Raw genomic sequence first — 54,549 nt, 5'->3', positions numbered from 1 at the left:
GGGTATGAACAGTCCGTGCTCACCGCCACGGATGCGGATGCGATAGGTGTTGCTGTCCCATTCGGCGGGGAAGGGAAGCCGCATCCAGATCACATCGCGATCCAGCGGCAGCTTCTCATAGGGCAGTTGCGACATCTCGCGGACTTTGCTGAAGCGTCCGTCCGCGGCCACCGTCAAAGCGGCGTTGACGGTGATCTCGCCGCGGGGCGTACGGACGCGCACACCGGTCACCGCACCGCTCTCGCCGCCCTCCCGCAGCAGACCCACCGCGGTGGCCGATTGCAGCAGGGTGAAGCCGTCATGCTCGCGGCCGGCCGCGGCGAGTGCGGACAGCAGCGCGGGCTGGGGCAGCTCCACGGGGTAGGGGTGCGGGTAGTCGTAGTCGGCGAAGTTGGTGCGCATCACCGTACTGCCGGAGTCGATGATCTCCATATGGTGCATTTGGGCGTACTCGCCTTCGAGGCGGTCGAGCAGTCCCAACTGGTCGAGCAGCCATACCGAGTCGGGTGAGACCGACTCACCGCGGAACGAGCGGTTGAAGTGCCCGCTCTGTTCCAGAACCACCACCGAAACGGAGCGTTTGGCCAGCTCCATGGCGAGTGTGAGCCCGGCCGGCCCTCCTCCGACCACGCACACCTGTGCGGTCAGCTCTGCTGTCATCGTTTTGCTGCCTCTCCAGCGGGAGTCATGGTCCCTCGATCGTCGGCTGGCCGGCTAAAGCTCTCCTTGCAGCCGGACCGAGGGGCGCTGGGGTCAGTCCACCGGCCGGACGGGAGCATGCACCGACTCCACCCGGTGCTTCAGCGCGTCGGTGAGGGCCTTGAAGCCCTGCTCCGAGGGGTTGATGATCGAACCGGACAGCGGCACCAGAATTCCACTGAAGCGCTCGCTCTGGACGACCTGGGTACCACCGTGCAGAGCACGCAGCTCGAAGGTGTGCACACCGTCGAAGATCCCCGGTACACCCAACCGGCCCCGCCAACGCAGCAGCCGACCCGGCTCGCTCTCCAACACGGTCGGCTTGAACTCCATCTCCCGGCCGCCATCGGGCAACCGCAGCCGCAGGGTGAGCTGGGTACCCGGCACCGCCCGCCCATCGGCCGCGATCAGAAAGGGATTCCACTCATGGAATCGCGCGAAGTCGGTGAGCACCTCCCACACCTGGTCGGGGGTGGCGGCTATGTGCACGGCAGAGGAGATACGGCGCATGGGAAGTCCTTCCTGATGTGGACGAAGGTGCATGGGATGGCGGGGGGGGATCGCGCGGGAGCTGCAACCGCGCTTTCTCGCGGCCGAGTTGACGCTCATGACGGATCGTTCAGGGCATGCGGAGAGTGACGCTACCGGGGTACTCGGGCCGACGCCGCCCCGCTGAGGGGCGGCTACAGCGATTCCTTAGCGCCGCACCCCACGGTCACCCCGGACGCTCCAGTGAAATTACAGAGCCTTGCCCCACGATGGACGCTGCGCGGGCCGTACGTGCTCTGCCCTTCGGTAGGCGTTTGACGCGAGCCGTCCACGCGCCCCTTCGTCCCCACCCCCCTCCTCCGTGCCGACCCGGCGGTCGGTTCGATGGAAGGAAGGAAGCCATGTTCTCCGCTCTGGGCTCGGCCCTCCACCGCCGACGGATCGCCGTTCTGTTATTGGCGCTTCTGGTCACCGTGCTGGCCACTGCCTATGGCGGCAGTGTGTCGGAGAAGCTCTCCAACGGTCTCTCCGACTACGACGACCCGGGCGGCGGCAATGTCGTGGCCCGGGAGACGATCGCCAAGGCGACCGGTGTCGACCCTCAGCAGGGCTATCTGCTGCTGGTGCGCACCGATGAGTCGCTGAAGGCGAACACTGCCCCGCCTGCGGCGGTAAAGGCCGCGGGCGAGCTGCTGCGCTCCCGCTCCGAGGTCAAGGACGTCATCGACTACACCTCCGACGCCGGCTCGGCACTGGTCTCCAAGGACGGGCGCAGCACCGTGGTCGTCGGTGCGGTGCGCACCATGTCGTACCAGGAGAGCGTGGAGGCGGAGGAAGAGCTCCAGCGGGCCATCAAGGACGACCCGGTGCTGAAGGACCGTACCTGGCTCGGTGGTTCCACCGCCGGCCATGTCCAGGTGGCCAAGGTGTCGGACGAGGATGTGACCCAGGCGGAGATGATCGCCGCGCCGATCATCCTGGTGGTGCTCTTCCTGGTCTTCCGCGGACTCGTGGCGGCGTTCGTACCGCTGCTGGGTGGCATTGTCTCGCTGCTGCTCACCATGGCGGGCCTGCGTCTGACCACGGACTTCATGAATGTGTCCGCCGGCGCGATGAGTCTGTCGTTCGCCCTGGGGCTCGGACTCTCCATCGACTTCGGGCTACTGATCGTCTCGCGTTTCCGAGATGAACTGGCCGCGCAGCAAGACCGAGGGGCCGCGGTACGGCAGACCGTTGCCACCGCGGGCCGAACCGTTCTGTTCAGCGCGCTGACCGTGGCCGCGGCACTGGCCGCGCTCACTGCCTTCCCCCATCCGTATCTCCGTTCCATGGGTCTCGCCGGTGTGATCACCGTGCTGTCCGCCGCCCTGTTCGCCCTGGTGGGACTGCCGGCTCTGCTCGCGGTCCTCGGCCATCGGATCAACTCGCTGGCGCCGCGCCGCTGGCAGCGCTCGGCGGGTACGGCGGCGGCCACCGAGGGTCGCTGGCACCGGATGGCCTCCGCGGTGATGCGTCGTCCCGCGATCTTCGCGGTGGTCGCCACGGCCATTCTGCTGCTGATCGCGTCCCCGCTCGCCGGGGTGCGATTCACCGGCGTGGACCCGGCGCTGCTGCCCAAGGAGACCAGTGCCGGCCAGGTGGCCGCGGTACTGGAGAAGGAGTACGACGACCCGGGCACCGCACCGCTGCAGATCGTGCTCAACACGGGGGACGGCGCCCCCGACACGTCCCGGCTCAATGAGTACGTGGAGCAGATCAAGGCCGTCGCCGGTGTGGAGGCCGTGGCCGCGCCCTTCAAGCTGGACGGGCGGCATTGGGAGATCGACGCCGTAGTGGCGGGGAACCCGCTGGATGACCGGGCGCAGAAGTCCGTTGAGGCCGTGGAGGACCTGAAGGCGCCCTACTCCGCCGCCTACACCGGTGTGACGGCTGACTTCCTGGCGCAGCGGGCGACGATCGGTGACAACCTCCCCCTCGCCGGTGCCATTCTGGCCGGTGTCACCCTGCTGCTGCTGTTCGCCTTCTCGGGCGCTGTGGTGCTGCCCCTGATGGCGCTGGTGATGAACCTGCTCTCGACGAGTGCCGCGTTCGGCTTCCTGGTCTGGGTCTTCCAGGACGGCAACCTCGGCTTCTCCGCCCAGAACGGTCTGGAGGCCACCACACCGCTGCTGGTCTTCGCGCTGGCGTTCGGTCTCTCCACTGACTACAACGTGTTCCTGCTGAGTCGGATCAAGGAGGCACGCGCCCAGGGCATGGACGATCGGGCCGCGGTGGCCCACGGCCTCTCGCAGACCGGCTCCATCGTGACATCGGCCGCCATCTTGTTCTGTGTGCCGGTGGGTGCGCTGGCGCTGTCCCGGCTGGTCTTCATCCAGGAGTTGGGGCTCGGTGCCGCGTTCGCGGTACTGCTCGACGCCACCCTGGTACGGGCGCTCCTCGTGCCATCGCTGATGGCGCTGCTCGGTGCGGCCAGCTGGTGGGCCCCGGCTCCGCTGCGCAAGCTGCACCGGGCGGTCTTCCCGCACCGCACGAAGACTCCGCAGCCCGCGGTCTCCGACGAACCCGAGGCACGCAAGGCTGCCGTCGCACCCGTGGGCTAGCTCCCACCAACGCGTCGTCTCCAGGCGTTCACAAGAGTCCATGGGTTGGTGCGCAAGAGTCCAAACGGTGCTCTTGCGCACCACGCGTACCAGCGGTCAGGGTCCTTCACGAGGTCGAGATGACCAGCAGCGCACCATCAGCTCCCGTGGAGGCTCGATGAACGACGCAGCGTCTTTTCCCGTCGGTGACGACGACCACGCCATTCCGAGCGATCCACTCGCCGGCGAGAGCGACAACAACGGTTCGATGAGCAGGCGTTCCGTCCTGCGGGGCTCGGCCGGGGTCGCAGGCGCGGGGCTCGCCTTCGGCGCGCTCGGTACGGGTACGGCGGCCGCCGCCGATGGAGCAGGCGCGGCAGCGGCCTCGTCGCCCGCGCCCGCCCGCCAGGGCCACACGATGGTGGGTGTGCCCTTCCAGCGCCGCAGCACGGTCCGGGTCGGCATCATCGGTCTCGGCAACCGCGGCGGCAGCATGATCGATCTCTTTCTCGCCCTCCCCGGCGTCCAGGTGAGGGCGGTCTGCGATCCCGTGCGGGCCAAGGCAGAGCGCGCCGCCGCCAAGGTGACGGCAGCCGGTCAACCGGCGCCCGCCCTCTATGCCAACGGCGATGACGACTACGAGAACCTCTGCCGGCGCGGCGATATCGACCTCGTCTATGTGGCCACCCCGTGGGAAGCCCACTTCGAGATGGCGAAGTCCGCGCTACTACACGGCAAACACGTCGGTGTGGAGTGTCCGATCGCCATGCGCCTCGACGAGCTCTGGGCGCTCGTCGACCTCTCGGAGCGCACCCGACGCCACTGCATGCAGCTGGAGAACTGCGTCTACGGCAGAAACGAGATGCGGGTGCTGCGCATGGCCCATGCGGGCAAGTTCGGTGAACTGCTCCATGGGGCCGGTGCGTACAACCACGATCTGCGCCAGTTGATGTTCGATCCCGACTACTACGAGGGTCCCTGGCGGCGGCAGTGGCACACCCGGTTGCGCGGCGATCTCTACCCCAACCACGGCTTCGGTCCGGTCGCCAACTACCTGGACGTCAACCGGGGTGACCGGGTGGTGAGCATCTCCAGCTTCGGCACCCCGGCGCTGGGTCTGGCCGAGTACCGGGAGGCGAACATGCCGGCTGGCGATCCGAGTTGGAAGGAGAGCTACATCGGCAGCGATCGGACCATCAGCATGGTCCGGACCGCGAAGGGCCGGGTGATCCGGCTGGAGCACGATGTCTCCACCCCGCACCCCTACAGCCGGATCAACAGCCTCGGCGGGACCAAGGGCGTCTTCGAGGACTACCCCGCGCGGATCTACATCGAGCCCGATCACACCAACCACCAGTGGGGCAGCTTCGCACGGTACGCCGACTGGGACCACTGGCTCTGGAAGGAGCACTCCAACCCACCGGGCGGCCATGGCGGCATGGACTACCTCATGGTCTATCGCCTGATCCAATGCATGCGGCTCGGACTGGTACCCGATTTTGATGTGTATGACGCGGCCACCTGGACAGCGCCCGTTCCCCTCAGCCATACCTCAATCCGGGCCAAGGGCGCACCCCTGCCTATTCCCGACTTCACCCGCGGCGAGTGGAAGAAGCCCCGCGCAGGTGTGGATTCGGTCAAACCTTCGAGCTAGGCCGAGCGTTCCCGCTCCCCGCGGGTGGGCGGAGATCGCCTATGTATCGGCCCCACCGCCCCATGGACCCGGTGCTTCCGCGCACCGGGTTCTGGCGTGTTCTGCCCTGCCATAAGGTCAATTGGTTTGCCTATTCGGCACTAAAGAGGCGAGCCTTGCGCTTCGTGCCAACCTCGACTTCTGCTGGGACGTCATGCAAATTCACGACCTTCCGTATCTCGACCCAGGTGACCCAGACGTCCGGTCCGGTACGCACTTGCTGTGGTGGCTCGGCCGTCAGCAGTCGGTCGGTCAACTCAAGGGTTTCGGCTGGGCGTTGGTCAATCAGCTGGGCGTGGCCGCGTTACCGCTCGGGGTGGGCCTCGCGGTCCAGGCCGTGGTGGACGGCTCCGGCAGCCGGCTGGCGTACACCAGTGGACTGATCCTTCTGCTCGGTGTGATCATCGCGCTGGGCGACACCATGGTCCATCGGGCCACCATCACCAACTGGACCACCGCCGCCGCCCGCATTCAGCAACTGCTCTCCCGTAAGACCGCGGAGCTCGGGTCGCTGCTCACCCGACGGGTCGCGGCCGGCGAGGTGGTCGCCATCTCCACCGCGGACGCGGAGAAGCTCGGCTGGTTCGTCGAAGCACTCTCCCGGTTCGCCGCCGCGGCCATCACCCTGGTGGTGGTCGGCGCCGGACTGATCCTCTACCAACCGGCGCTCGGCATCGTGGTGGCCATCGGACTGCCGGTGCTGGCCCTCGCCGTACTGCCCCTCCTCCCGATCGCCACCCGCCGTGCCGACCACCAGCGGGACAAGGCGGGATACGCGACGGAGCTGGCCGCGGACACCGTCGCCGGGCTGCGCGTGCTGCGGGGCATAGGCGGCGAGGACCTCTTCCTCAGCCGCTACCGCAAGGCATCCCAGGACGTCCGGGGCGCCTCGGTCCGCAGCGCCAGCATGTGGGCCCTGATCTCGGCGATCCAAGTCCTGCTGCCCGGAGCTCTGATGCTCACGGTCGTCGCCTACGGGGCGAAGCTGGCGCTCGACGGGCGCATCGCGATCGGCGAGCTGGTCACCGTGTACAGCGCGATCCTGCTCACCGCCCATCCGCTGCGGAACTTCACGGAGATGGCGATGGCGTACTCCTACTCACAGCCCTCCGCCGAGCGGACCGTACGGGTGCTGTCCCTGCACCGTGGGAGCGATGTCGGCGACACCCCGGCGAACGGCACCACCGGGCCGACGCCCTCAGAGCACCAGCTCACCGGTGATCTCTTTGACCCGGTGACCGGTCTGCTCGCCGTCGAGGGGCTCTTGACCGCCGTCGTCTGCGGCGACCCCGACATCGCCGGCGCGCTCGCCGAACGTCTCGGCGGCCATCCCACGCACCAGGACGCACCCGCCGCATCCGTCCGACTCGGTGGAGTGCCGCTGGATGAGCGTCCGCTGATGGACGTCCGCGCGACCGTCCTGGTCCAGGACAAGGAACCGGTGCTGCTCTCGGGCACCCTGCGGGAGCTGCTCGACGTTCCCTCGTCAGGTCAGGTCTCCGCAGCCGCCGCGTTGGACGCCGCCCAGTGCGCCGATGCCCTGACCGCGCTCGCCCAGGCGAACGCCGACGGCGGCGACGACCCGATGGAGTCGCAGATCACCGAGCGCGGTCGCTCCCTCTCCGGCGGTCAGCGCCAGCGGCTCGCCTTGGCCCGCTCCCTGGTCGCCGACCCCGAGGTGCTGATCCTGGACGAGCCGACATCCGCCGTCGACTCCCACACCGAGTCCCGGGTCGCCGCCGGCATCAGACACCTACGCAACCGCCGTACGACCGTGGTCTTCGCCTCCTCACCGCTGCTGCTGGACCTCGCGGACCAGGTGGTCCTGGTCGATGAGGGACGGGCGGTGGCTCGTGGCACCCATCGTGAGCTGCTGCACGGCGAGCCGCGCTACCGGGCCGTGGTCACCCGCGAGACACAGGACGAGATCGAGCAGCGGCTGGCCGCGATGGGCACGGCCGGCTTCGCCAAGGCGCCCCGGGTCGAACGCGCGGGAGGACCCGACGGGCCCATGGACACCACCAGGCAGTCGGCACCGAACGGCCGCGACGGCGGCAACGGGGGGAACGAGGAATCCGCATGACCAAAGAGACGGGAGCGACGATGTTTCGGCCGACGCCGCCGGAGTTCGATCCGGCGGCCCCCGAGTCGGCCACCACACTGCCGGTCGCCGGCAGCACCACGGTGAGGGTCTACGCCCGGCAGATGCTGCGCCGGCATCGCCGCGCCTTCACCACGCTGGTCCTCTTCAACACCATCGCCGTGATCGCCTCGATGGCGGGCCCCTATCTCCTCGGCTCCGCCGTCCAGCGGCTCACCGATGGCGCACGCGAGCTCCAACTGGACCGCGTCATCGTGCTGTTCGCGATCGCGCTGATCATCCAGGCGGTGTTCGTCCGGATGATGCAGGTGCGGGGGGCGATGCTCGGCGAGGAGATGCTCGCCGATCTACGCGAGGACTTCCTGGTCCGGTCGGTGGGGCTGCCCCCGGGAGTGCTGGAGCGAACCGGAACCGGCGATCTGCTCTCCCGCATCACCACCGACATCGACCGGCTCTCCAACGCGATGCGGGAGGCCGTGCCACAGCTTGCCATCGGCGCGGTGTGGGCCGGCGTCCTGATCGGCGGTCTCGCGATCACCGCGCCGCCGCTGGCCCTTTCGGTCCTGGTCGCGGCCCCCCTGTTGATCGTCACCTGCCGCTGGTACTTCCGCAGGGCCCCCGCCGCCTATCGCTCGGAGGCCGCGGGCTACGGAGCGGTCACCGGCGCCCTGTCCGAGACCGTTCACGCCGGCCGAACCGTGGAGGCACACCGCCTGGGAGCAGGTCGAGTCGACCTCTCCGACCGACGGATCAGGGAATGGGCCGGTTGGGAGCGCTATACGCTCCACCTCCGCTCGGTGCTCTTCCCCGTCATCACGCTCACCCACACCACGGTCCTGGTGTCCGTACTGCTGCTCGGCGGCGCCCTGACCCTCCAGGGCTGGCTGACCGTCGGGCAGCTGACCACGGGCGCGCTGCTGGCGCAGATGCTGGTGGACCCGGTCTCCCTGGTACTGCGCTGGTACGACGAACTCCAGGTGGCCCAGGTGTCCCTGGCCCGTCTGGTCGGCGTACGGGAGATCGAGCCGCCCGAGGGCGATAGCGGGGTCCGCCCCGACGGCCGTGCCATCCAGGCGCATGAGGTGCACTTCGGCTACCGCGAGGGGGTGGATGTGCTGCGTGAGGTGTCGCTGTCAGTCGCCCCCGGCACCCGCCTCGCGCTGGTCGGTCCGTCCGGGGCCGGTAAGTCGACGTTGGGTCGGCTGCTCGCCGGAATCTATGCCCCGCGCACGGGGACGGTCTCCCTGGGCGATGCCGAGCTGTCCCGGATGCCCGCCGAGCGGGTGCGTGAGCATGTTGCTCTGGTGAATCAGGAGCACCATGTGTTCGTTGGCTCGCTCCGGGACAATCTGTTGCTGGCCCGCTCTGACGCGGCCGATCCGGAGCTCTGGGCGGCGCTCGCCGCAGTGGACGCGGATGGTTGGGCACGCGGCCTCGATGAACAACTCAGCACCACGGTCGGCTCCGGCAGACTGGCGCTGACCCCGGCCCAGGCCCAGCAGATCGCGCTGGCCCGGCTGGTGCTCGCGGACCCGCACACCCTGGTCCTGGACGAGGCGATGTCCCTCCTCGACCCCAGGGCTGCCCGCGATCTGGAGCGCTCACTCTCCCGGGTGCTGGATGGCCGCACGGTGGTGGCGATAGCCCATCGGCTCCACACGGCCCATGACGCGGATGTGATCGCGGTGGTGGAAGAGGGCAGGATCAGCGAGCTGGGCAGCCATGACGAACTGGTGGCAGCGGATGGAGCGTATGCCGCGCTCTGGCGCTCCTGGCACGGATAGCACCTCTCTGGGTGGGTGGGCCCGCTACCGAGCGGCCCCACCCATAGGCTCAGCCAGTCGGGCGTCATCGGTCCATCGGGCATCGGCGCGCACGGCACCGCGCAGGTCATCCGCACCGACGAGCAGCCAGGAGCCCGGCCCGCACCTCCAGCTTCCCCACCGTCAGGGGTTGAGGTCGAGGACACGTACCGGCTGGTGTGTCCACCGATCGGATGCGGTGGTGGCGATGATCGCCCCATCGGGGCGGTCCGGGATGGGCTGAGCAGCATGACGGCTGTGTGCCAGGGCCCAGGTCGATTCCCGCGCGATGGCCAGGGCGGTGGGCAGCTCCAGGTCGAGGACGGTGATACCCGGCAGGGCGGCCAGATGCTCGGCGGTTCCCGGCCGGGCGCGGTCCGCTTCGACCAACGCACAGGTCGGCGCGTAGAGGTACCAGCCCGCTTCGGTGTGGGCTCGATGGATCAGGCGGGAGGCGAGGGCGTTCCCCTGGCCTGCTGCGATCATCGCGGTTTCATCGAGGACGATGTGCATCTCGCTCACTGGGCGGTCGACCGCGCGAGGCGCCGGTCCAGTTCGGTGTCCAGGTCGCGTTCCTCGGCCGCCGTCGGCGCGTAGCCATTCCACCGAGCCAGTGCGGCCCTTGCCTTCTCGGCACGCTCGGCTCTCTCTACGGGCGTCAGCAGTGTCTCGGCGAGACGGGCCAGATAGGCACGTAGCGACAGCCCCTCACCCGCCGCTATGGCGGCGAGGCGGTCTCTGGCTTCCTCGGGGATACGGATATTGGCATCGGGCATCGCAGAGCTCCTGTCCATCCCTCATGGGTACGGGTACGTACCCGTACCCATAGTGCGAACAGTCAAACAGGGGAACCTTCCGGCTCCCCATCGGCCGCCTCCCCTGTCCCGCCGGGCCTACCCGATGGCGCCGAGGGACCATCGCGAACCACGCGGGGTCCCCTCCTCGGCCACGGCGGGCAGCGCCCCACCACGGCGATGGACTCGACCGCTCCCGGCTCCCGCCCCCAGCGGCCCGTCGCTCAGATCACATTGAGTGCGGATGCCCCACCCACTCCCCCGAGCAGCATGAAGACCGGCATCAGCACCTTGAGCTCCACCCAGCTACCGGCCCGGAAACGCATCGCCTTCGGCGGCCCGATCGGATACCACCGCTTGTTCCCGAGCGGGATGGGCCACAGGATCGGGCAGCCGGAGACGGTCAGGGCATCACCGATGTCATGTACCAGGGCTCCGAGCACAATCGGCAGCCCCAGCCACAGGTACTCCTGCCCCGGGGCGTTGAACAACCAGTCGGCGCCGTTGCCCGGCTTGTCGAGCAGCCCCGCCAGGATCCAGGCACTCGTCGCGCCGAGCAGCCACACCAGAACATCGCTGGAGACCCGGGCCGCCCGCCAGAGCAGGCCCTCGACCGCGAGCACCAGATGGACGAAGAGAATGGCCAGCACCGCCCACCGTCCACCGGTGACCGCCAGCGCGGAGGCCCCGCCGCCGATCATGACCGCGAAGAGCCAGGTATGGGTCAGGGTGCGGTGACCACCGGTTCTACGCTTGTCGCCGGGCTTCTTCGTCGCTTGGTAGACGGCGTACGAGAGCTTGTCGACGACCTCGCACACTCCGCGGGAGATCGGTCCGAAGGCCCGGGATATCGTCGCCGCCTTGTGGTCCAGATCGGGGGCGAGTGCCGCCCCCGCACAGATCAGCGCCCCGACGACGAGCACCGGCCAGGGCATCGGATGCCCCGCCGCAGCGGTGGCCGCACCCACCCCCAGCCATGCCGCCGCCCCGGACAGTGAGTGCGCAGGCCCCATCATGATCTTTTCCCCGCCCCCGCCGCTCTCGCGCCGCTTCCGCCGCCGAAGCGGCCATCACCTCTGCTGGTCAAGCCCAGTTGACTGATCAGCGTACCGTTCGTGATCTTTCGTCCGCTGTCCGGTTCCCTGATCCGGTCGGAAGACAGGCAAGATGGGGGCGTGACCCTTATCGATCAGCTGCCGCCGGATGCCGACCCCGATGCCCTCTTCGAGGCCTTCTCCTCCTGGGCCGAGGGTCAGGGCATCTCGCTCTACCCGGCACAGGAGGAGGCGCTGATCGAGGTGGTCTCCGGGGCCAATGTGATCCTCTCCACGCCCACCGGCTCCGGCAAGAGCCTGGTCGCGGCGGGAGCGCACTTCACGGCCCTGGCAAAGGACCAGGTCACCTTCTACACCGCGCCGATCAAGGCACTGGTGTCGGAGAAGTTCTTCGATCTCTGCAAACTCTTCGGCACGGAGAACGTGGGGATGCTCACGGGCGACGCCTCCGTGAACGCCGACGCACCGGTGATCTGCTGCACCGCGGAAGTCCTCGCCTCGATCGCCCTGCGCGACGGCAGGGACGCCGACATCGGTCAGGTGGTGATGGACGAGTTCCACTTCTACGCCGAGCCGGATCGCGGCTGGGCCTGGCAGATCCCCCTCCTCGAACTGCCGCAGGCACAGTTCATCCTGATGTCGGCCACCCTCGGTGATGTCTCCCGCTTCGAGGGGGACCTGACCCGCCGTACCGGCCGCCCCACCGCGGTCGTACGCTCGGCGACCCGCCCGGTCCCGCTGTCGTACGAGTACCGGCGCACACCGATCACCGAGACAATCACCGAACTGCTGGAGACCCGGCAGGCGCCCGTGTACATCGTGCACTTCACCCAGGCGGCGGCCGTGGAGCGGGCCCAGTCGCTGATGAGCATCAACATGTGCTCGCGCCAGGAGAAGGACCAGATCGCCGACATGATCGGCGGTTTCCGGTTCACCACCAAGTTCGGCCGCAACCTCTCGCGTTTCGTACGGCACGGCATCGGCGTCCACCACGCCGGCATGCTCCCCAAGTACCGGCGCCTGGTGGAGAAGCTCGCCCAGGCGGGTCTGCTGAAGGTGATCTGCGGTACGGACACCCTGGGCGTCGGGGTCAACGTGCCCATCCGCACAGTGCTGTTCACCGCGCTCACCAAGTACGACGGCACCCGGGTACGCACCCTGCGGGCCCGTGAGTTCCACCAGATCGCCGGCCGCGCGGGGCGCGCCGGGTTCGATACGGCGGGACTGGTCGCCGCCCAGGCGCCCGAGCACGTCATCGAGAACGACAAGGCGCTCAACAAGGCGGGCGATGACCCCAAGAAGCGCCGGAAGGTCGTCCGCAAGAAGGCGCCGGAGGGCTTTGTCGCCTGGTCGGACACCACCTTCGACAAGCTCATCGACTCCGATCCCGAGCCGCTGACCTCACGCTTCAGGGTCACCCACACCATGCTGCTGTCGGTGATCGCGCGGCCCGGCAATGCCTTTGAAGCGATGCGCAGGCTCCTTGAGGACAACCACGAGCCGCGCCGCAACCAGTTGCGCCACATCCGCCGTGCCATCGCCATCTACCGCTCGCTGCTCGACGGCGGTGTGATCGAGAAGTTGGACGAGCCCGATGACCAGGGCCGTATCGTGCGGCTCACCGTCGACCTCCAGCAGAACTTCGCGCTCAACCAACCGCTCTCCACCTTCGCGCTGGCGGCCTTTGAGCTGCTGGACCCCGAATCCCCCTCGTACGCCCTGGACATGGTCTCGGTGGTGGAGTCCACGCTGGACGATCCGCGGCAGATCCTCGCCGCGCAGCAGAACAAGGCGCGCGGTGAGGCGGTCGCGCTGATGAAGGCCGACGGTGTCGAGTACGAGGAGCGGATGGAACGGCTCCAGGAGGTGACCTACCCCAAGCCGCTGGAGGAGCTGCTGTGGCACGGGTACAACCTCTACCGCACGAGTCATCCCTGGGTCGGCGACCATCCCGTCTCCCCGAAGTCCGTCATCCGCGACATGTACGAACGAGCGCTGACGTTCACCGAGTTCACCTCGTTCTATGAGCTGGCCCGCACCGAGGGCATCGTGCTGCGCTATCTCGCGGGCGCCTACAAGGCGCTGGAGCACACCATCCCGGACGATCTGAAGTCCGAGGACCTGGAGGATCTGACCGCCTGGCTCGGTGAGATGGTGCGCCAGGTGGACTCCAGTCTGCTGGACGAGTGGGAGCAGCTGGCGAACCCCGAGGTGGAGACCGCGGAGCAGGCTCAGGAGAAGGCCGACCAGGTCAAGCCGGTCACGGCCAACGCACGTGCCTTCCGAGTGCTGGTCCGCAACGCCATGTTCCGCCGGGTGGAGCTCGCCGCGCTCGACAAGGTCTTCGACCTCGGTGAGTTGGACGCGGAGTCGGGTTGGGACAAGGACGCCTGGGGCGAGGCCATGGACGCCTACTGGGACGAGTACGAGGAGCTCGGCACGGGCCCGGACGCCCGCGGGCCCAGGCTGCTCCTGATCGAGGAGGACGAACAGCACGGATTGTGGCGCGTCCGTCAGATCTTCGCCGACCCCAAGGGCGACCATGACTGGGGCATCAGCGCGGAAGTCGATCTGGCCGCGTCTGACGAGGAGGGTCGGGCCATCGTCCGGGTCACCTCGGTCGGGCAGCTCTGAACCGCCCACCGGCACCGCTGACGGAGGAGAGACGATGACAAACCCGGCCGAGCGTCTGGTGGACCTACTCGATCTGGAACGGATCGAGGTGAACATCTTCCGCGGGCTCAGCCCCCATGAGTCGCTCCAGCGCGTCTTCGGCGGGCAGGTGGCGGGCCAGGCGCTGGTCGCGGCGGGGCGCACCACGGACGGCGAGCGCCCGGTGCACTCCCTCCACGCCTACTTCCTGCGTCCGGGGCGTCCCGGCGTGCCGATCGTCTACCAGGTCGAACGGATCCGGGATGGCCGGTCCTTCACCACCCGCCGGGTCACCGCGGTCCAGGAGGGGCGGACGATCTTCAATCTGACCGCCTCCTTCCATCGCCCGGAGGAGGGCGGTATCGAGCATCAGCTACCGCCGCGCCTGGACTTCCCGGACCCGGAGACCCTGCCCACCCTGCCTGATGAGATCCGGGCCCATCTGGGAGCGCTGCCCGAGGCCCTGGAGCGGATGGCACGCCGTCAACCCTTCGACATCCGCTATGTGGAGCGGCTGCGCTGGACTCCGGAGGAGATCGAGAAGAAGCGTACGGACCCGCGGAGCGCCGTGTGGATGCGTGCCGTGGGACCCCTGGGTGATGATCCGCTGGTCCACACCTGTGCGCTGACGTACGCCAGCGATATGACGCTGCTGGACGCCGTCCGTATCCCGATTGAACCGCTGTGGGGACCGCGCGGCTTCGATATGGCGTCGCTGGACCATTCAAAAGAGCAGTATTCACACCCTAGGGTCCTGGCTCATGCGTAGGTAACCGCTGACGTGACTGAGCCCCGGTCGCTCCCTCTGGGGGAAGAGATCGACCGGGGCTCATGAGCGGACAGGGCACGGAGCCGACCTCACCGTCAACGCACCCTGCCCGCCCCTTCCGCGCACTGGCCTTCATAGAAGGGGCGCGCGGGTCTGAACCGCACCGGACCTGTGACGGGGTAACGGTCTCGGGGATGCCGAGACGTTCACGCGCCCGGAGCGGCGGTCTGGGGGTCACTCCCACATGTGGACTCCGACGCCTGGGATCTCTCCGGCATGGCATCCCGGGTGCCCGACGTCACCGACGACGCACCGGATGATGAGCCCCGAGACGTCCAGGCCGCACACGGACGCCAGACCGTCGACCATCGCAGCCGGCAGCACCCTGACGGATCGACAGGGAGTCTCCTCAGCGCCACTGACGACGGCCGCTATGCGCTGCACCTGCGGCACTATGGCCTCTAGCCACGTCAGGTTGGCAGTCTTCTCGGCTCGTACCCGGTCCACCGTCGCACGCAGGTCAGCCATGAACGACGCGTCGTATCGGTATCCGCGCTCGCCACCAGTCATTGCTGCGTCCGGTAGTGATCTGGATGCCGACGAATCTCCACAGCTAGATCCGTCGCATGGGATCGATCAAAGGCCGGACTGTACGGCTCTGTTGCCTGCTTCCACTGCTTAACCAGTGCTTCACAGATGCCGCATCCAGTACCTGGTTCGGGCGGTTTGGGACGGCCAAGCTCGTCTAACTCGACGGACTGCGGAGACGACATAGGTCAGCCTCCTCTCACATTCCTGAGATCACCCGCTGTGTGCGGACTGGCACTAGTAGTGTGTCCATCGGGGACCAGTAAATGCAAGTCGAACCACAGAAATGAAAACTTGCATATTCACTTGGGCGGTAAAGACCTAGCTGTGGAAAACTTCGGACTGATACCGCTGGTTGGAGGGGACCGTGAGTGGACCTACGGTGCGACGCCGTCGTCTAGGAGCCGAGTTGCGTCGGCTGCGCGAGGCTATGGGTTTAACGCTCGACGACGTTCAAGCCCGGACGCCGATCAACTCGGTGAAGGCATCCCGGATCGAGACCGCTCGCACTGGCGTCAAGGCGGACGATCTGTCCACTCTCCTTGATATCTACGGAGTGACAGACGAGTCCAAGCGCGGCATGCTCCACAGCCTTGCACGCGACGGGGCTCGTCGCGGGTGGTGGCAGACCTACCGGGACATCATTTCGCCGGCATACGCGGACCTGATCAGTCTGGAAGCCGACGCTCGCAACCTGCGAACGTTCCAGACGACATTGGTTCCGGGTCTGCTTCAGACCTCTGCGTACGCCCGTTCGACGATCACCGCGATCAACATGACGTCGGCCCCCGAGATGGTGAACGCTCTCGTCGAAGTCAGGATGGCTCGACAGTCCGTGCTGACGCGTCCCGAGCCGCTGGAGGTCTGGGCGATCATCCACGAGGCTGCACTCCGGCCACACATGGCTGATCGAGCCGTCATGCGAGACCAGCTGCGCCGACTGCTGGAGCTTGGAGAGCTGCCACACGTGTCCATACAGGTTCTCCCACTGACCTCTTCACCCCATCCAGGCATGGCCGGACCCTGCACCATCATCGGCTTCCCAGAGAGCGCAGACTTGGACGTCGTCCTGGTGGAGCACCTGACCAGTGCGTTGTACGTTGAGGACACCGCGGAAGTGTCGATCTATTGCTCAGCGTTCGAGAGGCTTCGGGCTGCTGCGCTGCCGGTCGACACCTCCGCCGACCTCATCGTTCGACTGAAGGACTCACTATGATCATCCGATCTGACCTGTCCTGGACTAAGTCCAGCTACAGCGACGGAGGCAACAACTGTGTGGAGGTTGCTCACGGCGGCTCTGGCGTGATGCCCGTGCGCGACTCTAAGCGTCCTGACCCCGTGATCGTCGTGGGTGGCCACACATGGACCGCCTTCGTCTCCGGCGTGAAGTCTGGCGACGTCGCCTGACGATCCGGAAACGCAAAGAGCCCCTGTCACCGTGACAGGGGCTCTCTGGTGGAGCTAGTTGCCTTTCTCTCCGCCTCTGCGTGGTGCAGACCGATGATCGACCAGCGCCTTCTTGCCAGCCTCCGTGATCGACATCCACGCGTCTTCGCCGACGTGGTACGTGCGTACGTACCCCGCGTCGACCAGTCGACGGAGGAGCGGAAACGAGCGCTTCGCCGTGGCCGTCACGGGGGCATTCCCGGTGACCTCCAACAGGGTCAGTGTCTTGTATGCGCCGTCGTCCAAGGTCATGGGTTCAGTCTCTCTTGTGTCGGTGACAATCGGGCCGGTCACTACTCGTCGTCCCCCTCCCGTGCAAGTTCCAGCATTCCAGCCAGGTCCTTTACGCCACGCACGCCCAGCGGGTATTCGATACCTGCTTCGCGAAGCACATCGTCGATCGCCGCCAGCTCCGTGCGGAGTCGCGCCTCCACCGAGGTCCCCGATTCTGCTTCGTCTGCGGCACGGTCGAGTGCAGCGGCCAGTTCCCGTGCTTGCGCGGGGGTGTAGCTGATCACAGTCGATGGCTCATCGTGGCCGACGGTTCGCTCAGTTGCGGGCCCGAACACCCTCACCTCACCATCCGCAGCGATGGTTTCGGCTCCGGCTTCCACCGTTAGGTAGTCCCCGTCTTCATCCTCAATGGTGTATCGCATTGATCTCTCCTCACACTCCCGCAAGCCGTCGCGACTGCCACGCCTTGCATTCTCTCAAGTCCACCCGACGGGTATGAGCCGTCGGTCCGTCGTACTTGGTCACGCGTCCATCGTTGGCCCATCCGCGGACTGTCTCCGGTGCTACATCCAACGCCTCCGCAGCGTCCGCGTAGGAGACGAGAACGGGCATCTCCGGGGCGTTCTCAGGCCCCGTGGGCACTTCCTTCACCGCCTCGCTGACAGGCTCCTGAGAGACCATCAGCGGCTTCTGTGCGGGTGCCTCATGAAACTCCTCCGGCAGCTCCATCGGTGGATCGATATGGAGGACGTGAGCGGCCACCAGCGGGGGTACTGCCGACACAACAACGACCACCCACAGCCGCGGACCGAACGCGTCGGCCGTGATGACGTGCCAGGTGATCTGTGCGGCCGTCGCCATGAGCAGTGCCAGCAGCGCGCCAGTGGTGGCGTTCTTGGACCGACGTCGAGCCTCAGCCTCCAACGGCGTACCGATCGCCTTCCGGGCCACAGTCTTCTGCGACTTCGCCACACTGGCGCCGATAGCCGCGTACAGGCTCATCACGGCCGGCATGAGCCACGCGACGTACGGGGACCAGCCGGCCATGGTGGCGAGTGCGTACTCACCAGGGGCACTGAGGGCCAATGCGGCGTAGAGGACGGCGGACTGGCCGTACTTGTGGGCGGCTCTGACGTGCCAGGGGGTGCGGTTGGTGGTCATGGCTCCTCAGGAGTGTACAAGGGCGTGTGAATGGCTGTGAGTAGCCGTGAGGGTGCCCCCGTCAGCGCAATTGACAGGGGCACCCAAGGCGGGCGATCAGTCGTCGCTGTTGCACTCCGCGCAAGTGCCTGCCGGCTGTTCGGCGTGGTCGGTGCAGACCTTCGACCACGTGATGTAGTCGGATTCCGCGCTCTCCTTCACGGCCTCATTGGCAACGTCGACCGCACAGTCATAGGTGTAAATGCAGCCTTCATCGCTGAAGACACCGAAGTCATCGGTCCCTCGGGCATCGCGGCATTCCTGGATGGGCTTGCCCGTTGCGGCGGGATTCGGAGCATTGCCGTGGATGCATTGCGGTGCGCCGAATCCCAGCAGGGGGTATTCGCGCTGGGGGTACGCGTCGACGGACTGCCTCGTGATGTCGTCGTCGGAAACCTCTTTCAGTGACTCGACGTTGATGACCCGTCCACGCTTGAATGCAGCAGCTGTACGTAGCACCGCCTGCGCTTCAGCCAGCGTCATGCGACGCAACCCGTCAAACCCACCCACGCCCAACCCAGGGCGCCGGTCGAACGTCACAACGTATCGACGGGCAGGGTTGGCAGTAGGCGTTGGTGCAGTGTCCGCAGGGGCCTGCGATGCACTGTCCGCTGCCGCCTCTTCAGGCGCCTTGACGGGCTCCGGCTTCACCGGCTCGTTGATCGCATCCACCAGAGGCTCCACGCGCGCCCTCCAGACGTTCGGACCTGCGAAGTACTCCCACTCTTCCACGACACGCCAGCCCTGCACTTGGAGCATCTCGCTAGCCGCTGACTGCCACACATCCGCGTGGGGTGCCTTGATGTACTCGAACGGGTCGCTATTCTCCAGGGGCGCCGTCAAGGTCAAGTGATCCTCCATGGTCCACTCCTGAGAGTTCGTGCACACCTGGCGGAACTCCGCAATGACCCTGCGCGCGGGTGCGGTATCCGCGGGGGCCGGCTCGGTGGCTGCGTTCTCATCCGCTGTGGTGTAGCGGGGTGTTGTGACGACGGGCTGCGCCAGTAGGTCACGCTCCCACGGCTGGAGAAGGCTGGCAGACGCAATCTCGGCGGGGGTGTCGCCGCCCTCGGCAGTCGCCGGCGCAAGCTCCGAGCGCTGTTCCACACACCAGTGGTGGCCACAATCCCCACCGATCTCCTTCGGGTGACCTTCCTCGCACAGCTCGAAGGTTCCCGGGGCGTACCACTCGGCACCCATCCGGCCACTGCTTACGCCAACCTCGTCAGCGAAGTCGATGGTGCGACGCAGGTAGTCGAGAGCGGACTCCTCATCACCCATGTGCCGTCCAAGGTTGACACCGTTGACGAAGTGGCGGACGTAGCCGTACTCCCGACCTTTGACCGTCTTCAACTTCCGGCCCTTGTAGCTCTCGTGCTTCATCCCGTACCTCCGTGAGTCCCTAATGGAGCCCCATAGTCGCACAGTTGTGTCGTCCGACACAACCCCGTGTAACCATCTCGCCTTCCTACCTCGTGACGACGACCTCCGCACCGGCCGGCAGGTAGACCGTTCCCCCACCTACTGTCGATACAACGACGCTGCCGTTCAGGTGACGTACGGCGTCGCACGTGGCGGTCCACGTCCTCGTGTGACGGTCGAACCGATCGCCACGGCGAATGTCTCGGGCAGGGATGGTGAGTTCGTCCACGATGCGGTGTTGTTCAGCGCACTCGGGGTGGGCGTAGAGCATCTGCCCGCGGATCCTACCGACGGCCCGGGAGGGGTGCCGGTCGTGGCAGTAGATGCAGTTGACTCCGTCGAAATGCAGGGACGTGAGCTCTCCAAAAGGCGGGAGCGAGAAGGGATAGATCATGTAGAGCATATTGATCACTCCAGTACGTGAGGTGCTTGCGTGCCCCGGGTGAGCTATGACGCTCGTACGGCTGGACCGTCCCGGGGCTGTGACTCAGTGGGTCAGGCTGTACATGCATGCCGAGCAAGGCCACTTTCCCCGCCCGTAGATGCGAATCGATGCGACGGTCCGACCCATCCTGCGAGCCGCCTCAGCCCACCGTGCGCAGTCGCCGACCCACTTGGTCCCATTCGCATCGGTGACTTGGTATCCCCTACGCGCCTTCATGGTGTCTCCCTTGCAGTGCGAGTGTTTCGAGTGCCCCGGGCGGGATTCGATCCCGCAGCATCACGCTTGGTCCGGAGCTGGTGTCGTCCCCGCCAGCGCAATTGGCAGGGACGACACCACGGCTACGCGGCTACGGCCGGCGTGTTGGACGAGAGAGCTTCGAGGGCCTCTCTCGCCTCACGCAACGCATCTCGCGCCAGAATGTCCGACGGCTTGCGGGCCACTTGCTCACGCCACCGGATGACCTGAACCGTCGCCACCAGCAGCTCATCCGCACGCATCTCGTCGGCTGTTCGGGTCCAGTCAAAGATGCTCAGTTCTTCCACAGCCACCTGACGAGCTCGCTTCCGCACCGCGAAGAGAGTTCCAACGTGGTATCCGTCGGGACGGTAATCGTCAGCCGTAGATGGCATAGCCAGCGCCCACTCGTCGATCCCGAACCGACGAAGGAATAGGCCAGGAAGAACCTCTTCGGCAATCTCGCCGACACCCATCGACGCCGCAGCTTCCATCGTGGCGTACTCTGTCGGGCCGATCTTGATGAGATCGGCCGGGACCTCTTCGGTGAACCTCACTTTGGGAAAGGGACGTCGGACGGTCCATACATCGACACCTACTCGTGAGGGAAACGTCCCGCGCTCCCACCGATCAGCCTGCTTGCCCCAGTCGACCCAGTTGCCGCCACGGTCCATGAGCATCGGACGGTCGCGCAACGCCGGCGCAGCCGCTTTACGCATCTCAAGGAGCGCTGCCTTCACGGCCTTGGTGTGAGCCGCTTCCAGATGCTTCACCGTGCCCTTGCGCTCAGTTCGGATGACCCGCTCGGCGCCGGTCACTCGGAGTGTGGTTTCCCGGAAGTCAGATGCCATCGGAGACGCCTCCATGAGTAGCTCGTACAACCAGAATGACAGGTTGTGTCGTCCGACACAACATCTTTGACTTGATGAATCATACGAACTCGTCGACCAGATCAAGCGCGTCGACGAGGTACTCCCAATCGGTCGCGGAGTCGATCAACATCCGCACGTCGTCGCCCCACAGGGCTGCTTCGTCGGAGCGGACGCCCTGGAGGTCGTAGGCGTCGAGAGCAGGGAGAGAGGCACGGGGCATGGGTCGAGTCCTTGGGGTAGGGGCGAGTTGAATGAGTACTTCACGCTGAGAGACCGACGCGTTCGGCTACCTGTCGCGCACGGGTGATCCCCCTGAGGCGCAACATCCTGACCGCCACCGGCTTCAGTCCCATGTCATCGCAGACCTCAGCGTCGGACATGGCGGTCATGCCGATCCCGTAGTAGGCCCTGAGCACGTATGAGTGGCGCGCCTTGATCTGTTCCAGCAGCCAATAGGCCAGCTGCCGGCGCTCCGTGGGGTCCTCAATTTCGTCGACCGACTCAGCAATCGTGTCGGCCAAGGTCAGTCCGGTCTCGTCCGCGGGCTTGTCCAGCGAGGATGTGTCTTGAAGGGCATCCAGGACTGACACGAAGGTCTCCCTAGACATGCGGCGCTTCGCGTTGTCCGACGAGCCGACCATCACCCAGGCCGCTTCGGTGTCGCCGTCGGCATCCCATAGCGCACGCTTGACAGTGAGTACGGCGATCGGCTCGACGGTGAGACCGTGCGTCATCCGCACCCACGCCGTGGCGATAGCCCTTCGGAGTGCCAAGTGGAGGAAGGTGGCCAGCTGGGCAGCGTCAGCGTCGGTGGTGTAGTCGCGGATCTTCTGGCAGATAACCGCGCGTGCCTCCTGCATCAGATCGTCGACGTCGTCCGGGCGGGCAGATGCGGCGACGGACCGAATGATCTGGCGGATGACGCCATCGAACGAGATGATCACGCGCCACATGGCGTCAGAGTCGCCGCCCTGGGCTTGCTGGATCATCTCGGTCGTGATCTGAGTGGTACTCATCCCGCTACCTCCGTTGTGCGTTGTTCCGTGTGCAGGAGTTATGTGGGGGAGATCCAGTGTTGTTTCGGTTTTCCAATGTGGCTTGGGTCACATTCGCTGCCGTGGTCGACTTCGCGGCATCCAGTGGGGTGAGCACCGCGAGTCGGCCACAGCTCCGTGAGTCGACTTACGGAGGCTCAGGGAATTCAATGATGGGCAGTCCCGCACAACCGGCAATGGCGATATCCGCCGAAGCTGCGGGACATCCTTCCCACCCGTGGAGTGCGTACATGGCTGTGGCGGTGGACCAGTCCACACCGTCACTATCGGCGCGCTCCGCACCCAGCAGGCCGGACATCTCATCTAGCTGCCGGCACTGCTCAGACGTGGCCTGAGGCCCCGTAATCAGGATCATCCGTGCTCCCACTGACAGACTCATCGCGTCCCTCCCATCGGGAGAGAGCGCGGTCCATGGATGCGGTGATGCCGCGCACATGCGCTATGGCGTGCGTCAGGCGCGTGGCTCCGATATTGAGTTCGCACTGGAGATCCTCACGGGTCTCGTCTAGCGCGTACCGCTCTGTCGGGCGAGACGGACCGCTACTGACTCGGCGACCAGTTCCGTCCGCGTCCACGTCGGGCCGTCGTCCCGGCGCATTCACAGCCGCACCACACGCGGACACCATTTGACGCAGTTCTGACAGATCGCGATCGAGTGCGTCTATCAGATGTGCCAGATGCCGCCCATCTGTGGCGTGGGCCGAACTGTAGGTCACGCTGCCTCCTCCAGCAATCAGACCCCGTCCGAATGCAGTTGGTCGATTCAGTCCAGTTCGTCCGGATACTCGGTACGCGGCGTCAGGCAAGGTCACCCTGACTTGTGTCGACCGACTCATTGTCACCTGCGGTTTTGTCGTACGACTCACCTCCCGGTCAACAGAGTTCCGTTACCCAACCGTGATGATGTGAAGGCATCCTCACAAGTCCACATGTCACAGCGTCAGATACCCCTCGTCGATGTCGACTTATTGATCGAGCCCCACTTGACCAGCCCGAACGCTCAACCATTCTGCGACCAGTTGGCCGCCCTTGGAGGCGTTGCATGGCCCGCACGCAGGTGTCAGGTTGGCGAATATGTGAAGACCACCTCTCGCAAGCGGACGAATATGGTCCACCTCCGCAGCCAGCGTTTCGCTGAATGCTCTGTCGCAGTAGGTACAGCTCCACCACTCCAGTTCCTCCCACCGTCGCAGAACGTCACGACGAGACAGAGTGGGAGGGTCAGGAATGCGACGGATGGGCGTGATGTGTATGGGTCTTGGGACGGGACGTGGAAACCGTACACGGCAGTTACGGGGATGGATTTCTAGCCGCTCAAGTCGCTCGGTTGACGTCACCCCCGCTCCCGCTCCGCGATGTGTGCCGCCTCCGGATTGGCTCGGTACCACGGATCGTTGTCGATCATCGTGTTCGCCGTCTTCATGTAGAGCGAGCCCCACGACGCTCCACCGACGTCGGGATCGGTTCCGAGTGGGATGCCGCGTAGGGTCATCGTCATGGCCTCACCAATTTCCCGGGCAATGTCCGGAGCCTCGTTGTCAGTGGCGTCTGCGATGATTTCGTCATGGACCGGAAGCAGCACGTGCTGCGTCAGACCACGGGCGTGAATCTCCAACAGCCCTTGCGCAAAGATGTCCCTTGCGGTGCTCTGGATCTCCCCGTTGAAGCTGGCGTAGGCAGCATCACGATCGAAGACGAGCCGGCGTCCCGACGGGGTGCGCAGTGTGTAGCCATCGCGGATGACTTGCGCTTGCAGGCTTCGGATGTACCGGGCCAACCTTGGATAGGTTCGCTTGTATCCGCGGACAGCAGCCTGCGCCTCAGGGAGCGTGAGACCGGTCTGTGCTGCGATTGTCTTCGCTCCTCCCCCATAGGCGACCCCGAGTTGCACCACCTTGGCCACCTTCCTCTGAGCCGGTACGAAGTCCGGTCCGTAGACCGACGCTGCCGTCAAATTGTGCAGGTCATCGCCGCGGAGGATCGCGGCCGTCATCCGCTCGTCGCCACTCAGAGCCGCCATGACCCGCGGTTCGACCGACGAGTAGTCCACGGAGATCATCCGGTGTCCCTCGTCGGCAATGACTGCCCGTCGCACCTCCCACTTGCCCGACGGAAGTTGTTGGAACGGGGGGTCAGAGATCGACATCCGCGCAGTACGAGCGGCCAACGCGCCGATCTTGGGATGCACCCGATCGTTCTCGTCCGCGGTCCTGAGCATGGCATCCGCGTAGCTGGTCCTCCACTTCGAGGCCCTCTTGCTGCGGAGGATCGCCATGGCCAAGGGGTTGGGCGTGCGAGACCCGATCGGGTCCCATTGCCGGTCGACGTCGGCCAGGCGCTTCAGAACATTGCCATCGACCTGAACAGCACCTCCAGCAGTTCGTTCCTTGATCTCCTCCCCCATGCCCAGCAGTGCGGCCGACACCTGACGTGTGGAGTTAATGTTCTCAACGCCGTACTTCCGAGCTTCTTCAGCCCACCTGGCCGACTCGTCCGACAACTCCGCGGAGAGTCGGGTTGTGTACTCCCGATCAATGCGCATTCCGCGACGCTCGATCAAGGCGCAGACGTACCCCACCTCGTGCTCGAAAGGGATGAGCGAGGGGTTGATGCCCAGTTCCGCGACGCGCGCCTGCACTTTCGGCAAGAGTCGAGACGTCAGGATCACGTCCCCGCCGGCGTAAGAGAGGTAAAGAGGGTTGTCGATGTCGATGTGTCGCCAGCCGGTGTCTTTCGTGTGTCCGATCTTGTGGAACTCGTCGTAGAGGCCGGCAGCCGTGTCCGGTGCTGACGGATCGACGTAGTGGGCGCTGGCGTCCTTCAGGCCGTTGCCTATACCGCCCTGGTCCCGTCGACGAGGATCGGAGAGGTGCAGGTGGATGTAGGTGTCGAGAGTCTTCGGAGCCAACTTCTCCAGCGTGATTCCGGGCAAGTGCCTGTCGGAGGCCAGCATGTCGAAGTTTCGGTTCTGCATGGAGAGCGCTGGCAGAGTTCGGAGTGCCCACGAGGACAGGCGCTGAAGGTCGCTCCCCTTCTCTACCTGGAGAACCCATGCCTGGTTGGGTGTGCCGAACTGCGCTGTTCGGATGCGGAAGTCTCGGCTGTAGGTTGCCAAACCTGTGGTCTCTGTGTCATAGGCGACACGTTCACCAGCATTGGCACGATCGATGATGTACCGCTGGAACGCCTGGAAGTCTTCGACGGCCTGAGGCACACGGACGGGGATCTGCTGTCCCAATACTGGAAACGAATACTCGATCACGCTGCCTCCTTGGTCTGGCCGAAGATGTCCATGGGCTCCTCCGTTTGTTCAGCCGGCTCGTCAAAGCCCTCCGCAAGTCGACTTGCGGACTCCTTCTCTGCATCCGTCATGAGTCGAATGCCGTTGAAGCCCCATTGACCCTTCCGTTTGTCCTTCTTGAACTTGCGCGACTCCAGTTCCAGCGAAAGTGCCCAGCCGGAGAGGATCTCCTTACGGTCAAGCGCTGCGTCCTCCGCCCAGTCCTTGTAGGCGCGACGGACGGCCATAGGGCCTACACGTGCGCCTTCTTCCCGCACGAGACACGCCTCGATGAAGGGCTCCAGGCGGTCTTCGCTCTCGCGGTAGTCCCGCGTGGCGGTGACGACGGAGGAGGGCTCACCGAGTCCGGTCGCGTACCACTCCACGGCCCCGGCCACAGCCCACGCAAGGATGCCCTCCGCTTCCTCACGGAGCTTGGCGGGCAGCGTTGTGTCCTTGTTCCCCAGGGCGTAGGAGAAGGTCGCGTCGAAGGGGACCAGCTTGACCCGCCTCCACGTTCCCGCGTCCTGCGACAGGATCGCCGGCTTGAAGTTCCCGGCGACCATGAGTAGGAAGCTGGGAACGTACGTGAACGGGTTCTGGTTCAGGAAGCGGCACGTGATCGGGTCGCCGCCCGTGAGCTGTTTGACGAGGGCTTCGGCCAGGCGGCTGTACTTCTCTGTCTCGCTTGCCGTCACGAGCCTAGCCCCGCGAAGAGAGGCCAGCTCCGGAGACGCCTGACCGACATTCACCGACTTCTCAAAGGTGCTGAACTGTGTTGCCTGTGTGATGCCTGTGAACACGTAGATAAGTGCGTCCAGGAACACACTCTTTCCGTTGCTCCCCTGCCCGTGCAGAAACGCAAAGCAATGCTCGGACGTCGACCCCGTTATCCCATAACCGACGAGCCGCCGCATGAATGAGGGGAGTTCGCGGTGTTCGGGGAACACCTCTCCGAGGAACTGATTCCACCGGACCGCAGGGGCATCCGGGTAATACGCCACCGTCAGTCGCTTCGTGATCATGTCCGACGGACTATGGGGGGTTAGGTCGCCCGTGCGGAGGTTGACCGTTCCGTTCGCCACGGACAGCAGCTCGTGATGGGCGTCGAAGTCGCTCGCCTTCGCCGGCACACCGGGGACGGATGGGAGTTCCTTGAGGACAGCGTCGATGGACCTGTTCGACAACGCCTTCAGCGCTAGCCGCCTATTCGATTCCTCCCCACTCGCAATCAGCTCCGCCCCCATGAGATGCAACGACTCTCGAACCTTCGCTTCACCCGGAGTCCAGATCGTTCCGTCCCAGACGAGGAAGCCAAGTCCGCGGGCGTACCGCACTCCCCCACCGTCACGCGCCATGAAGTCGCGAAGACGAACCGCGATCCCGACGTCCGTCGCATCGAACATCTGACGAGCGCTGCCGCTCATCGTGGCCAGTGCGGCATCTGTAGCCGTCACGTCCTCGTCGACCTCATGAAGAGCAGGTGGAGGAGATGCTTCAACCACGGCCGCAGAACGCACGGCCTGGTGAAACTCGTCAGCGAACGCATCGGGGACTCGTTCCCGCCACGCAGTGATGTCTTCTCCGAGGTTCGGGAACCTCAGCCGGCGAACAGTTTGACCATCAGCGATCAGAGCCGAAGCGATCGAGCTCGTACCTCGTTCCCCTGCTGTATCCGGGTCGAATCCCAGAACAACATCTCGACCACGCAGTCCTTCGACGAGCTCCGCGACGAGCTGCGAATTGTTCGCCAGTCCGGCACCGCGGATGATGAGCGCGTCGTATCCGACACCGACAACAGTCAGACCGTCACCTGGGCCTTCTGTCACGATGATCGTGTCATAACCGCTGCCGGACGCGAGGATGCCGTACTTCGACCAGACCTTGCCTGGAACGTTGGTCAGGCTCATCCACCTGGCGCGGCACTTCCCCCCGATGTCGCGACCCTGGAGTCCGCGGATGATGCCGTCGAATCCGGTCAGCGGGACGGTAATACGAGGATGCCGGGTGAATCCGCGAGACAGCCAAGGCTGTGGACGATCAGCGGGAACGGCGTATCCGACGTCGAGATCTTGCGCAGCCTCCAAGCTCAGGCCGAAGCGACGGGATAGGTACTCGACTGCCTCCTCCGAAGTCTCCAGCACTCTCGACGTGCCGTCGACGAACGCGCGAAGCCCCGCGATCTCCGGGATACCTACGGTTTCCGGAGCCTTCGCGCTGATGGTGCGGGTGCCCTGGCCGTCGACGTCGAAGAGATCCTTCGGGGTGAGGTTGAGCCTCCGCAGGATGTCGTCCGTCGAGCACCCAGTACGGCAGACGACGAGGAGCCGGCCGTCGTCCTTGAGCGTGAGCTTGAGGCTGGGATGCATCCGGTCGTTATGGACTGGACACAGCGCGACATGTCCATCGTGATCCCCCTCTACGCCCTTCAGTCGCGACAGGATGTCAGTCAACTTCAACGGGTTCTCCTCTCGCTCGTCACGTACGCACAGACCCTGTGACTCCACCGATGGTCACGCCGATTCCGAGCCCTTCACGCATCTCCCAACCGCTTTTGCGATACTTCGACGGGTCCCATTTCACGAGTGACACGCGCGGCCCTTGGTGCTTGTGTGTGCCGGCTTCCAGCGCCTCGAACAGGACGTCGGATGCGGCGTCCAGAGCGCTCGGTATGTGGCGCGTATGGGCGCTTGCTAGGTCCATACACAGCGAGCACCAGCAGTTCCAAATCTCGTCGTTGTACGGATCGAATCGGCTTTTCACTCGCGCTCTCCTCTTTCGAGCATGCCGAAAGGGGCGCCCCGAAGGACGCCCCAAACTTGCTTGGATCGGCTACTTGCCTGAGTCAGTAAAGTGATCGACTCAGGCAAGTTGTGGTGCTACTCCTCGTCGTCGACCTCTTCGTAAGTGATCGACGTTGCCATTCCGCCGTAGGTGATGTAGCCCGATGCGTGCTTGTCTCCGCGGGCGAGAGCGTGCTGAATCCAGCCGTAGGCATCGTCCGTCGACATCTCACCGCCCTCCCACTCGTCACCGTCCTCAGCGACGACGAGGGTTGCGGTGAACTCAATGGTTGCTCGCTTCATACTTCGTCCTTCTGTCTGGCGGCTCGACGACGGTCCTTCATCCGGGCCAGGACGAGCGAGTCAGCTGGACATTGCCACTGATGCAGACCAACTGACTCAGTCCACTGCCAGCCGTGAGGGCGGGGAACACCGCACGCGGCACACCCCTGCGGCTCCGGTAGAGGTCTGGCATTTGCCTTCACACTGCCTCCTCTCGCGGAAGTGCTCCGTCCGGGCAGTAGTGATCGTGCTCGTGGCAGAGATAAAGCGTCTCGTCCACGAAGTGGAACTCGGATACGCCCTCGTCGCTCGCATCGTCATTCTTGCTGCGGAAGATCCCGACACCGCTTCCGTCACGTGTTCGTTGCGCGTCACTCATGCCGCTGCCTCCCGGTGCTGTTTGTCGATGTCGTACCAGCGGTCGAAGTCGCGATCCTGGAGAGCCTCCTCCATATCCAGCAGCCGGTTCATCAGCCGCACATCGGTCCGCACATCCCGCACGACGTAGCCGTCCGCGACGCCCTTCATCCTCCTCTTGACCACCGCACAGCCGAAGGGCTGGCCGGCATGGGTCGCCTCCCGGTTGGCCTGTGCGATGTAGTCGGCGAGTGTGATCGTCTTCTCTGCCTTCAGCTCCGCAGCATGGAGGTAGTAGCCGCTAACGTCACCGATGTCCTTCGAACCCATCTGCACGTTGCGATGGGCGGCAGGGTTGTGGTGTTCGCGGATGTAGGTAGTCCAGAGCGATTCCCATGCGGAACCTTTGGCTTTCGAGGGGTTAGTCATCGTCAGCCACGGGCGGCTCAACCCACACCCTGTACTCCCAGTAGTCGACACCCGTGTCAACTAGATCAGCCTCCACGACGTCGTGGACGTCACCGAGATAGCTCAAGGTGTCCCCGACGTGCCGAAGTCGGATAGTACCCACGAGGTCACTCTCCACGGTCCGTGCCTCGATGCCGCCTCCGATGGGCTGCCACTCTCCGCCGGCACGGATGACGGACTCCATATCGATGCGGACGCTCGTCTCAGGTGTCGCAGAACGCTCCGCGTCCACCTGCTTCCTGACGGCCGCTTCGAACTCCGCAACGAAACCAGCCTGCCGGTACGCCTTGTCTCCGTACCAGTCTTCGAAGACCGCCCACACGGATGGAGTGATCTCCCAGTTCTCGCCGTCGATCTCCATCGTCATGCGGACGTCCCTTCCAACGCTCGCTGAAGCGCTGCGTCTGTCTCGTCGACGCCCCTGCGGAACCAGTAGCCGCACATCCCGTTCCACTCGCCATCAAGCGCGGGAGGGACGGGGACGCCCTTGTAGTGGTCAGGAGCTCTCGTACCCGTCACTCCGTCAGGGCTCATGCGCGCTCACTCCGCAGCTCCCGCGACTTGCCGCTGAACATGTCACTCAGTCGGTCGAAGACACGCTCCTCGACGGGGTCTACGGCCTCCCAGTACGCGGAGCGGGCAACCTCGGCAAGATCCACCAACACGTCAGCCAGAAGCGCGCGCACATCGACGTCAGGACGAACCTCAGTCAGCGGTCCGTGGTCGCTCGCGACATCCTCAATGGACACCATGGACCCCACGAACATCGTCTTCCCGTTGGCACGCTCGACCAACTTCAGCCATCCCGGCTCGTACTCTTCCCACGTGTCGCCGTCGCAGTCTTTGAAACGACGAAGTGTGTCAGTCATTGACGCTCCCCTTCATCTCTTCGACCGCTCGTCCGACGATGCGCGGGATGATGTCGCGCAGTGTGTTGCGTTTGATCAATCCTGGATCACGGCCGACGAGGCGGAGCAACTGCTCTGGCTCGTCGGCTGTGAGGTAAAGGCAGATCGGATGTACCTTGCGGGGCTTGAAGTAGGCCCTCACCCGCCACCCCACTTCTTCGACTCAAGGTCACGCACGTCGAACGGCTCCCATGCCAGGGATGTGCGCTCGATGTAGACGCGGACGACACGCGACGTCGAGACGCTCGGGTTTCCGTATCTGACGTACGAGGGCTTCTCTCGCGACACAGCGTCCCGGGTCGCCTGCCGACGTGCGTTCTCTGCCGACTGATACGGTCCGCGGACATCGGTCTGGATCTCGTCGTGCCACTCGTCCAGGTAGATGGGAACGTGGCGGTTGTCTCGCCAATGGTGCTCCGGATTGAGCTTACGTGTTTGGTACTCCACAACGGATCGCCACTGTTCCATTTCGTTGAGTCCGCCGTCGGTTGCCATCAGCTCTCCTCCCGATTCACAACGTGCACAAACGCGCCCCTGCTGAACGCCACCCCGACCGCTTCCCAGTACTTCGGCCAGTCCTTGCGCGATGTCGCGGAGTGGAAGACGTAGACACAATCGTCCGGGCCGGCGTTGCGTAGGTCGCCAAGGGCGGGTGCGTTGGCGTCTTCGATGGTGTGAATTGCTGTCAAGGCTCGTCCACCTCCTACGCCCAAAGCCCCCGGGACCGAAGTCACCGGGGGCTGAGGTGTGGTTAGGCCTTGGTCAGCGGTCCGTAGTAGTCCACCGCGTACTCCAGACTGCAACTGTCGTCGTCGACGTATCGCCTGCGTGGTCCGTAGTTGCCACGGACTACTCCGTTCACACGCTGGAACCGCCAGACGTCGTCGTCCCGATCGATGTATTCGTCGTTTAGGTCATACGTGACGCCTCTGTAGGTGTACGTACCAGCATCTGACTTGTCGGGGGTAGCGATCTTCTCGACGTCCTCGACCCACCATGAGTTGTATGGCGTGCCTTGGTCGCTAGCGAACTCCACCTTGTACGGAAGGCTGGAGTCTGCGCGGATGTTCCGAACAGTTCCCGTCTTTCCGCTGAACTCGCCAGGCCTCAGGTTCTGATCATCCTTGAGAACCCGCACCCGGTCACCAACCTTCACAGGTTCAGCCGGAGAAACGAGATCCAGCCGCCCCATCGGCGAACTGGACCACACCTTGCCCTCATCGTCGCGAATGGCGTACCACTCTCCATGCCCCTGGTACGGGCCGGCTTCGACGATGTACTCCGTCATCGAGGTGGACGGCCGGACTCGATCCCCCACCGCAAACGTTGTACTCAGCCTCAGAGCCTCAGGGAAGGCTGAGACACACTTCCCGACATCGTCACCGTCGACCATCTTCACGAGGTACTCCGCGGCCCTCAACGCCACATGGGTGTACGGTCCGTACTCCACCGTCGCCTTGGCGCCGCCCCTCGTCGACATAACCACAACGTCGCCCACCTTGAACACTGCCATGCTGTCTCCTCCATGAGTGCTACGTGTATGAGCCCCTGCGTCGTCGATGCGCAGGGGCCAGGATGGGGTGGTCAGACCTTGATGAGGGGACCCCAGACGTTTGCGATCTCTGCGACGGTGTCGCGGTTGTCCACGTGGTCGGTCATCGTCACGCGCGGTGTGCCATCCGGGTCAGTCCGTCCGGTGAAGGACCACACGTCGCGTTCGCTGTCCAGATACTTCGCAGTGAGATCGTATGTGACGCCGTTGTGCTCGTACGTGCGGGCCCGACGATGATCTGAGGCTTGCTCCAGCTCCGATGCCGTTCGCATCTCGTGTCCGCTATCCCTCTTGAGAACGAACCAGTCGTCGGTGTCATCGACACCCCGGAAGGGACCCGCTTCGACGGTGTGGCGGGTTCCTGACAGTGTCAGACTGTCGCCGACGGCAACGCTACGAACCGCCTTCAATGTGTCCCCGGACAGAACCCATTCCCACCGGTTGTCACCGTCGAGCCGCACGAGGTAGGTAGCGTTGCCGTGCATGGATCGGTACGGTCCGTAGGTCACAACGCCGTACTTGGCTGCACCTTTGCGAGCCTCATACCTAACCCTGTCGCCGACCTTGAACGTCGTCATACCGTCGTCTCCCCAATCACCACAACGTGCTCCGCACTGACAGTGCGAACGGCCAGCGTCTTGCGTGCGACAAAGCCGGATTCCCGACCGGTCGGCTTGACCTTCAGCATCGGCACAACACGTCCGGTGGATCGGTTGCTTTGGGTTTCCAGGACAATCGCTTCTGTCGCTCGTACGCGGTTTCCTTGACGGGTTGGGTAGGCGATGAGAGACCCGGGGCGGATCTCAGCTCCGGTGAAGTCGGTCAAGCGTGCCTTAGCCATGAGTGCTCTCCTCGATGTGAGTGTCTAGCGTGAGAAGCCGTCGGAACGCCTCGTAGGCCTGCTGCGGGCATACTCCGTTGCCGATGGCGTGCAGTTGCTTTGCCCGCGGGTCCTTCCCGCCGGGCACTAGATCCGGCACGTCTGTAACCCAGCCGTCAGGCAGACCCATGAGCCACTCAGCAAAGCGGGCCGTCAGGCGACGTCCACCCCGTGGGCCGATCTCCGTGGGGATCGGTGCTGACCGCCCCATGAGAGCCTCTTGCCTGCGAATAGCTGGTCCGTACTCGGCCCAGTCCTGCACGTCACTCGGCTCAGGGAGGCAATGCACCACGTGTCCAGGAAGCGCGTCATACTGCCCGTTGCTGTTGCGCTGATTCGGTCCGCCGTTCGGGCCGTCCGACGCCCTGGGCGTCGGGAACAGCGGGAGTCGCGACACCGAACCATCGGTATCGGTGGTGGGCGAGTCCGATGTTCGCTTCGGAAGCGCGTACAGACGTCCATCGCAGGTCATACCCGATGCGGGCCAGGTCTTCGGCGGCAACGGAGAGTCCCCGTGTTCGGATTGCTGCCACGTTCTCCAGGAAGACGAGTCGCGGTCCAAGTACCCCAACCGCTTCGCAGACGTTCTTCCAGATACCTGAGCGCTCGCCATCGATTCCCACCCTTCTACCGGCATTGCTGATGTCCTGGCAGGGAAAGCCCGCCGTGATGATGTCGACCTGGCCGACGAGCCGCACCCAGTCGAATGTTGTGATGTCACCAATGTTCGGTGCGTCGGGGAATCGATATGCCAGGATGCGACTCGCTGCCTCGTCCACCTCCGCAACGAACGCCACCTTGTCGCCCGTCAGGGCTTCGACCGTCATCCCCAGTCCGCCGTAGCCGGCGCAGAGTTCGAGAATGGGCACGGCGTCAGCCGGCGTTGAAGGACGCGAGGATCTCTCCGGGCTCTCCCCGCCCACGGATTCGCGTCACCTTGGCGTTAGATCCGTCAGCCAGGAACCCTCTGTATGCAGGATCGCTCCACGTGAAAGCCTTCCCGCTGATCGCACTGCGACCTTCGCCGGTTTCGATGCGGGTAACGAACGCAAGAGCGTCCTTCGAGGACTCCGCGCGAACCACTACTGCCTCGTGCTCGTCGTAGTCCACCGTGTCCGTACGGCTCACCTTGTACAGCGCCATCTGTTCTCCAGTGTGAGTAGAATCGTGAAAGCGGCAGTCCTTCCGAGCGCAATTCGGAAGGACTGCCGCGCTGTGTTGCGAGGGATCGTCAGGCAGCCATAGGAAGATCGCCCGCGGAACTGTCCGCAACGGAACCAAGAACCTTGATCACCGGCTTGTTGAACGAGACGTCCCGACCGGCCTTCGTGGTGTACGAAACGTTCTCGATCGCCAGCGTCGCGCGAACCGGGCCGTCGAAGGCGTCGACGTCAGCGATCAGGGTGTGCAGTACCTTGACCAGTTCCCACGAGCCGCTGTTGAAGCGGAAGATGCCCTGTTCAGGCGCGTCCGCCAATGTGAACGTCAAGTCGATGCTCGGCTTGGGTCCACGTCCCGCCCGTGCCCGGTCCTTACGGTCTTGAAGCAACGCCGGGCAGCCGCACGGCTGGCCCTTGTCCTCGTCGGGGCTGAGGTATTCGACACCGTCGCAGTGGTGAGCGAGCCCGCTCATACCGAACAGCTTCATACTCGCGTCGATCTTGTCGCTCGACTCGATGATGATCTCAACTGACGCTGCGTCGGTGAGCACTTCGAGATTGTCTTCCTTGTCGGTGTCCCACTCCTCAGGGGAACCACCGAACAGCTCCACGATCGTCTCCGCGACCACTGGATCGCCAGTGGTCACCCTCCACGCGTTCAGGGCCTCCGGCTGCTTCCCAACGAGCCGGCCTGAGCGGAAGCGGCCGACAATGTCGTTGGTGAACTGTCGATCCTTAGGCTTGCTGTCGGGGTCGGTGTCCCAGATGCGGCGCACGTTGTTTGCCATGTGTGAGTGCCTTTCGTTGCGTCTCCGTCGCAAGTGGCGACTCTCTAGTTATGTGGGGGCAACCCGCGTTTGTTTCGGTTTCCGTGAGTCGACTTACGGAGCTGTTCGATCTCGGACGCCACCCGGTGCTCATGCCGGAGCATTGCGCGGTACGTCTTCATCCGGTGCCGTGCACCTCGCCACCATGATCGATGCTGCTTCGCGCGACGTCGAGCAGAGAGCCAGGCGAGGCGGTAACGGTCGCGCTCGTCTGCGATACCTTCGTACGCCACCATGGCGTTCTCCAGCATGTCCGACCGGGAGTTCGCCTGATCCACGTAGAGAGCAGCACCGCCTTCCTTCGCTTCGGACAGGCGAAGGGCCCGTGTCAGCCGCTCGATCTCTGCGTGCGCCTCCGCAACGTCAGCGTGCATGCCGGTGAAGATGCCATCGACGTCGTCGCCTAGTTCGTCTTCCAACTGGACGATGCGCTCAGCCATGTCACGAGCGCCCCATCCCTGGTAGTACGCGTTGGTGCGTTCGTCGCGGCTGTACTCGTCGACTTCACTCATCCGTCGACACCTCTTCATCGGGGTTCCACAGCTGACAGTGGACGTCAGCAGCTATGACCACATGCAACGCAACGGACAGATGCCCCGGCATTGGCGGTAGCCCGTCCCTTTGCAACTGTTCCAACGCTGATCGCAGGTGCTCCCCTGCACTCTCCTCCGCGGTACTGGGGTGCCTCGTCCCCGGACGGTAGGCGATGAGGCGTTGGGGTCCGAATCCGTGGTCAAAGGTGATCTCGGTCCCGATGGTGGCACCGATGTCGGTGGTCGTCACGTAGACCTTGCCTGCCTCTGTTGCAGACATCCACTCCAGCACGGTTCGTTGACGTACTCGGACGGTCATGAGCTCTCCCCTATGTGTCGCACGTATCGCTGATAGGCACGCACCTTCTCCCGTGTCTGACCCAGCTCCCACCAGATCTGTTCCTGCCGCCATAGGGTGCGCGACCCTTCGCACCGCATGCACGCGGCAGCTCGCCCATGCCACGGCGTCTCACGGAAGTCGAGACGATCCTTCCGGTGGTAGCAGGAGGTGCACTTGAGCGTGTTCTTACCGTTGGGATGTGTGCGCTCGAACTCGCGGCGGATGGCGTCGGCAAGGGTGATCACACGGCCTCCAGTTCGGCCAGCCAACGTCGGTAGTTGGGAAGCGCGTCCGTCGACTCCCAACCCTGAGCCGGCTCGCCAGCCTCCAGGGCTGCGATACACGCCCGGTAGCGTGCGATCGTCTCTACCCGCCGATCGGCTGCCTTCTCCGCATCCGTCGGAAGCTCACACGTCGGCAGTTTGTCGACGATCACGAGTCGGTCAGCCCCGACGTGGACGCGATCTCTCCCGCCTTCCCAGCCTCCCCCGTACGCACGACGAACGATCTTCACCCACACGCGTCCCGACGGTGTGAAGCCGTCGATGACGCCTTCCACCAGCGCAATCGACCGCCCCACAGGGGCGCCGTAGATGCACGACGCCCCTTCCACTATGTCGACTCCACGCGCGTCCTTAGCGGTGCTCACTTCCCACCACCCGCCATGGTTGCCAACGTGGTGCACAACCAAACGCCCGCTGCATGCTCCGCCATGGTCGGGGACCACCCACGGGACTCCAGGTCACGCCTCATACCGTCGGCCGTGTCATAGACAGGCTCCAGGGCTCCGATGACCGTGAGCATGGCGAGCGAGACTTGTTCCTTCAGATCCTCCGGTGTGGGAGGTTTCGACGGTCCGAACATCATCCGCCCACCTTCGAGAGATCGCCCAGCAGTTCGCGTGCGGGCCACTCGTCGTCGACCGAACCGAAGTTCTGCACGAGCCCCAGCGCGCGACGGATAAGTTCGAGTTCTGCGAACGTCAACTCGACGTCGACTGTGCCGGTGCTCTTGATCTTCGCCATCAGCTCTCCTCTTGTGCTTCCCGAACCCAGCGCCGCTCTTCCCGACGCTTAGCGATGCGCTTCACAACGCGACGTGCAACGGCACTGCGCCGCGGAGTGCGTGTGCTCTGCGTGTCGAAGGAGCAACACGGGCAGTAGCCCCATCCGAGGACCTTGCTGCGTCGGATCACTCGGAATCCCTCGCATCCTCCATCAGGAACTTCGCCACCTGGAGGACGTCATAGACGCCCACCGTCTCGCCCCATGGCAGGTTGGAGATCAGTGCGTGTGCGGCACGGAACACGTCCGCGCGATCCATGACGTCCTCGACGGCCGACAGTTCGCCGGCTTCGATGCGGGTCATGACATCACCTCCGGGTCAGCGAGATTGGCCGCTAGTCGACGACACGGAGCCTGCGGATTCCGCACACATGCGGCGCAGTTTCCATCCCCGTCGGTGTCATTCACGCACCAACTCGGGTCGATGAGGTCAGCGGCTTCTCGGAGACTTACAGCCCTAAGGCGCATGTCTTCCGATCTGAAGACCGCGCACGACTTGGCTCTGTCCCGGATACGCTCCGCCAACTCGTGCGCGAAGCGATCGATGTGCCGGTTGGGAGTGTGTCCCTTCGGCAAGCAGACGCTCTCCAACAGGACGTACAGCTCGTCTCTCGCGCTCACCTCGTCACCACCCCTCCTCATCATCTTCGGGGTATTCAACGTCTGGGTCGATGAGTTCAGCGGCGTGCTCGACGCCTTCCTCCCACGCATCCGCGAACCGATCGACTTTGCGACGGTCGAGAGTGCGGATTCGCTCCGCAGCCTCGTGCTCCACGGTCGCGCGATACTCGTCAATGGCGTCGTCCAGTTCGAAGGAGAAGCAGACGCCGTCCCACTCGTCGGCCGCCGCAACCACCGCACGTCGTGCCTCGATGGTCCGCTTCATCGCGACAACCACGTCCCGCCCAACACCGGGGCAGTCCTCCGGAAGGTGGCCCGTGCGAATCGTCTTGCAGCGAAACGGCGGATGCTGCTCGCATTCCTCGTCGACGTTGTCGAAGTCAACGAGCCCGCAGGGTGCCTTAGGGCACGGGCAGAGGGCTTCACAGTCGCCAGGGCCACCCCAGGAGCGACCGATGTGTCGGTTCATCCCTGCACCTCCGGGTCGATTAGGTCGGCCGCTGCGTCCATACCTTGCAGATAGTCCGTTGCCGCACCCACCCAACCGCCAGCCGTTCGGATCTGCTCAGCCAGTTCGTGCGCGAACGCGTCCACCGTGTCGTTGGCACGTCGACGCTGGTCATCCGTCGCCCAACTGGGGTGTCCATGAGTCAGATCGGTCAGGACGATTTCGACGAGCTTCCTACGTGCGATCACAATGACTCCTTGTGGATTCGATGGGACGGAACCAGCGAACATCGACGGCACCGGCGCATCATTCGCTGTGCCCATGCCGGTCGAACGTTGACAGGGTCGGAAGGGTGCGGACGCTCCTGTTCGGCGTCACACCCAGGGCATGAGTCCTGCATCAGTACGTACTCATGAGCGCACCGCGGAGTGAGAGTCATGCGGCCTCCGACTCTGCGTCGTATCGGCCGTCCCGGTAGCTCTCCTCCATGTCGGACTCCGTGTATCCGCCCAGATGCGTGATCAGATGTACCGCATCGTCCGCGGACATCCGCACTGTGGCAACGGTCCTGCCGTCAGGTGCGCGGAGATGGAGGTCCGCCCACGCGCCGGCATACGCGACGTCGACCGTTCCACCATCGAAGGTGGTGAACATCAGAGGTCTTTCGCATGCGTGCTTCACGCGCTTGTCTCCTCGTCCCGCAGCTCAACAGGGATCACGTACTGACCTGCGCCCCCACCTGGCCTGGAGATCTCCCCAAGGTTGAAACGGGAGATCACGACGTATATGCGACGAGCGGTGTCGTCGTCACGGCTGCCTGCGAACTCTTGAAGCACTCGGAGTACCGCGCGACAGGCACTGGCTTCTCCGCGGTACTCGTCGACGAGGTCGGCGTTCGAAGCCTCCGCACGAAGGCGAAGATGCTCAACGTCGACGGCTTCCTTCGCAATCGTGGCGTAGAGCCGCTCCGCATATCCGTCCGCCTTGACGGGGTCTGCGGTCTTTTCGATCCAGTGCGTCAGTTCACGCATTCCGGGGGTTTCCATCGGCTCTCCTCTGCTGTGTGGATACACGCCCAAAGCCCCCGGTGCCGAAGCAACCGGGGGCTGAGGTAAACGGGAGTGTGTTCTAGGAGCGCCTCAGAAGGAGTTCTTTCTCCCACTCGGCAAGACGATGTCGACCGATGCGATACGGCAGCGCCTCATGACGGACACGCAGGTTGCGCCAGAGTGCCAGCGCGATACGGAGCCGTCTCATTCCAGCCCCAACATCAGCTCGACGAGTGTCCGTCCGAGAGTCTCGCCGGACGCCGAACCTTCGATGGACAGCCAGCACTCGGTGTAGCCCGACATCGTGAACTCTCCACCCTTCCAGCCCTCGTAGGTCGCTCCTTTAGCGCTCCGGACAGCCTCCAACATCTCCGCCACGGTCGTATCCCATGCCGGCTCGAAGGCAAGCTCGTCGTAGTAGCCGCGATATGAGTGCGGGTTGTTGAAGCCCCGTCGAACCACCTTTCCAGGATCTACCGACTCCAACAGGACGATCAGTTCGTCAAGCGTCATCGTTCTCCTCCACACATGCGTGAGAGCGGAACGCCCTATGTGGACGTTCCGCTGTGAGTGCCTTGAGTTACTTGCGCAACGCCCGTGCGACCAGAGCGGCCAGCATGTTGCCGCCCAAGACGAACAACACCGTTGTGCCGTAGCCGATCGCCGGAACGCCAGCTGCGACGCCATGAACGGCGCCGATGATGAGCATGACGAGCCAGGACTGAAGAGCCAGGGAAATGAGTGCGACGACGATGACGGCAACGCCGGCGATGGTCTCCGCAACGGCCCTACCGTTGCGACCGTTCTGCGGACGGATCGAGGTCATGCGGACTCCCCCGGGAACAGATGCGGGTAGCCCCATGGCTCCTGTGTGTCAACGAGCACCGCTCCACCGCTGATACGGCGAAAGTCGGGGCTGTACCTCATGCAATGCGGAATGAACGGATACGCAACCCTCGGTTTGCCGGCCGCATCGTCTATCTGCTCTTGCGTTGGGATGCGCCACTCCTCTGAGGTATAGAACTTCCCGCTTGCTTTGAAAAGGGTCACAGTGACCACGGTGAGCGCTGGATCCTCTACTGCGTCGCCCTGCGTGCTCACGCGGATCCCCCCTTCAGTCGTGCGATCTCACGGGCCTGGCTGACGATGGTGTTCTTCAGGTCGTCGGCGAGGGAACCAACGGGGGTGTCAGGGGCACATTCCAGAGTCTCGGGACTCGGCACTACCCACAATGCCCGGGGTTGCCAGTCCCGTTCGCTAGTCAGGATGTCATACTTTGCGCGCATCGCGTCAAGTTGCTCCTGTAGAGCATCGCGCTCCTGTTCCAGCTTCTTGTAGGCAGGATCGGTGTCCCGCATCGCAGCGCGCATGGAGTGCCACACCGATCCGTCGAGCTGTACACCGGAGAGCGCCGGGCTGGGATGTATCCTCGTGAACCCTTTCGACGAGTCCCATCTATCGGTGTGGAATGCCAGCTCCACGACCAGCGGATCAGGGTTCTCTTCGAAGTACCCGCCCTTGAAAACCACCCGCTCGCTCACACCGCCCGCCTCTCCGTGCCCGTCTCCTGCGAGCCCCCACGTGCGATCGGCCGTCCGACCACTCCGCGTTGCATGTCCGTCTCCCAGTCGAAGACTTCACGCAGCGCGAGGAACTTACGGAACACTTCGTCGTCGCACTGGACCGGCACCAGCTTCCAGCCTTCTGGCCGGACGTGGAGAACCGCTCCACCCGCCAGCTCAGGCATCGTCAGCGGCTCACCGTCGGAAGCCTGGATGATCCGGTCTGCGTAGCGGTAGGCGCTGAGCTGGAGGGCGACTGATGCGTAGACGTCCCTCGACGTCTTCCAGTCGATCACGACTCGCTCACCGTCGACGTCCGCGATGGCGTCGAAGCTGCCTGCGTACCGGTGCTCGTCGCTCCACACCGTCTCCTCCAGATGGAGGAACTTCGGCTGCACCTCGTCCAGGAACTCCAGGAACCAGCGGAGATGTTGCTTCACATCTGCGTGAACGTGACGCGGGTTGATGGTGTCGCCACGGGCAGCCCGCTCGAACAGGTCGTGAGCCATACTGCCAACATGAGCGGCGTCGCCACTCTGACGAAGGTGTGCCCGCTTCAGATAGTCGATGGCCCCTTGCGGGTCACGTCGAGCGAGCGGCAGCCACACGTCCTCGTTCTTCACGGCCGCCTCTGCCGTGACCTTGACGGCCCAGAACTTCAGGAAGCTCTTCGGCAGCTGATCGACCACCGTCGTCACGCCCGGGACCTTGATGTGTGCGTCACCGGGATCGATGTAGAAGCGGGAATCCCCGCGCTTGATCGTGCTCACTCCGGCCATGCGGCCTCCACTCGGCGTTGTTCTCGGGGTACGCCTTAGTTATGTGGGGGCACCGGGCAGATGTCACGGTTGTCGCTGAAGGATCTTCCGCGACTTCCCTCGTCCAAGCCTGGAGACAAAAAGACAAACTAGACCCCTTTTTCTAAGTCCCCTTAAGAGGTCTCTATAGGGTTAGAAAAATAGGGGTTAGTTTGTCATTTTGGCACCGCGCGGAGGAGGAGCCTGATCGACGTCAGGCGACGTTCAGGCCTTTGACCTGGGCTTTCGCGTGTGGCGACGGAGGGCGGTGACGGTGCGGGAGATCGAGGCCAGTTTGTCGTCGAGCGCCTGCCGCTGCCCGTCCGTCATGTGATGTGTGATCACATCCGTGTCCATTTGACCCACAATATTCCCGGCAACCGTCGCCAGCCTGATGTGATCAGCCGTAGCCTTCACAGGCGAGCCGGCATGCTCAGCCTCGTCAGACAGCGCGACGTCTTGCCCCCTCTTGCCGCGCTTCTTACGGGGCGTGGATGACGAGGCGTCTCGACTGACCGTTGCAGCGACCACGAGGGCCGCGTTCGTCGCACGTGAGTCCTGCTGACGTTCCAGGGGCGACGTCGGAAGCAGTCCCAGCCGCTCCACCTGGCGCGCGGTGAGCGTTTGCCGTAGAAGATTCCCGACGTGCCAACGGACGGCGCTTTGCAGCCTGTCTTTACTGTCCGCAGGGATGCCGGCTTGGCGGTACATGTCCGCCACCACCTGACGGTAGGCGGACGTCGTACCCAGCCAGTCGTCGTGCTGTCTGCGAATAGCTACCACCACGGCCGCGATGTTCTTCAGCAGGATCGTCGGCTGAAGCTCTACGCGCGCATACTCTCGTGCGTAGGCGGAGCCTCGTGCGATCAGCTCGGCCTCAGACTCATCGGTCAGATCGTCGAGCCCCAGCGCCGGCAGCGTGTCAGGGTCCACCGGGACGGGAGCGCCCCTACCTGGGCGGGCGACCTCTTTACTCATCAGGCCCTCTCATGGCGGTCACGTGGTGTACTGGGTAGAATACCGTGAGGTACTTTCTATGCCTACCCGGCTTTAGTAAAGGCAGACTCACAGACACCGCAGATGATGGGCCCTAGTGCCTCCGTCGTGCGCGAGACCCACAGTTTTCGAGGTCTCCCCTTGCACTCGCACTGGAGCGCGATACGGTCCGGCTGACCTGACCGAAGGGTCTGCGGGACGGCCAGGTGAGGCAGCGCGTCGTCGATAGCGTCTGCCAGGTGTCCCAGCAGATCCGCAAACGTCGCCCGTGTCTCGTCGGTGAGCCGCGGAGTGCTATACCCGGTGCTGACGTGACGGTCTACGCCATCCGGCCAGTGCAGCCCTACCTCGTCAGCAGCCGCCAGATACGTTCCATTGTGGTACTGGCCTCGTCGAGCCGTGTCATTGATTCCACGTCGCCAACAGAGAATGTGAGCTGCCTCGTGCAGGATCGTCTCTAGAGCTACGTCCGGGCCGTCGGTCAGCGTCTGAGCGCCGATGACGAGCCCTGTGACGACGCCAGTTGACGGGTCAGGGACGTGCCATCGCTCGGGGGCGTGGTTCGTGGATGGTGCACTTGGCGATACGACAAGTCGAGCTGGAGGAAGATCCGGCACAGACAGCCGTAGTCGCGCCCACAGGTCGTCTAGGACGCGCTGTAGTGGGCCGGGTGAGGTCGGCATGACCGGACTGTACCGCCTGCAATACAATTCCGTATCACGAGGTCCGTAAGTCGCCTCACGGAGCTTCTGACGTGCCACGCAACGCAAAAAGGGCCCCACCGTCCGTAGACGATGGGGCCCTTTTGGTTGACGCTTCACGCATCTAGTCGAGCAAGACCAGTGCTAGCTCCGGGAACTTCTCCGCCAACCACTCGTACGGGTCGCGATGGAGTGCTCGCCCCCGCGTGAGAGCGGCATGATGTGCTCGATCTCTTCGAAAGGCCCGCCGCAGAAGGCGCAGGCGTAGAGATCATGCTCCTCCCAATCGCGGAGCATGTCATCGACTGTGAACGGCTCGACGGTTGCAGCCGCCTTGCGTGCGCGACGCCTGTGAGCGGCCAGGCGGGCAGCCGCAAGGTGCCGCTCTCGGTTCTTGATGCGCCACCTTTTCTTGTGAGTCGTGCTCCGCTCTCGCCTACGGGCGTCTTCAAGCTCCCACCTTCGACCGTACCGCGCTACGACGTCCGGGTTCGCCTTGCACCAGGCTGTCCAGCTTCTATCCGCATCCCGGCGCCGCTCAAGCGATTCTGCGTCCCTGCCCCTTCGGCACAGCGCGCATACGGCACCGCGCATTCCGGCAAACTCGTCCTCAGGCTTTTCCAACCGGCAACGCTGACACGCTCGCGTTGTGAGTGTGGACGGATCGGGACTCCATAGCTTCGGCTTCGGCTTCGGCTTCGGCTTCGGCTTCGGCTTCGGCTTCGGCTTCGGCTTCGGGCGATGGTTGCGAACAGGGATACAAGGGCCGTGCAATTCCTCGCATTGACGGCACCACTTGACCCGCCCCTTCATACCGTTCCCTGGCCGAAACCCCTCCAGCAGCTTCAGTTCCCAGCAATTCACGCATGTCTTCATTTCTCTCCTCACACGCAGAAAGCCCCCTGGCTCCGAAGAACCAGGGGGCTGGATGCTGCGCTACTCGCTCGGCGTCACCTTCCGCCTCGTCGACTCGCCCATCAGGATCGGCAGAGCGATCACCCCGATAGCCACGAGCCGCTCAGCGAGCGCAGGAGCGGCCAGGGACGGGAAGATGAAGGCGCCGGCAAGGATGAGGGCCGTGAGTGCCGCACGCAGCCGTACAGGCTCCATGGCGGCCAAGGTCTGTAGTCGGACGTAGAGGCGGATGCTGAGGTCGTTCAGGTAGGCCACGAGTCGCTTCATGCGGTCCTCTCAGGTGTAGGAACGGCCGTAGTGACGGCGGGATTCGATGTCGGTGATGCGATCCGCGACGGATTCCACGAGGAGCAGGAACGTCGGCACGTCAGTGGTGTTCGGAATGACGTGGTCAGCGTCCTCAGCCGTCAGCGCGCCTTCCGATTCGTGGTCCAGGTGCGGGACGTCGGGTCGGTCGATGTAGACGAGGTGGAAGCCGGCTCGCTTCAACGCCACAGCCTCGTTCGGATACCTGACGTCGGTGATGACGCACGGTGTGCCGTTCTCATTGGCGGCCGTCACATTCTTGAGCGCGGTGCGTAGCCAGAAGACTTCGTCGATGGCTCGGATGGAGGCGCCCAGTTCTTGGAGGAGGCGACGTACCTCAGGAACCTCCTTCGACTCCTCCCACCCGTACGAACCCACCAGGTCGGACAGCCGAACGTCAGGTCGCTCGTCGACGCCCAGGAACGCCATGTCAATCTGCTCGATCAGCGGGTCCAGATTCAGCGCCGCTTCCTTCAGCGGGTCTGCGAACGCCACCCTCCGATACCCGCGGTTGTCGATGAGCCACTGTCCGGCAGTGTCCTTACCCGTCCGTGCACGACCGATGATGCCGATGTTGCCCATGCGCGCTCCCCTGCCGTCGATCCTGTCCACGTGGTTATGTGGGGGTGGCGGGAAAATGTCACGCTAGGCAGGCGCGATAGTTGTAACGGTTCCTGCCGATCCTCGGAACTTCAGTGCGCCGGCTTCGACGTAGAGGACGCCTCCACCAGTCGGGGTGGACGCTGGCACTGTGGTCGCGTTGGCCAATGCCACGACGCCGACGCCCCCGCCTAGCGAGGAAGTGTTGAGTCGGAAGCTCGTCGTCGCCTGCAACGCCGTGTCCGTGCGGAGGACGCCGGCCGCGGAGCGATACAACTTCGTATCCCTTGCGGCGATACCTGAGCCGAACTCCAGTGTGCCGTCGACGTACAGCCGGAAGCGGTCGAAAGCCTCCGTCCCTACAAGCCCTCCGATCAGGACGTCTGACGCAGTAGCCCGGTTGACGGTGACAGGCCCGGTGATAGTGCCGCCACTCACCTTCGACAGGTACTTGCTGGCAGCGTCAGCGATTGCGGCGCTCTGTGCAGATGCTGCACTTCCCGCAGGGTCTGCCCCGACGTCAGCGGCGTCCAGAATGACAACGCCCACGGCACCGTTGACGGAGGAGATCAGGTTGTCTGACCCCAGATACGTCCCGTCCACCGGCCATGCGCCGCCAGTCTTCGGTCCATACAGGGTCACATCCCCCGGTGTGAGGTCGATGTACAGGTCCCCGTTGGCGCCGGCAGCGTTGGAGGGAAGGCCAAGTCCGGTGAGGATCGTTGCGCCTGCCGGTCCAGCGGGTCCGGGGACAATGATGTACTGCCCCTGTGACGGGTCTGCTGGCGCGATGTCCGCGATGTTGACCGTGGGCGTGGTTCCCGGCAGCTGGATCGCGTAGGTGCGTCCAGTGACGTCCTGGAACCGCTCAGTGACCTGATAGGCCCACCCCGTGGGCTGCATGAGCGCGTTGTCAGTCGCCACCAGAATGACGGAGAACATCCCCGACTCGTCGAGCGTCACAGTCGACGAGCCGGCACTGATGGTGTCAGCACCGGACAGGGTAAGCAGGGCAGGGGTGGCAAAGGAGACGGTGCCCTTCAACGGTGCGCCGTCGGGACGGATGTAGCGCCCTGACAGGGTTACTGTGGCAATGCCGGGAGGCATGGTCATTCGTTCTCACCTCCGGAGGTGGGTCGTCCTATGAGTAGGTGTTCGGCGTCGTGGCCGGCTTGCCATTCACGAACGCGGGCGACGCTTTCCCGGACCTCGTCCAAGTCGTCGCGGACATCATCGATACGCGAGTTCAGCACTGCGCTGTGCGCGTCCAGATGTTCCCTCGTGAGCTCTCCCTCCGCCTCCACCGCATCCACGGCAGCGCCCTGCGTGCGACGGAGGAGAAGGGGGACGAGGGTGGTGATGGCGGCTGCGACGACAAGGGCTAGGGCGCCGACGAGGGCGACAACGATTTCAGCGCTCAAGCGATCACACCTTCACGTTGAAGGCTCGCTTAGACCCCAGCTTCGTCAGGGATGCCTTCCCTGGAACACCATCGGCGGCATCACCCTTGTAGCCCTGAGCGAGCTGCTCAGCGGCGTATGCGGCCTTGGTTGCGACGTCGAAAACACCACGGTCGAAGGAGCCCTTCTTGAGCCGTCCTTCTGCGACAAGGGCGTCCTGTACTACGGCAACGTGTCCCTCGTACTCACGCGTCGCCTCGTCGGCTGCGGAGTGGGTGGCGCAGTAGACGAGCGCTGCGAGCGAAACAGTTTGTCGCGTCGGGGAAGGCTTCGCTGCAGGTGGCTTCTCTTCGACGTTGGCAGCCTTGAAGATGGCGGGCTTGTCGATCGGACCCGGGTCCCAGTGGTCGTTTCCAGGGACGTTCGCGTGTCCGTAGTGGCCACCCTTAGTCGCCCAAGTAGTCCTGCTGCGTGACGTCTTCGAGCTGCCTGACGTCGCGAGTGCGCCGGCCGGCCAGACGTCAGGGACGTCCCAGGAGCGGATGGCTCGCATGAGTGCCCTGAAGTTGGGGCCGGGCTTCCAGTAGCCAGTGAACGGCTTCGACGCTCGGGCGAGTATCTCCACCTGGATACAGACGCGTCCGGTGCGGTTCGTCCTCGTCAGCCCGTCGTTGCGAAGCGCACGAGCGGACTGATTCAACGGTCCGTACTGCCCGAGTCGATCAGTCGTCGGGTCGTAGAGGATGTGCGGCTCCGCGCCGATGCGTCGGAGATGGCCGTCGACGGCCGCAAAGGATGTGTCCCCGTGCCCGCTTTCCGTGGTGTGCCAGATGGCCCGTCCGGGCGCGGACGGTGAGTCCATAGCTCCGCCGATGCTGCCGTCCCCCAACTTCTCGGCTTCCTTGATCCAGATTTCGCCCATTGGCGTTCCCCTCCCGGGCATAGAAAAAGCCCCGACGATGCGGGGCGAATGAGATGCGTTGAGCGGCTAGACCGACGTGGCAAACCAAAACACCGGCACGTTGGACCACGTCGCCAGCGCGCCCGGCTGATGGGCGTAAAGGAAGATGGTGAAGCCGGATGCTGTTACGTCATAAGCACGTACGTCCCAACGGCCTGTAACACCGGCAGCGCTGTTGATGTTAGCGAAAACGCGAGGTGCTGCGCTGAACACCTGCGGGAACGCTACCGGTATGACGCGGTCGTCGAGATTGGTGAACGAAACGTTGACCGTTCCGGACTGTTCTTGCGGAACAACACGTCGCCATGCCGCCCCGTCCCAATACTCGTATCGTTTTACGTTGTCGAGCCACGTCAGCATGCCAAGAACGGGTGCGCTATCGCCGGTCAACACGGCCGTTCTCTGCGTTGCGCTAGGGAAACGCAGAGCGGTGCGAGACATCGAGGTGTTCACGAGGTCGCGCATTGACGTTTCGATGTTGGGGGCATCCCCCAACACCGGATATGGGACTTTTTGGTCGTAGCGATCGAAGTTGGGCATTCATCGACTCCAAGAGAACGTCAGGGAAAAGTGTTCGTCATAACGTGGCATAGGCCCCGATGACTGCCCAGTTGCCGTCAGCGTTGCGTAGGACATGGACAATGTCGCCAACTGTTGGCGACGTATAGGACTTCAGTCTGCGCACCCTTTCCACAGGTCCGCGGGCAGTCGAGATATTGACTGTGCCGTCGGTGAAGGTGGCCGTCACAGTGGCCACCATCCAGGCTGCTGCGCGCTGGTCCACGGCACGCTCAGCGGTCCTCTGTATGGCATCTGCCAGGCGCTTTGAGAGCGTCATGGGGAATCCTCCTTGCCCCCGCGCAGGGTCATCGTGAAATCACCCGTGGCCGTCAGGGGGATACTCAGGGACTGGAGGACGTAGAGCTCTTTGCGACCGACGTGGGAGACGCGGATAACGTCGCCGGCTTCCAAGGCTGGATTCGGCAGAGATTCGACCGTCGTCTGAATGTTGGGCGCGATAGCGTCGAAGAGTGCGGCATTCGCAGCGGCTTGGCATGCGGCAGTTGAAAGCCATAGCCCGGACGAGATGCTCTTCGTCACCTTTCCGAAAGGCCCACCCCAACGGGTAGGGCTAAGGGGGTCTGTATCACGAGCGAAGGCGCTCACTGGTGGCGCGTTAGATGCCGTGTTCTCACCCGACGCAACGACAGCGTTGTAGACGGCGTTGCGCGACATCTGACGTCCCGACGCGATGAGTGAACCGCCTTCTCCTTCCGCAACATCCCATACGGCAGGGGAGGTGATCACGTTGGGGACGTCAGTGATAACAAAATGACCGAGAACGTCACAGAAGATTTCCGCTTGCATGGCCGTTGCGATCTGCGTAACGGCATCCCAGCGATCGGTTCCGGCGTCCCAGTCCACCACAGCGCACGCGGGGTTGCGAGCACCGACCGTCAAGTTCACAACGGCCGCCGACGGCATCGTTTGCTGAATCAGGTTGGTCATCGCGGTAACGCAAGTAGCCATTCCCCGTGTGGATCTGGGAGTGTCGAAGGTGTCTTCACTGATGACGCATTCCAGGGATTTTCCCGTGAGCGTCACGGGGCCCATTCGTACGTCGCCCTGCGGCTCATCAATGCGGAACACTCCCAGCGGTACTGATTCTGACGTTCCGTTCGGGTAGCGGATGCCTCTACTGACGACGAGGGTCTGTCCGTAGACCGCCAGAGGTGCCGTGGGGGACCATGGAAGATAAGCGGGGTCAGCCACTGTCAGAGACAGTGACCGACGCTCCTTACTCCCCCGGTCCACCGTGACCGTCCCATCCGTGAAAGGGAGGTCGGCCACAGTGAGCGCACCTGCGTAGTGAGCATCGACACGAGCGGTCATCGCATGCGACGTCGTCAGCGTCCGAAGGAACAGCGGGGTGACGGCGTGCATCAGCTACCTCCGGTATAGACGTCCAGCCACGTCATGGATCCGGCCAGAGCCTCAGCCCATGTGGCGCCCGAGTCCCTCACGGTCTGCCATGTGCGGTCAGCACTGCCGGTGATGCCGCCTGGAGGTCGATCGATCTCTGTGAGAGCAAGCGTCCAGGTGCGGTCGGCGTGTTCGGCGAAGTCCGTGACCCTGGTCTCTGACACCTCACCCACCGAGACATACATGTCCCGCTCACCGAAGCGCGGGGGCCACCGAAGGAGTAAAGGACCCCCCGCCTCCAGGATCCACCACAACGCGTCCCGCTCGGATGTGTCAGCTGTGACAAGACTCAGCTGTCCAGTACGTCCGACGCGCACGTCAGAGATGACAACAGGCATCGCTCGTTGCCTCACGTGGCTGGTGTTCTGACGTGCTGATCGCGCCCATGCAGGCATCGGCGTCCCCACCGTGACCTGAGCCGCCCGTGCAGGTGAGCCAGGGTCCGTCAGCCACACGGCCAGCTCCGGGGCGTCGAGTGTGACCTCGACGCTCAAATACGTCAGTGAAGCTGTGAGCGTTGGTGTCTGGGTCCAGATACGCCAACTCACGGGCACACCTAGCGGCGCCTCGTAGTCGGTAATGACGTACGTGTCGCTCGTCGTCGGCTTCGACGACAGGTCGCCATCCCACCCGCGGACCGGTCGCGGTTGCTCGCCAGCGACCACGCGAGTCAGCGACCATATCCACGTTGGTCCACCAGTGGTGAGTCCGCGGACAGTCAGGGCGGCTCCACCACCGGGGGCTTCAACTGCGTGACAGGTCAGGCCACCCAATCCGAGATGAACGCGGTCCAGATACCAGACCTCACCTGCGGTGGCACCGGGGACGACGACACTCAGACGTACAGACACCGCACCCTCAGGTGCCAGGTCCCCGAGACTGCCCAGGACCCACGCCTCAGAGACTCCGCCCCATATCTGCCACCTCGTACGGAGGACCTCATCGGTAGCACTGAGCCACTCCAGTTGTGTCGCGTAGGCCCTGGTAACACCCGCTCCTCTATATATGGGAGGGGTGAACTGGTGCCCAAAACCGGGGGTGATGCCGGCCACCGGTACTGTGGTGCTGATCTGCATATCCGCGGTGCCGTCGGCTTCGGCTCGCAGGGAGTAGCCGCCGTTGAACACCTGGGTACGGCTCTGCGTAGCCGTACCGGCTGTGATCGTCCACCCGGAGATGTCCTGTTCCATCGACGATACGTTGTAGGGCAACAGATTTCCGGCGGTGCTGACTGCGCTCGTGGGTGCAAGCACCACGCGGTCGACGAGCCACTCCTGACCGGCAGCCGTGGCCGTCGGAGCGAAGGCAACGCGCGCTAGCACGGCGCCAGGCGGAGCCACTGCTACGACGGAGACTCTCGTCCACTGGCCGCTCGGCGGGGTCCAATCAGCGGACGACACACTGATGTCTGTCCCGCCTGCATCCCGCCAATGGATTTGGATGCGGAACGTCAGGGCCGCCACAGCGGGCGACACCATGGTGTGGGCGACGTACTCCGTGTCTGCTACGACCGTTGGCGCCTGTGAGAGCGCACTAGTGGTGAGCATGTCGCCGGAGGCTACGGCCTTCATCGACAGGGACTGATACCACGTGAACGCGGAGTTGGATATCCCCAGGGCCACGTTGGCCGAAGCGAACCAGCCTGCGGTACTGACCTCCATCGTCTCAGTGTTGAAATTCAGCAGGTTGCCGGTCTGCACCGTCGGTGTGAGTCCTAGGAAGATGCGGTCCGTGAACCAGTACTGACCCACACCGGTCCCGGTTGCCCGCAAGATTACGTTCGCCGTGGTTGCAAGAGCCGGGGCCGTCCCCAGTGCCGTTACTTGATGCCACCCGCCCGTAGCGGTGATCAGGGCGCCCTGAGTCGTACTGATCAGCGTCCCACCAGCGTTGTGCCATCGGATCTCTACCCGCGACTGTGAGCCGGCCCCAGGCGGGAAGATTGAGGCGCATGACCAGTATTCCGCGCCGGCTGTTACGGGCACCCTGGTGACTAGACCGACCTGGGTGTCTCCTGCGGCAGTAGTCCGCCACTGCATACTTGACGGGCCGTCAGTGCCACCGTTGGTTTTGGCCAGCGAGTGTGCGTTGACCACAGCGACCCACGCGGAGGCATCAGTCTCGATGCTCTCCGCGTTGGCCGACAGCAGATTCCCGGGGATCGGCATCAGCCCGTGGGCTCCTCCGGGATCGGCACCCCACCCGGAGTGGGGTAGCTAGGGCCTTCCATGGGCGGACGGTCGATATCATCCCCCGGTGGGTCGACGTCGTCGCCTGGCTCTACAGGCTCAGGCTCATAGGGCATGATCGGGGGAACGATCTCCCCTTCGCCCGTGGGCTCCGCAGATTCGTCAGACATCAGAGGTTCCTTCCGGTTTCTAGCGCCATGGCCAAGGTCGTGTCATGTGTGGTGATCTCAGTGCGCACGATGTCGGTGATCTCTCGGTCCCCGACGAACACCCGTACGTCAGCCTGAATCGTCGTCGGCCCTCCGCCGGGTGTTGGGATGGACGACATGCTGCGTGCGATCTGTGCTGAGTCAGGCGCGGAGTACACCTGTGCGGGATGCAGGAAGCGAACCAATTCAGGTCCGGACTCCCCCACCCATGCAAGCTCGCCCAGTTCTGGGAACCCACCCGCGGCGTATCCGCCTGGACGGTTGTAGGCCTTCGGAAGTGAACCGTAGGCCGACTTGGCGTAGCGCATGGAGGAGACGATGTTGGCGAGTGGATTGACCGACACGCCGTACTTGAAGGGCCCGGTTTTGCGGAGATCGCCGGCGAACGCCTCAAACGTCGGACGGATCACCTGCATCAGGCCCACGCTCGGTGTACCCATTGCCCAGTTGCTATCCCACTTGTTGACGACATTGGGATCGCCACCGGACTCCTTTGTCATCCGTCGCAGGGTGATGTCCGCGTACGTGGGCGAGTTGCCCGTCAGACTGAGAGCCTGCATCACGTGGGGGCGCCAACGAGCAACGCCCTTACCACCACTTCCGCCAGAGCCGTTCAGATAACGCATCGGGTCGACGGTCCGGCCATTGAGTCTCGCCTCCAGGTGGAGGTGCGGGCCCGTGGTGTTACCTGTGGCGCCAACACGGCCGACGAGTGCGCCCTGATTGATGGCGTTGCCGGCTTTCGCGACCGTCGACGACATGTGTGCGTAGAGGCTGGACAGGCCTTTGCCGTGATTGATCAGGGCGTGATTTCCGTAGGGTCCACCAGTTCGCGTGAAGGCAACCTGGCCACTGTCAACGGCGCGAATCGCGGCGCCCACTGCTGCTGGGATGTCGACACCGGTGTGACGTCCACTGGACCACATGGAGCCGGCCTTACCGAACATCGTGCTGTACTTGCCGTCGACGGGCTTGACCCATGTGCCAGTTCCGCCGTAGCCCCCGCCGAAGCCGAGCATTTCGACCGCGTAAGTCTTCAACGAGTTCAGAATTTTTCCGGGCAGCTTGGCCATCTCGCGCGTCCAAGGGTTCGTCAGCATCGACGCCATCTTGCTTTTGGCGTAGTTCTCGATCGGGCTGAAGAGTTTGGATGGGTCGACGTAATCCGACGCCTTGGAGAGAAAGTCTCCGACGTCGCCGGCCTTGTCCTTCATCCAGCCGATGATTCCGCCTTCGGCGAAGCCAGCATTCTGGAACTGATCGAGGGACTGACCGCGCATTGCAGCCTGATTGACCGCGAAGAGGCGTGCTCGTTCAAACGGATCGCGCATCGCTTCGGAGACGTAAACACCTTCGCCACGTCGCATCGAAACCAACTGATCGTCACCATCGCGCCACGATGACTGTCCGGGTAGAATGCCTCCACGGGCAAACTTCGGTTGTGCTTTATCAATCGCTGCGAGCGATATCTCTTCGATCGGGCTAGCGCCCGTCACCTCGGATATGCGATTCCACAGTGGGACAATTCCACCGTTGTAAACGTGCTTGATGATCCAGCGGATAGGCTTCTTAGCCATGTCCATCAGATCATCCCAGTACTCACCAATCTTACCTTTGCCAATTTTGATAGCTGTGGTCAGGCGATCCCAACCGTCCTTGATGGAATCAAATGCCGGCTTGATTCCTTCATCCCACAGCCAGGTTGCCTTGTCGCCGATCCACTCGAACGACGGTTTAATGCCTTCTTCCCAAAGCCACATGGCTGCGTCGCCGACGGTGTCCAGCGCAGACTCGAAGTTGTCCCACGCTGGCTTGATCATCTCTTCCCACACCCACTTGGCCTTATCGCCAATGTATGTGAATACGGGAGACAGAGCCTCGTTCCACAACCATGAAGCGGCAGCGCCAACGAGGTACATGGCGAGTTTGAAATTTTCCCACCCCGGCTTGAGAGCGTTCTCCCACAACCAAATGGCGCCGTCAGCGATCGACGTGAAGATGGGAGAAAGGACTTCATTCCAGAACGTTGATGCTGCAATGCCCACGACGGTCAGCAGCGCCATGAAGCCGTCCCAGCCCGGCTTGAGGGCCTCCTCCCACACCCATATAGCCGCGCCCGCTATGCCGTCGAATACCGGCTTGAGTAGCGTCTCCCAAACCCACGATACGACGCCGCCAAGGTGCTTGAACGCGAGATAGGTTGGAAGGAGGAATGCGGTTAGGAACGCCGTGACCAGGGTCTGGACGGCCTTCTTCAAGTGACCGAAGGTAGGAGAAATTATCTCGTTCCAGAGCCACATAACGATGTCGCCGACTTTTTGGATAGCCCACCAGATGCCGTCCCAAGCCGGCTTGATGGCGCGTTCCCACAGCCACATCGCGGCGTCACCGACGGCCGCAGTGCCCGTCTTGATTCCCTCCCAAGATGGCTTGATGGCTTTCTCCCAAAGCCATATAGCACCATCCCCCGCCTTCTTGGTGCCGGTTACGATGTCATCGAATGCGGGCTTAAGGACGCGCTCCCAAACAAATGAGGCACCCTTCTTTATTCCGTCCCATGTTCCGTCGACCGCTTTGCGGAACCATTCGACGTTCTTGTACAGCCATATGACGCCGAGCACCAGAAGCGCGATAGCCGCGACAATCGCCAGAATCACAGGTCCGATACCTGAGGCATAGATGGCGAAAGTGAAGCCGCTCGTCACCAATGTCGCACCGGCCATGGCAATCTTGTAGATGAACATGGCTGCCGCGAAGGCGGCCATTCCGAGACCGATCGCCTTCTGGGCAAAGTACATCCCCCAAAGCGCCTGCACCACCTCAGGATGCTCAGTTGCAATCCATGAGATCGCATCGAAGATAGGGCCGACTACCTCAAACATCTTTTCGGCTAGGGGCGAGAGTGATTTTCCGACTTGCACCGTCGCATCCAGAATCTCACCCAGGAAATTCGAAACCTTAGGTGACATCTCATTGACGTACGCCAAGAACTTCTCGAACTTGGGCGAGCCCTTGAGACTAGTCCCCCACTTGGCGAACTTGCCGGTGATGGAATCGGACTTCTTACCGATCCCATCCATGTGTGGAAGGAAGGCGTCGATGATTCCGGCAATACCTTTGATGATGTTGCCAAATGCGACACCGAAGCCTTCGACGGCCGGCTGAACACTCTCCTTCAGGTCAGCCTTGAAGGATACCCAGAACGGCGTCTTCATCTGCGCCGACGCCTTGTCATACAGCGTCGTAATA

General features: G+C 63.9%; 69 protein-coding genes (2 of these 69 cut by a window edge). 9 read left to right on the top strand and 60 right to left on the bottom strand.

Features of this window, described 5'->3' with window-relative positions:
- Both NBG84_RS26405 and NBG84_RS26400 read right to left on the bottom strand, forming a co-directional pair.
- A protein-coding gene (locus tag NBG84_RS26405; protein WP_250922101.1) for an FAD-dependent oxidoreductase crosses the window boundary here: on the bottom strand, positions 1 to 660 show its 5' portion. It extends 603 nt beyond the left edge of the window; 660 of the gene's 1,263 nt are visible here — the first part of the coding sequence; it begins with the start codon at positions 658 to 660; its stop codon lies beyond the left edge, outside the window.
- 93 nt (positions 661 to 753) lie between these two features.
- On the bottom strand, positions 754 to 1,209 hold the full coding sequence (locus NBG84_RS26400) for an SRPBCC family protein (RefSeq protein WP_250922100.1): 456 nt from the start codon (positions 1,207 to 1,209) through the stop codon (positions 754 to 756).
- 380 nt (positions 1,210 to 1,589) lie between these two features.
- On the opposite strand from NBG84_RS26400, the gene NBG84_RS26395 reads away from it, so the two are divergent.
- From NBG84_RS26395 to NBG84_RS26380, 4 genes are all read left to right on the top strand, one after another.
- Complete coding sequence (locus tag NBG84_RS26395) at positions 1,590 to 3,788, top strand: MMPL family transporter (RefSeq protein ID WP_250922099.1); 2,199 nt, start codon at positions 1,590 to 1,592, stop codon at positions 3,786 to 3,788.
- A gap of 247 nt (positions 3,789 to 4,035) precedes the next feature.
- On the top strand, positions 4,036 to 5,421 hold the full coding sequence (locus tag NBG84_RS26390) for a Gfo/Idh/MocA family protein (RefSeq protein WP_250922128.1): 1,386 nt from the start codon (positions 4,036 to 4,038) through the stop codon (positions 5,419 to 5,421).
- A 193-nt stretch (positions 5,422 to 5,614) separates the two neighbouring features.
- On the top strand, positions 5,615 to 7,543 hold the full coding sequence (locus NBG84_RS26385) for an ABC transporter transmembrane domain-containing protein (RefSeq protein WP_250922098.1): 1,929 nt from the start codon (positions 5,615 to 5,617) through the stop codon (positions 7,541 to 7,543).
- Between the two features lie 20 nt (positions 7,544 to 7,563).
- Positions 7,564 to 9,345 (top strand): ABC transporter ATP-binding protein, encoded by a 1,782-nt coding sequence (locus tag NBG84_RS26380; protein ID WP_250922127.1) that lies wholly within the window; start codon positions 7,564 to 7,566, stop codon positions 9,343 to 9,345.
- 162 nt (positions 9,346 to 9,507) lie between these two features.
- Here the strand turns inward: NBG84_RS26380 and NBG84_RS26375 are convergent, their stop codons facing one another.
- The 3 genes from NBG84_RS26375 to NBG84_RS26365 form a co-directional block, all read right to left on the bottom strand.
- Positions 9,508 to 9,876 (bottom strand): PIN domain-containing protein, encoded by a 369-nt coding sequence (locus NBG84_RS26375; protein WP_250922126.1) that lies wholly within the window; start codon positions 9,874 to 9,876, stop codon positions 9,508 to 9,510.
- 5 nt (positions 9,877 to 9,881) lie between these two features.
- Positions 9,882 to 10,139 (bottom strand): hypothetical protein, encoded by a 258-nt coding sequence (locus NBG84_RS26370; RefSeq protein ID WP_250922097.1) that lies wholly within the window; start codon positions 10,137 to 10,139, stop codon positions 9,882 to 9,884.
- A gap of 242 nt (positions 10,140 to 10,381) precedes the next feature.
- A complete protein-coding gene (locus tag NBG84_RS26365) occupies positions 10,382 to 11,173 on the bottom strand; it encodes a metal-dependent hydrolase (protein WP_250922096.1) in 792 nt (263 codons plus the stop codon).
- 99 nt (positions 11,174 to 11,272) lie between these two features.
- On the opposite strand from NBG84_RS26365, the gene NBG84_RS26360 reads away from it, so the two are divergent.
- From NBG84_RS26360 to NBG84_RS26340, 5 genes are all read left to right on the top strand, one after another.
- The gene (locus NBG84_RS26360) at positions 11,273 to 13,846 is read left to right on the top strand and encodes a DEAD/DEAH box helicase (protein WP_250922095.1); all 2,574 of its coding nucleotides are present in this window, start codon (positions 11,273 to 11,275) and stop codon (positions 13,844 to 13,846) included.
- A 34-nt stretch (positions 13,847 to 13,880) separates the two neighbouring features.
- A complete protein-coding gene (locus NBG84_RS26355) occupies positions 13,881 to 14,633 on the top strand; it encodes an acyl-CoA thioesterase (protein WP_250922094.1) in 753 nt (250 codons plus the stop codon).
- A 246-nt stretch (positions 14,634 to 14,879) separates the two neighbouring features.
- Positions 14,880 to 15,098, top strand: coding sequence for a hypothetical protein (locus tag NBG84_RS26350; RefSeq protein ID WP_250922093.1), 219 nt, complete (start codon positions 14,880 to 14,882; stop codon positions 15,096 to 15,098).
- 490 nt (positions 15,099 to 15,588) lie between these two features.
- Positions 15,589 to 16,437 (top strand): helix-turn-helix domain-containing protein, encoded by an 849-nt coding sequence (locus NBG84_RS26345; protein ID WP_308312114.1) that lies wholly within the window; start codon positions 15,589 to 15,591, stop codon positions 16,435 to 16,437.
- Positions 16,434 to 16,628, top strand: a complete 195-nt coding sequence (locus NBG84_RS26340) for a DUF397 domain-containing protein (protein WP_250922091.1) — start codon at positions 16,434 to 16,436, stop codon at positions 16,626 to 16,628. Before NBG84_RS26345 ends, NBG84_RS26340 begins: the two co-directional genes overlap by 4 nt.
- Positions 16,629 to 16,682: 54 nt before the next feature.
- Here NBG84_RS26340 and NBG84_RS26335 read toward each other — a convergent pair whose 3' ends face one another.
- The 55 genes from NBG84_RS26335 to NBG84_RS26070 all read right to left on the bottom strand — a co-directional run.
- Positions 16,683 to 16,919, bottom strand: coding sequence for a hypothetical protein (locus tag NBG84_RS26335; protein WP_250922090.1), 237 nt, complete (start codon positions 16,917 to 16,919; stop codon positions 16,683 to 16,685).
- A 41-nt stretch (positions 16,920 to 16,960) separates the two neighbouring features.
- Positions 16,961 to 17,323 carry a hypothetical protein gene (locus NBG84_RS26330; RefSeq protein ID WP_250922089.1) on the bottom strand — a complete coding sequence of 121 codons (363 nt, stop codon included), beginning with the start codon at positions 17,321 to 17,323 and terminating at the stop codon, positions 16,961 to 16,963.
- Positions 17,324 to 17,333: 10 nt separating this feature from the next.
- Positions 17,334 to 18,062: a MerR family transcriptional regulator gene (locus NBG84_RS26325; RefSeq protein ID WP_250922088.1), complete on the bottom strand. Its 729-nt coding sequence runs from the start codon at positions 18,060 to 18,062 to the stop codon at positions 17,334 to 17,336.
- A 96-nt stretch (positions 18,063 to 18,158) separates the two neighbouring features.
- Positions 18,159 to 19,544, bottom strand: coding sequence for a hypothetical protein (locus tag NBG84_RS26320; RefSeq protein WP_250922087.1), 1,386 nt, complete (start codon positions 19,542 to 19,544; stop codon positions 18,159 to 18,161).
- A 25-nt stretch (positions 19,545 to 19,569) separates the two neighbouring features.
- The gene (locus NBG84_RS26315; protein WP_250922086.1) at positions 19,570 to 19,917 is read right to left on the bottom strand and encodes a hypothetical protein; all 348 of its coding nucleotides are present in this window, start codon (positions 19,915 to 19,917) and stop codon (positions 19,570 to 19,572) included.
- 389 nt (positions 19,918 to 20,306) lie between these two features.
- Positions 20,307 to 21,053 (bottom strand): hypothetical protein, encoded by a 747-nt coding sequence (locus NBG84_RS26310; RefSeq protein WP_250922085.1) that lies wholly within the window; start codon positions 21,051 to 21,053, stop codon positions 20,307 to 20,309.
- Positions 21,054 to 21,132: 79 nt separating this feature from the next.
- A complete protein-coding gene (locus NBG84_RS26305) occupies positions 21,133 to 21,294 on the bottom strand; it encodes a hypothetical protein (RefSeq protein WP_250922084.1) in 162 nt (53 codons plus the stop codon).
- Positions 21,295 to 21,334: 40 nt separating this feature from the next.
- Positions 21,335 to 22,063 carry a hypothetical protein gene (locus NBG84_RS26300; RefSeq protein WP_250922083.1) on the bottom strand — a complete coding sequence of 243 codons (729 nt, stop codon included), beginning with the start codon at positions 22,061 to 22,063 and terminating at the stop codon, positions 21,335 to 21,337.
- Positions 22,064 to 22,449: 386 nt separating this feature from the next.
- Positions 22,450 to 22,965: a DUF7169 domain-containing protein gene (locus NBG84_RS41605; protein WP_425608700.1), complete on the bottom strand. Its 516-nt coding sequence runs from the start codon at positions 22,963 to 22,965 to the stop codon at positions 22,450 to 22,452.
- Between the two features lie 129 nt (positions 22,966 to 23,094).
- Positions 23,095 to 23,466 (bottom strand): HNH endonuclease, encoded by a 372-nt coding sequence (locus NBG84_RS41600; RefSeq protein ID WP_425608699.1) that lies wholly within the window; start codon positions 23,464 to 23,466, stop codon positions 23,095 to 23,097.
- Positions 23,463 to 25,391: a DNA polymerase gene (locus NBG84_RS26295; protein WP_250922082.1), complete on the bottom strand. Its 1,929-nt coding sequence runs from the start codon at positions 25,389 to 25,391 to the stop codon at positions 23,463 to 23,465. Before NBG84_RS26295 ends, NBG84_RS41600 begins: the two co-directional genes overlap by 4 nt.
- Positions 25,388 to 27,868, bottom strand: coding sequence for a phage/plasmid primase, P4 family (locus NBG84_RS26290; RefSeq protein ID WP_250922081.1), 2,481 nt, complete (start codon positions 27,866 to 27,868; stop codon positions 25,388 to 25,390). The genes NBG84_RS26295 and NBG84_RS26290 overlap by 4 nt, the downstream gene beginning before the upstream one ends.
- Before the next feature lie 420 nt (positions 27,869 to 28,288).
- Positions 28,289 to 28,495 (bottom strand): hypothetical protein, encoded by a 207-nt coding sequence (locus tag NBG84_RS26285; protein ID WP_250922080.1) that lies wholly within the window; start codon positions 28,493 to 28,495, stop codon positions 28,289 to 28,291.
- A gap of 178 nt (positions 28,496 to 28,673) precedes the next feature.
- Positions 28,674 to 28,853 carry a hypothetical protein gene (locus NBG84_RS26280; RefSeq protein WP_250922079.1) on the bottom strand — a complete coding sequence of 60 codons (180 nt, stop codon included), beginning with the start codon at positions 28,851 to 28,853 and terminating at the stop codon, positions 28,674 to 28,676.
- On the bottom strand, positions 28,850 to 29,161 hold the full coding sequence (locus NBG84_RS26275) for a hypothetical protein (protein WP_250922078.1): 312 nt from the start codon (positions 29,159 to 29,161) through the stop codon (positions 28,850 to 28,852). Before NBG84_RS26275 ends, NBG84_RS26280 begins: the two co-directional genes overlap by 4 nt.
- A 91-nt stretch (positions 29,162 to 29,252) precedes the next feature.
- A complete protein-coding gene (locus NBG84_RS26270; RefSeq protein WP_250922077.1) occupies positions 29,253 to 29,666 on the bottom strand; it encodes a hypothetical protein in 414 nt (137 codons plus the stop codon).
- Positions 29,663 to 29,833, bottom strand: a complete 171-nt coding sequence (locus NBG84_RS26265; RefSeq protein ID WP_250922076.1) for a hypothetical protein — start codon at positions 29,831 to 29,833, stop codon at positions 29,663 to 29,665. Before NBG84_RS26265 ends, NBG84_RS26270 begins: the two co-directional genes overlap by 4 nt.
- Positions 29,830 to 30,168 (bottom strand): hypothetical protein, encoded by a 339-nt coding sequence (locus tag NBG84_RS26260; protein ID WP_250922075.1) that lies wholly within the window; start codon positions 30,166 to 30,168, stop codon positions 29,830 to 29,832. Before NBG84_RS26260 ends, NBG84_RS26265 begins: the two co-directional genes overlap by 4 nt.
- The gene (locus NBG84_RS26255; protein ID WP_250922074.1) at positions 30,161 to 30,349 is read right to left on the bottom strand and encodes a hypothetical protein; all 189 of its coding nucleotides are present in this window, start codon (positions 30,347 to 30,349) and stop codon (positions 30,161 to 30,163) included. The genes NBG84_RS26260 and NBG84_RS26255 overlap by 8 nt, the downstream gene beginning before the upstream one ends.
- Positions 30,346 to 30,702, bottom strand: coding sequence for a hypothetical protein (locus NBG84_RS26250; protein WP_250922073.1), 357 nt, complete (start codon positions 30,700 to 30,702; stop codon positions 30,346 to 30,348). Before NBG84_RS26250 ends, NBG84_RS26255 begins: the two co-directional genes overlap by 4 nt.
- Positions 30,702 to 30,896, bottom strand: a complete 195-nt coding sequence (locus NBG84_RS26245) for a hypothetical protein (RefSeq protein WP_250922072.1) — start codon at positions 30,894 to 30,896, stop codon at positions 30,702 to 30,704. Before NBG84_RS26245 ends, NBG84_RS26250 begins: the two co-directional genes overlap by 1 nt.
- Before the next feature lie 62 nt (positions 30,897 to 30,958).
- Positions 30,959 to 31,720: a phiSA1p31-related protein gene (locus NBG84_RS26240; protein WP_250922071.1), complete on the bottom strand. Its 762-nt coding sequence runs from the start codon at positions 31,718 to 31,720 to the stop codon at positions 30,959 to 30,961.
- Between the two features lie 71 nt (positions 31,721 to 31,791).
- Positions 31,792 to 32,337, bottom strand: a complete 546-nt coding sequence (locus NBG84_RS26235) for a phiSA1p31-related protein (protein WP_250922070.1) — start codon at positions 32,335 to 32,337, stop codon at positions 31,792 to 31,794.
- On the bottom strand, positions 32,334 to 32,600 hold the full coding sequence (locus NBG84_RS26230) for a hypothetical protein (protein WP_250922069.1): 267 nt from the start codon (positions 32,598 to 32,600) through the stop codon (positions 32,334 to 32,336). The genes NBG84_RS26235 and NBG84_RS26230 overlap by 4 nt, the downstream gene beginning before the upstream one ends.
- Positions 32,601 to 32,947: 347 nt before the next feature.
- Positions 32,948 to 33,508 (bottom strand): DNA cytosine methyltransferase, encoded by a 561-nt coding sequence (locus tag NBG84_RS26225; RefSeq protein WP_250922068.1) that lies wholly within the window; start codon positions 33,506 to 33,508, stop codon positions 32,948 to 32,950.
- A gap of 4 nt (positions 33,509 to 33,512) precedes the next feature.
- The gene (locus tag NBG84_RS26220) at positions 33,513 to 33,782 is read right to left on the bottom strand and encodes a hypothetical protein (RefSeq protein WP_250922067.1); all 270 of its coding nucleotides are present in this window, start codon (positions 33,780 to 33,782) and stop codon (positions 33,513 to 33,515) included.
- An 88-nt stretch (positions 33,783 to 33,870) separates the two neighbouring features.
- Positions 33,871 to 34,587, bottom strand: coding sequence for a recombination directionality factor (locus NBG84_RS26215; protein ID WP_250922066.1), 717 nt, complete (start codon positions 34,585 to 34,587; stop codon positions 33,871 to 33,873).
- A gap of 44 nt (positions 34,588 to 34,631) precedes the next feature.
- Complete coding sequence (locus tag NBG84_RS26210) at positions 34,632 to 35,138, bottom strand: hypothetical protein (RefSeq protein ID WP_250922065.1); 507 nt, start codon at positions 35,136 to 35,138, stop codon at positions 34,632 to 34,634.
- On the bottom strand, positions 35,131 to 35,478 hold the full coding sequence (locus NBG84_RS26205) for a hypothetical protein (protein ID WP_250922064.1): 348 nt from the start codon (positions 35,476 to 35,478) through the stop codon (positions 35,131 to 35,133). The genes NBG84_RS26210 and NBG84_RS26205 overlap by 8 nt, the downstream gene beginning before the upstream one ends.
- A 262-nt stretch (positions 35,479 to 35,740) precedes the next feature.
- The gene (locus NBG84_RS26200; RefSeq protein WP_250922063.1) at positions 35,741 to 36,148 is read right to left on the bottom strand and encodes a hypothetical protein; all 408 of its coding nucleotides are present in this window, start codon (positions 36,146 to 36,148) and stop codon (positions 35,741 to 35,743) included.
- Between the two features lie 214 nt (positions 36,149 to 36,362).
- Complete coding sequence (locus tag NBG84_RS26195; protein ID WP_250922062.1) at positions 36,363 to 36,524, bottom strand: hypothetical protein; 162 nt, start codon at positions 36,522 to 36,524, stop codon at positions 36,363 to 36,365.
- Between the two features lie 166 nt (positions 36,525 to 36,690).
- Positions 36,691 to 36,867, bottom strand: coding sequence for a hypothetical protein (locus tag NBG84_RS26190; protein ID WP_250922061.1), 177 nt, complete (start codon positions 36,865 to 36,867; stop codon positions 36,691 to 36,693).
- A gap of 321 nt (positions 36,868 to 37,188) precedes the next feature.
- On the bottom strand, positions 37,189 to 37,653 hold the full coding sequence (locus NBG84_RS26185) for a hypothetical protein (RefSeq protein WP_250922060.1): 465 nt from the start codon (positions 37,651 to 37,653) through the stop codon (positions 37,189 to 37,191).
- A complete protein-coding gene (locus NBG84_RS26180; RefSeq protein ID WP_250922059.1) occupies positions 37,650 to 37,880 on the bottom strand; it encodes a hypothetical protein in 231 nt (76 codons plus the stop codon). The genes NBG84_RS26185 and NBG84_RS26180 overlap by 4 nt, the downstream gene beginning before the upstream one ends.
- Before the next feature lie 187 nt (positions 37,881 to 38,067).
- Complete coding sequence (locus tag NBG84_RS26175) at positions 38,068 to 38,313, bottom strand: hypothetical protein (RefSeq protein ID WP_250922058.1); 246 nt, start codon at positions 38,311 to 38,313, stop codon at positions 38,068 to 38,070.
- Positions 38,310 to 38,678, bottom strand: coding sequence for a hypothetical protein (locus NBG84_RS26170; RefSeq protein WP_250922057.1), 369 nt, complete (start codon positions 38,676 to 38,678; stop codon positions 38,310 to 38,312). The genes NBG84_RS26175 and NBG84_RS26170 overlap by 4 nt, the downstream gene beginning before the upstream one ends.
- A 207-nt stretch (positions 38,679 to 38,885) precedes the next feature.
- A complete protein-coding gene (locus NBG84_RS26165; protein WP_250922056.1) occupies positions 38,886 to 39,194 on the bottom strand; it encodes a hypothetical protein in 309 nt (102 codons plus the stop codon).
- Between the two features lie 67 nt (positions 39,195 to 39,261).
- Positions 39,262 to 39,507, bottom strand: coding sequence for a hypothetical protein (locus NBG84_RS26160; RefSeq protein ID WP_250922055.1), 246 nt, complete (start codon positions 39,505 to 39,507; stop codon positions 39,262 to 39,264).
- A complete protein-coding gene (locus NBG84_RS26155; protein ID WP_250922054.1) occupies positions 39,504 to 39,782 on the bottom strand; it encodes a hypothetical protein in 279 nt (92 codons plus the stop codon). Before NBG84_RS26155 ends, NBG84_RS26160 begins: the two co-directional genes overlap by 4 nt.
- A complete protein-coding gene (locus NBG84_RS26150) occupies positions 39,779 to 40,222 on the bottom strand; it encodes a hypothetical protein (RefSeq protein WP_250922053.1) in 444 nt (147 codons plus the stop codon). The genes NBG84_RS26155 and NBG84_RS26150 overlap by 4 nt, the downstream gene beginning before the upstream one ends.
- On the bottom strand, positions 40,219 to 41,022 hold the full coding sequence (locus NBG84_RS26145; RefSeq protein ID WP_250922052.1) for a PD-(D/E)XK nuclease family protein: 804 nt from the start codon (positions 41,020 to 41,022) through the stop codon (positions 40,219 to 40,221). Before NBG84_RS26145 ends, NBG84_RS26150 begins: the two co-directional genes overlap by 4 nt.
- A gap of 243 nt (positions 41,023 to 41,265) precedes the next feature.
- Entirely contained in the window at positions 41,266 to 41,973 is a 708-nt protein-coding gene (locus tag NBG84_RS26140; protein ID WP_250922051.1) for a hypothetical protein, read from the bottom strand.
- A 908-nt stretch (positions 41,974 to 42,881) separates the two neighbouring features.
- Positions 42,882 to 43,034, bottom strand: a complete 153-nt coding sequence (locus NBG84_RS26135; RefSeq protein ID WP_250922050.1) for an HNH endonuclease — start codon at positions 43,032 to 43,034, stop codon at positions 42,882 to 42,884.
- Between the two features lie 313 nt (positions 43,035 to 43,347).
- Complete coding sequence (locus tag NBG84_RS26130; RefSeq protein WP_250922049.1) at positions 43,348 to 43,605, bottom strand: hypothetical protein; 258 nt, start codon at positions 43,603 to 43,605, stop codon at positions 43,348 to 43,350.
- A 68-nt stretch (positions 43,606 to 43,673) separates the two neighbouring features.
- Entirely contained in the window at positions 43,674 to 43,919 is a 246-nt protein-coding gene (locus tag NBG84_RS26125; RefSeq protein WP_250922048.1) for a hypothetical protein, read from the bottom strand.
- Between the two features lie 9 nt (positions 43,920 to 43,928).
- Complete coding sequence (locus tag NBG84_RS26120; RefSeq protein ID WP_250922047.1) at positions 43,929 to 44,540, bottom strand: deoxynucleotide monophosphate kinase family protein; 612 nt, start codon at positions 44,538 to 44,540, stop codon at positions 43,929 to 43,931.
- A gap of 63 nt (positions 44,541 to 44,603) precedes the next feature.
- The gene (locus NBG84_RS26115) at positions 44,604 to 45,671 is read right to left on the bottom strand and encodes a hypothetical protein (protein WP_250922046.1); all 1,068 of its coding nucleotides are present in this window, start codon (positions 45,669 to 45,671) and stop codon (positions 44,604 to 44,606) included.
- Entirely contained in the window at positions 45,668 to 45,979 is a 312-nt protein-coding gene (locus NBG84_RS26110) for a hypothetical protein (RefSeq protein WP_250922045.1), read from the bottom strand. Before NBG84_RS26110 ends, NBG84_RS26115 begins: the two co-directional genes overlap by 4 nt.
- Before the next feature lie 4 nt (positions 45,980 to 45,983).
- Positions 45,984 to 46,880, bottom strand: a complete 897-nt coding sequence (locus tag NBG84_RS26105; RefSeq protein ID WP_250922044.1) for a peptidoglycan-binding protein LysM — start codon at positions 46,878 to 46,880, stop codon at positions 45,984 to 45,986.
- Between the two features lie 66 nt (positions 46,881 to 46,946).
- Entirely contained in the window at positions 46,947 to 47,459 is a 513-nt protein-coding gene (locus NBG84_RS26100; protein WP_250922043.1) for an H-type lectin domain-containing protein, read from the bottom strand.
- A gap of 37 nt (positions 47,460 to 47,496) precedes the next feature.
- Entirely contained in the window at positions 47,497 to 47,757 is a 261-nt protein-coding gene (locus NBG84_RS26095) for a hypothetical protein (protein ID WP_250922042.1), read from the bottom strand.
- Positions 47,754 to 48,812 carry a DUF5047 domain-containing protein gene (locus tag NBG84_RS40760; RefSeq protein ID WP_285367731.1) on the bottom strand — a complete coding sequence of 353 codons (1,059 nt, stop codon included), beginning with the start codon at positions 48,810 to 48,812 and terminating at the stop codon, positions 47,754 to 47,756. The genes NBG84_RS26095 and NBG84_RS40760 overlap by 4 nt, the downstream gene beginning before the upstream one ends.
- A gap of 50 nt (positions 48,813 to 48,862) precedes the next feature.
- Positions 48,863 to 50,563 (bottom strand): hypothetical protein, encoded by a 1,701-nt coding sequence (locus tag NBG84_RS26080; protein WP_250922041.1) that lies wholly within the window; start codon positions 50,561 to 50,563, stop codon positions 48,863 to 48,865.
- A gap of 506 nt (positions 50,564 to 51,069) precedes the next feature.
- Complete coding sequence (locus NBG84_RS26075) at positions 51,070 to 51,261, bottom strand: hypothetical protein (protein WP_250922040.1); 192 nt, start codon at positions 51,259 to 51,261, stop codon at positions 51,070 to 51,072.
- Positions 51,261 to 54,549 carry the 3' portion of a peptidoglycan DD-metalloendopeptidase family protein gene (locus NBG84_RS26070; protein ID WP_250922039.1) on the bottom strand. It continues 2,168 nt past the right edge of the window, so 3,289 of the gene's 5,457 nt are visible here — the last part of the coding sequence; its start codon lies off the right edge, out of view; it ends in the stop codon at positions 51,261 to 51,263. The genes NBG84_RS26075 and NBG84_RS26070 overlap by 1 nt, the downstream gene beginning before the upstream one ends.

Origin of the sequence: Streptomyces albipurpureus, assembly GCF_023701525.1 — a bacterium.
Classification (GTDB): domain Bacteria; phylum Actinomycetota; class Actinomycetes; order Streptomycetales; family Streptomycetaceae; genus Streptomyces; species Streptomyces albipurpureus.
This window is presented reverse-complemented; position numbering and strand designations above follow the sequence as displayed.

Bases quoted from the DNA above. Each gene is read 5' to 3' on its own strand.
- NBG84_RS26400 (WP_250922100.1), bottom strand. From the start codon at position 1,209: ATGCGCCGTATCTCCTCTGCCGTGCACATAGCCGCCACCCCCGACCAG.
- NBG84_RS26395 (WP_250922099.1), top strand. From the start codon at position 1,590: ATGTTCTCCGCTCTGGGCTCGGCCCTCCACCGCCGACGGATCGCCGTT.
- NBG84_RS26390 (WP_250922128.1), top strand. From the start codon at position 4,036: ATGAGCAGGCGTTCCGTCCTGCGGGGCTCGGCCGGGGTCGCAGGCGCG.
- NBG84_RS26385 (WP_250922098.1), top strand. From the start codon at position 5,615: ATGCAAATTCACGACCTTCCGTATCTCGACCCAGGTGACCCAGACGTC.
- NBG84_RS26380 (WP_250922127.1), top strand. From the start codon at position 7,564: ATGTTTCGGCCGACGCCGCCGGAGTTCGATCCGGCGGCCCCCGAGTCG.
- NBG84_RS26375 (WP_250922126.1), bottom strand. From the start codon at position 9,876: ATGCACATCGTCCTCGATGAAACCGCGATGATCGCAGCAGGCCAGGGG.
- NBG84_RS26370 (WP_250922097.1), bottom strand. From the start codon at position 10,139: ATGCCCGATGCCAATATCCGTATCCCCGAGGAAGCCAGAGACCGCCTC.
- NBG84_RS26365 (WP_250922096.1), bottom strand. From the start codon at position 11,173: ATGATGGGGCCTGCGCACTCACTGTCCGGGGCGGCGGCATGGCTGGGG.
- NBG84_RS26355 (WP_250922094.1), top strand. From the start codon at position 13,881: ATGACAAACCCGGCCGAGCGTCTGGTGGACCTACTCGATCTGGAACGG.
- NBG84_RS26340 (WP_250922091.1), top strand. From the start codon at position 16,434: ATGATCATCCGATCTGACCTGTCCTGGACTAAGTCCAGCTACAGCGAC.
- NBG84_RS26335 (WP_250922090.1), bottom strand. From the start codon at position 16,919: ATGACCTTGGACGACGGCGCATACAAGACACTGACCCTGTTGGAGGTC.
- NBG84_RS26330 (WP_250922089.1), bottom strand. From the start codon at position 17,323: ATGCGATACACCATTGAGGATGAAGACGGGGACTACCTAACGGTGGAA.
- NBG84_RS26325 (WP_250922088.1), bottom strand. From the start codon at position 18,062: ATGACCACCAACCGCACCCCCTGGCACGTCAGAGCCGCCCACAAGTAC.
- NBG84_RS26315 (WP_250922086.1), bottom strand. From the start codon at position 19,917: ATGATCTATCCCTTCTCGCTCCCGCCTTTTGGAGAGCTCACGTCCCTG.
- NBG84_RS26310 (WP_250922085.1), bottom strand. From the start codon at position 21,053: ATGGCATCTGACTTCCGGGAAACCACACTCCGAGTGACCGGCGCCGAG.
- NBG84_RS26305 (WP_250922084.1), bottom strand. From the start codon at position 21,294: ATGCCCCGTGCCTCTCTCCCTGCTCTCGACGCCTACGACCTCCAGGGC.
- NBG84_RS26300 (WP_250922083.1), bottom strand. From the start codon at position 22,063: ATGATCCAGCAAGCCCAGGGCGGCGACTCTGACGCCATGTGGCGCGTG.
- NBG84_RS41605 (WP_425608700.1), bottom strand. From the start codon at position 22,965: ATGAGTCGGTCGACACAAGTCAGGGTGACCTTGCCTGACGCCGCGTAC.
- NBG84_RS26285 (WP_250922080.1), bottom strand. From the start codon at position 28,495: ATGAAGCGAGCAACCATTGAGTTCACCGCAACCCTCGTCGTCGCTGAG.
- NBG84_RS26280 (WP_250922079.1), bottom strand. From the start codon at position 28,853: ATGAGTGACGCGCAACGAACACGTGACGGAAGCGGTGTCGGGATCTTC.
- NBG84_RS26275 (WP_250922078.1), bottom strand. From the start codon at position 29,161: ATGGGTTCGAAGGACATCGGTGACGTTAGCGGCTACTACCTCCATGCT.
- NBG84_RS26270 (WP_250922077.1), bottom strand. From the start codon at position 29,666: ATGACGATGGAGATCGACGGCGAGAACTGGGAGATCACTCCATCCGTG.
- NBG84_RS26265 (WP_250922076.1), bottom strand. From the start codon at position 29,833: ATGAGCCCTGACGGAGTGACGGGTACGAGAGCTCCTGACCACTACAAG.
- NBG84_RS26260 (WP_250922075.1), bottom strand. From the start codon at position 30,168: ATGACTGACACACTTCGTCGTTTCAAAGACTGCGACGGCGACACGTGG.
- NBG84_RS26250 (WP_250922073.1), bottom strand. From the start codon at position 30,702: ATGGCAACCGACGGCGGACTCAACGAAATGGAACAGTGGCGATCCGTT.
- NBG84_RS26240 (WP_250922071.1), bottom strand. From the start codon at position 31,720: ATGGCAGTGTTCAAGGTGGGCGACGTTGTGGTTATGTCGACGAGGGGC.
- NBG84_RS26235 (WP_250922070.1), bottom strand. From the start codon at position 32,337: ATGACGACGTTCAAGGTCGGCGACAGGGTTAGGTATGAGGCTCGCAAA.
- NBG84_RS26230 (WP_250922069.1), bottom strand. From the start codon at position 32,600: ATGGCTAAGGCACGCTTGACCGACTTCACCGGAGCTGAGATCCGCCCC.
- NBG84_RS26220 (WP_250922067.1), bottom strand. From the start codon at position 33,782: ATGGCGCTGTACAAGGTGAGCCGTACGGACACGGTGGACTACGACGAG.
- NBG84_RS26215 (WP_250922066.1), bottom strand. From the start codon at position 34,587: ATGGCAAACAACGTGCGCCGCATCTGGGACACCGACCCCGACAGCAAG.
- NBG84_RS26210 (WP_250922065.1), bottom strand. From the start codon at position 35,138: ATGAGTGAAGTCGACGAGTACAGCCGCGACGAACGCACCAACGCGTAC.
- NBG84_RS26205 (WP_250922064.1), bottom strand. From the start codon at position 35,478: ATGACCGTCCGAGTACGTCAACGAACCGTGCTGGAGTGGATGTCTGCA.
- NBG84_RS26195 (WP_250922062.1), bottom strand. From the start codon at position 36,524: ATGGCGAAGATCAAGAGCACCGGCACAGTCGACGTCGAGTTGACGTTC.
- NBG84_RS26190 (WP_250922061.1), bottom strand. From the start codon at position 36,867: ATGACCCGCATCGAAGCCGGCGAACTGTCGGCCGTCGAGGACGTCATG.
- NBG84_RS26185 (WP_250922060.1), bottom strand. From the start codon at position 37,653: ATGAACCGACACATCGGTCGCTCCTGGGGTGGCCCTGGCGACTGTGAA.
- NBG84_RS26170 (WP_250922057.1), bottom strand. From the start codon at position 38,678: ATGGAAACCCCCGGAATGCGTGAACTGACGCACTGGATCGAAAAGACC.
- NBG84_RS26165 (WP_250922056.1), bottom strand. From the start codon at position 39,194: ATGACGCTTGACGAACTGATCGTCCTGTTGGAGTCGGTAGATCCTGGA.
- NBG84_RS26160 (WP_250922055.1), bottom strand. From the start codon at position 39,507: ATGACCTCGATCCGTCCGCAGAACGGTCGCAACGGTAGGGCCGTTGCG.
- NBG84_RS26145 (WP_250922052.1), bottom strand. From the start codon at position 41,022: ATGGCCGGAGTGAGCACGATCAAGCGCGGGGATTCCCGCTTCTACATC.
- NBG84_RS26135 (WP_250922050.1), bottom strand. From the start codon at position 43,034: ATGCTCCGCGATTGGGAGGAGCATGATCTCTACGCCTGCGCCTTCTGC.
- NBG84_RS26130 (WP_250922049.1), bottom strand. From the start codon at position 43,605: ATGCGTGAATTGCTGGGAACTGAAGCTGCTGGAGGGGTTTCGGCCAGG.
- NBG84_RS26125 (WP_250922048.1), bottom strand. From the start codon at position 43,919: ATGAAGCGACTCGTGGCCTACCTGAACGACCTCAGCATCCGCCTCTAC.
- NBG84_RS26120 (WP_250922047.1), bottom strand. From the start codon at position 44,540: ATGGGCAACATCGGCATCATCGGTCGTGCACGGACGGGTAAGGACACT.
- NBG84_RS26115 (WP_250922046.1), bottom strand. From the start codon at position 45,671: ATGACCATGCCTCCCGGCATTGCCACAGTAACCCTGTCAGGGCGCTAC.
- NBG84_RS26105 (WP_250922044.1), bottom strand. From the start codon at position 46,880: ATGGGCGAAATCTGGATCAAGGAAGCCGAGAAGTTGGGGGACGGCAGC.
- NBG84_RS26100 (WP_250922043.1), bottom strand. From the start codon at position 47,459: ATGCCCAACTTCGATCGCTACGACCAAAAAGTCCCATATCCGGTGTTG.
- NBG84_RS26095 (WP_250922042.1), bottom strand. From the start codon at position 47,757: ATGACGCTCTCAAAGCGCCTGGCAGATGCCATACAGAGGACCGCTGAG.
- NBG84_RS40760 (WP_285367731.1), bottom strand. From the start codon at position 48,812: ATGACCGCTCGTGTCGATGCTCACTACGCAGGTGCGCTCACTGTGGCC.
- NBG84_RS26080 (WP_250922041.1), bottom strand. From the start codon at position 50,563: ATGGAGGTCAGTACCGCAGGCTGGTTCGCTTCGGCCAACGTGGCCCTG.
- NBG84_RS26075 (WP_250922040.1), bottom strand. From the start codon at position 51,261: ATGTCTGACGAATCTGCGGAGCCCACGGGCGAAGGGGAGATCGTTCCC.